Genomic DNA, 53,847 nt, shown 5'->3' with positions numbered 1-53,847 from the left:
TCGACGAGAGGCGCGATCTTTTCGCCGATGCCGCGCGCGATCAGCGGCCGGCCGGCCAGACACATCGGCAGATCGGCGCCGAGCTCGGCGCCGAGACGCGCCAGCCCGGCTTCGTCGACATCGATCTCCCACAGCGCCGCCAGCCCGCGCAGCACCGCCGCCGCGTCGCTGGACCCGCCGCCGATACCGGCGGCCACCGGCAGGTTCTTCGTCAGCCGGATCGCGCTATGCCGGTCGCGAACTTGCGTGAAGGCGCGGCGCAGCCGATCGCGGGCGCGTATGATCAAATTGTCGTCGTCGGGCAGGGCGGCGGCGAACGGTCCGGCAATGGCGAACGTGTCGACGGCGGCCGGCGCGAGCTCCACGACGTCGCCGAGTTGCGAAAACACCGCCAGCGTTTCGATCAGGTGATAGCCGTCGGCGCGCCGGCCGGTCACGTGCAGGGCGAGGTTGATCTTGGCCGGCGCGTGGACCGTGAGTGAGGGACTGCGCATGAAAACCCGCGTCCGCTCAGTCGCGTGCCGGTCTGTATTCGCCCGTTTCCGGGTCCTTGACCAGCGTGCCCGACGCGCGCGTTTCCGCCTCGCGCTCGGCCCGGCGCACCCGGGCCGAAACCCGTTCGGCCTCGCGCAGGAAGGCACGGTAGCCGATATAGGCCACGGCGCCGGCAAGTGCGAAAAAGATCAGCTGTGGCATGTCCGGTCAGCCTCCCTCGAAGCCCGCCTGATTTATTCCGAAGCCCGCCTGATTTATTCCACCGGCAAGCATAGCGCCGCTATTGGGCGCTTCAAAGGCCGAAACGGTTCCACAGCGCGCGCGCCTCCAGCGCATCCACCATCCCGTTCGCCAGCGCCCCGGCGATTTTCTCGCCGTCGCCGCGCTCCAGATCGACCCCGAACAGGTTCAGGCGCCGTCCGAACAGCCCGCGCGGCGCGCTCACCAGCCGCAGGCGCGTCTTGTCGCCATAGCGTGCCTTGAGAAACGAGCGCATGTCGCCGAGCTGGTCGACGAGCCCCAGTTCGAGCCCCTGCCTGCCGCTCCAGAACATGCCGGTAAACAAATCGTCATTGTCGGCGAGCTTGCTGCCGCGCCGCGCCTTGACCAGATCGATGAAGGTCTCGTGGATGTCGAGCTGCAGCGCCTTCAGCCGCGCCACGTCTTCCTTCTTTTCCGGCGAGAACGGATCGAGCAGCGCCTTGTTCTTGCCGGCGGTGTAGAGCCTGCGTTCCACGCCGATCTTCTTGATCATCTCCTGGAAGCCGAAACTGGCCGACACCACGCCGATCGATCCAACGATCGAGGACGGGTCGGCGATGATCTCGTCGCCGGCGACCGCGATCATGTAGCCCCCGGAGGCGGCCAGATCCTCCACGAACACGTAGACCTTCTTGTTTTTTTCCTCGGCCAGGTCGCGAATCCGGCGGAAGATCAGCCGCGACTGCACCGGCGAGCCGCCGGGCGAATTGATCGTGATCGCGACCGCCGGCGCCTTCTTGAAGGCGAAGGCCTTTTCCAGCATGCCGGCCGTGCTGGCCAGCGACATCGTCTGGCGCAGCGCGTTGCCGGCCGGCATGATCGCGCCGCTCAGCCGCACCACCGGGATGACAACGCCGTCGGCGCGCATCGAGGTCGGCAGGAAGGGTTGCAAAAACTGTTTCAACAAAGCTCTCCAGAATTTCAATCGCATGTAGGGAGCCGAAACGATTGCGCAATGGTCCGCGCAACCGGCACCCCTTCAATCGCCGAACAGCGCGCCTTGGCCATTGTTGATGGCGTCGGCTTGTGGGCTGAAGCCGCCGCTGTCGGTTTCGTGCAGGAAGAGCGGCGGGGCGATCGCCGGCATCTTGCGCGCGCCGCGCACCGCGCGCACCACCACCCGGATCGCCATGGCGTCCGCCCGCGGATGGATCGGCCGGATCTCGGCGGCGCCGAAACGGCCCTCGAGCGCGGCCAGGATCGCGCCGATGGACTCCGGCCGCGCGATCATCGCCAGCCCGCCGCGCGGGCGCACGATGGCCGTCGCCGTGCGCAGCCAGCGCTCGATCGTGTCGTCCTGCATGACGTGCGCCGCGCGCTTCAGCGCGTGCGGGGTGGCCCGGTCGCGGCCGCGATTGAAGGGCGGGTTCATGATCGCGAAATCGAAGCTGTTGTCGCCGAGCCCGGCCGCCTGGCGCGCGCGCCCGGCCAGCGTGACGTCGGCCACCAGCACCTCGGCCCGTGCCGAAAGGGCCGCGTTCTGTGCCAGCGCCAGGCTTTTTTCGGCAAACGCCGCCATGTCCGGCTCGCGTTCGACCAGCACGGCCCGCGCCTGTCCGCAGCGCGACAGCACGGCCAGGGCGGCGGCGCCGGCGCCGGCGCCGAGATCGGCGAGCCGGCCGGCAAAGTCGCACGGCACGGCCGCCGCAAGCATCATCGCGTCCATGCCGGCCCGGTGGCCGCTGCCGGCCGGCTGGACGACAAAGAACCGGCCGCGATGGAAGGCGTCCGTCGTGCAGGAGGCGGGGTGCATGGCGCTAGCCGTTGCGGATCTCGTCGGCGATGCCGGCATCGGCAAGCAGCCGCCTGGCGCGCTCCACCATATCGGAACTGACCAGAACCCGGCGCGGCAACACGCCGAGCGAGCCTTCGACCACGCTCATATTCTGATCGGCGACGAAAAACTCGATCCCCGCGTCGCGAAGCAGGGCTTCGATGAAGGAGATCACGACGGGGTCGTTGGTACGCACGAGTTCGATCATGGGGTGCCTGCAAATTGACCGGCGTTTTGTAGCCGCAAAAGCGCGCCCTGACCATCCGGCGCGGCCGGCCGCGCCAATTCGCCCCTTGCAGGCCGAACATGCCGCGCCCTAGATTGGGTGGTGGGCCAAGAGTGCCCGAAATGGATTCCGGGGAGTTTTCGTGGGCGTCGTCGTATCATTGGATGAGGGCAAGCGGGGCCAGGCCTCGATCAAACCTCTGATCGAACTCACCGCGCACGACATGTCGCGCGTCAACCAGCTCATCCTGTCGAAGGCCGGCTCGGATGTGGAAATGATCCCCGAGGTCGCCAATCACCTGATCTCGTCGGGCGGCAAGCGGCTGCGGCCGATGCTCACTTTGGCGGCGGCGCGCATGTTCGACTATGCCGGCGACGGCCATGTCAGGCTGGCCACCAGCGTCGAGTTCATGCACACCGCGACCCTGCTGCACGACGACGTCGTCGACGAGAGCGGCCTCAGGCGCGGCAAGAAGACCGCGCGCACCATCTGGGGCAATCAGGCGAGCGTTCTGGTCGGCGATTTCCTGCTCGGCCAGGCCTTTCGCATGATGGTCGAGGTCGGCTCGATCGACGCGCTCGATATCTTGTCGACCGCGGCCTCGGTCATCGCCGAAGGCGAGGTGATGCAGCTGGTCGCCGCCAAGAACCTCGAGACCACCGAGGACGAATATCTGGCCGTGATTCGCGCCAAGACGGCGGCGCTTTTTTCCGCCGCCGCCGAAGTCGGCCCGGTGATCGCCTCGGCGACGCGTTCCGAACGCGCTGCGCTGCGCTCCTACGGCACCAATCTCGGCCTGGCGTTCCAGTTGATCGACGATGCGCTCGACTATGGCGGCAATGCCAGCGACCTGGGCAAAAATGTCGGCGACGATTTCCGCGAGGGCAAGGTGACGCTGCCGGTCATCCTGTGCTACCGCCGCGGCACGGCCGAGGAGCGCCGGTTCTGGAAAAAGAGCATCGAGGACGGCGTCAGCGACGACGCGGCGCTCGAGGAGGCGCGCGCGCTGATGTCGCGCTATGGCGCGATCGGTGATACGATAGCGCGGGCGCGGCATTTCGGCGGGATTGCCCGCGACGCGCTTGCGCCGCTGAAGGAGACGCCGCAAAAGAGCGCGCTTCTCGAAGTGATCGATTTCTGTATCGACCGGGTAAGCTGATCGGCGTGAACGTGCCGTGGCGTTGCCGTCCTGCGGGGCAGGGCAGTCGTTGCCGGCGGCGGGAGCCTGTTGAACGACCGCTCTCAAAAATGCCATGGTCGGGGTGAAGATGCGGTCGGAATCCGCCGGCGAGCGGGGCAGCGAGCGGGAAGGAGAGCCATGCAGTCGAGCGGCTTGAGACGATGGGGCGTTGCGGCGCTGGCGCTGCTGTGCGCCTCGGCGCCGGCACCGCTTCTGGCGGCGAACGACGAGCCCGTGCGCATCGGATCGCTGTCGGGCGCCTTTCTTGCCGCCCGCATCGCGGAGATCGACAACGATCTCGACTCCACGATCAAATATTATCGGCGCGCCCTGTCCTTCGACCGCGACAACCAGACGCTTCAGCAAAGCCTTCTTCTGGCACTGATCTCGCGCGGGGATTTCGAGGCGGCGCTGCCATTGGCCGAGAAGCTGAAATCCGTGCCGCAGGTCGAGCGGTTTTCGCGCGTGGCGCTGGCGATCGACGCCTTTGGCAAGCAGGACTATGCCGCGGCCGAGAACTATCTGAAACTGGCGCTGGAATCCGATCTCGACCGGCTGATCACCGGCGTCATGACCGGCTGGGCATTGCTCGGTGCGGGCGAGGCCGATGACGGGCTTGCGCATGTGCGCGGCCTCGACGGTCCGGAATGGTTCGTCGTCTTCAAATCCTATCACGAGGCGCTGATCGCCGAGGCCGCGGACAAGGTCGACGAGGCGCTCGAAGCCTATGGCCGCCTTGCCGAGAACACGACGGCGGGCGGGGCTGCCCCCGACACCTATCTGCGCGCGCTGGAATCCTATGCGCGACTGCTCGCGCGCCAGGGGCGCGCGCAGGACGCGCTGGCCGAACTCGATCGGGCCGAGGCTTTCGCCGCAAACCGTCCCGCGATCGTGGCCTTGCGGCTCGACGTCGAAACCGGCGCCGGCACGCCGCCGCGCGTTGCCGCGCCGGCAGATGGCGCGGCCGAAATCCTGCTCGATCTGGGCACCGCCCTCAACCGTGGCGGCGGCGAAGCCTTCGTGCGCATCTATCTGCAGCTCGCGCTGGCGCTGAAGCCGGATTTCGACGCTGCCCTGGTCCAGCTCGGACAGGTGGCCGAGCAGCAGGGCGATGCCGAGGAGGCGATCTCCTTTTATGAAAAAGTGCCCGTTGATTCGCCGTTAAGCCGTATTGCCGGCTTGCAGCTTGGCCTCAACCTTGCCGATCTCGACCGGCACGACGCGGCCAAGGCGCATCTGCGCCAGCTTCTGCGCGACGATCCCGACGACATGCGCGCCTATCTCGCGCTTGGGGGCGTTCTTGCCTCCAAGGAGGAATATGCCGAGGCGGCTGTGCTTTACGACGACGCGGTCGAGCGCATCGACGAGCCTGAGCGCGGCGACTGGAACATTTTTTACCAGCGCGGCATCGCCTATGAGCGGCTGAAGCAATGGCCGAAGGCGGAGCCGAATTTCCGCAAGGCGCTCGAGCTCTATCCCGATCAGCCCCAGGTGCTGAACTATCTCGGTTATTCCTGGGTCGACATGAACATGAACCTGGAGGAAGGGCTCGACCTGATCCGGCGCGCAGTCGCCAGCCGGCCCAATGACGGCTACATCGTCGATTCGCTCGGTTGGGCCTATTACCGCCTCGGCCGTTTCGAGGAAGCGGTCACCGAATTGGAGCGGGCCGTCTCGCTCAAGCCCGACGATCCGATCCTCAACGACCATCTGGGCGATGCCTATTGGCGCGCCGGTCGCCGCCTGGAAGCGACCTTCCAGTGGGCGCATGCGCGCGACATGAAACCCGACCCCGACGTTCTGGTCGAGGTCGAGCGCAAGCTGGTCGAGGGCCTGCCGCCGCTCGAAGAGCAAAAAGCCGAAATCCCGCCGATCGTCCTGCCCGAGCCGGCGCCCGAAAAGGCCGGCGGCAAGACGCCCGCGCCCGACGGCCAGGGTGCCGCGAAGCCCGGCGATGCCGAGGCGCGGCCGGCCAGCCATGTCGTCGGGCCGGGGCAGTCCTTGTGGTCGATCGCGGCTGAAAAGCTCGGCGACGGCGGACGTTATATCGAGATCCTCGACCTCAATCCGCAGCTTCGCGGCAATCCCTCCAACATCGTTCCCGGCCAGGAACTGATCTTGCCGGGTAGCTGAGCGCGATCAGCCGCCGGGCGGGCGGTTCCCCGCCGGGAATGCGTTTCGTAGATTTACGTGCAAAGAATATCAGCCGCCGAAACCGCGCGGCAGTGCGCAGGCGTTTTGCGGGTCGCGGCGCGGCGGCACGCATTGCAGCCGCAGGCGCGACAGCGATTTTTCCGTCGGGTTGAGTTTCTGGCACAGGCAATCGGTGCGCGGCATGCGGATCGTGTCGCAGAACGGCGTCACGCACCGCCAGCCGGTCACCGGGTCGTTGACATTGCCGACGAAACCAGACTGGGCCGAGGCCGGAACGGTGTTGATGATCAGCGCGGCAAAGGCCGCGACGGTAGCGCGCATGGCGCTGCGCGACAGCGGATGGATGGCAGGCATGGTCGTCTCCCTGGCGGTCGGGCGCCGCGAACGCGGCACGGCTCCGCAACAATCTACGCCTGCCGGGCCCGCCGGGATCTGCACAAAACGATCACAACCTCGCGAGCGCGACACCCGGCTCGTCGCCGTGGCCGCCGCGCCGGTTCGGCCTCAATTGCCGAAGGGCGGGCTCACCGGACAGGCTTTCCAGCGTCCGCCTTCCGAGGTCGAACAGGTCAGCCGAAGCTTCTGCAGCGAGCGCTCGGCCGGGTTTTCCTTCTGGCACAGACATGTCGTTTGCGGCAGCCGCACCACGCTGCAATCGGGCGTCACGCACAGATAGCCGGTCACGTCGTCGCGCGTGTTGCTGTTGCGGTCGGGCCAGGCGCCATTGGCGCCGGCGGTCGCGCCGGTGGCCAAAAGGGCGGCAAGCGCCAGGCTGGCGATGGTTGGCAGGCGCGTGGGCCGTCGGTCGGATCGAAACATGGGCCGGTTCCTCGTTCTGTCCCTACAGATATCGCATTTGGCGGCGAATCCAAGCCGCCGCATCTTGGTCCCGGCGGTTTGCCGGTGCCGCGGCCCATCGCTTTTCCATCGCCGCCGGCTGCTTGACCTTGCCTGGACGCGTCAATAGGAGGTGAGGCGCCTTTCCTGCCGACAGAGGTTCTCCGTGACCGCCAGCCAGCCGCATATGCATCCCACGCGCTCCTTCCAGGGGCTGATCCTCGCTCTGCACGGATTCTGGGCGGACAAGGGGTGTGTGGTCCTGCAGCCCTACGACATGGAAGTCGGCGCGGGAACCTTCCATCCCGCCACGACCCTGCGTTCGCTCGGCCCGAAGCCGTGGAACGCGGCCTATGTCCAGCCCTCGCGGCGGCCCAAGGACGGCCGGTACGGCGAAAACCCGAACCGGCTGCAGCATTATTACCAGTATCAGGTCATCCTGAAGCCGAACCCGTCCAACCTGCAGGAGCTTTACCTCGCCTCGCTGGAGGCGATCGGCATCGATCCCTTGCTGCACGACATCCGCTTCGTCGAGGACGATTGGGAAAGCCCGACGCTCGGTGCCTGGGGTTTGGGCTGGGAGTGCTGGTGCGATGGCATGGAGGTCTCCCAGTTCACCTATTTCCAGCAGGTCTGCGGCATCGAATGCGCGCCGGTGTCGGGCGAGCTGACCTACGGGCTGGAGCGGCTGGCGATGTATGTGCAGGGCGTCGACAATGTTTACGACCTGAATTTCAACGGCCGCGAGGGGGCCGAAAAGGTCACCTACGGCGATGTCTTCCTGCAGGCCGAGCAGGAATATTCGCGTTACAATTTCGAATATGCCGACACCGCCATGCTGTTTCGCCATTTCGACGACGCGGAGAAGGAGTGCGGAGCGCTTTTGGCCGCCGGCGCGCCGCGGGGCGAGGGCGCTCTGCATCGATGCGTGCTGCCGGCCTACGATCAGTGCATCAAGGCCTCGCACGTCTTCAATCTCCTCGACGCGCGCGGCGTGATATCCGTCACCGAGCGTCAGAGCTATATCTTGCGGGTGCGCGATCTGGCCAAGGCCTGCGGCGAGGCTTTTCTGCGCACCGAGGCCGGCGGCGCGGCGGCCTGACCAGCGCTTCGCTCCACGCCTGACGTCCACGGGCGCCGCCCCTCATTTTCGCCTGCTTCCCCGTCGAGCATGCGCGCTGATCCGCAAACGGCCATGGGGTGATTATGCGACGTTTTTTGCTTGCTGGTTTGGTTCTGGTGGTTGCCGGGAGCGCCTATGCGGCCACGCCGGAGGCCACGCCCGTGACCAGCGATCACTGCAAGGCGCTGCTTGCGAACATATCGAAAAAGCCGCAATTCAAGGCCTTCGCGGTGTCGGAAAACGGACGCGAGTGCCATGCGGTCTGGGGCAGCGCCAGCCAGATTCAGGCCAATCGCGAGGCGCGCGAAGGGTGCGAGGTCGACGGCCGGCGCTGTCTTTTGATCGCCGTTCGCTGAACGCGCCCCCGGCGCGGCAGCCGGCACCGACCCCGGCATCAGCCCTGATCGGCGACGGTCAGGATGTCGGCCTGCGCGCCGGCCGGCATCTCGACGCTTGCCGCGATCGTCTGGATGGCGCGGCGCACCCCCGCCATCTTGAAGTCCGTGCCGGTCTGCATGTTGGCCGCGAAACAGGCGCTCAGCGCGAGGACCTGGAGGATCGAGGAAGCGGCTTTCATCGGTTTGTCCCTTCGCGCTCGCGGTGTGTCTTGCCTTTCGTCGCCGCGGCGCTGCCAAAGGTTCATCTGTGAGGAGAATTTTTTCACGACCGGACTGAACCGTGCGTGGCCGGCGCGTTCAGGCGCGGTTCATGGCCACGGCCGCAGGTGACAGGGCCGGGTGGAGTTGCTATGCGGCACGCCTTAGGACCTCACCCGCGAGCCGCACCCATGCCTGACCTGCTTCTTGAACTTCGTTGCGAGGAAATCCCGGCGCGCATGCAGCGCAAGGCGGCCGGCGACCTGAAGAAGCTGGTCACCGACGGTCTGGTCGAGGCCGGCCTGACCTACGAGGCGGCGCGCGAATACTGGACGCCGCGCCGTCTGGCGCTCGACGTGCGCGGTGTCACGGCGCGCTCGAAGGATGTGCGCGAGGAGCGCAAGGGCCCGCGCACCGATGCGCCAGAAAAGGCGATCGAAGGGTTCTTGCGCGCCGCCGGTCTGGCTTCGGTCGATGAGGCCGAAACCAGGACCGATCCCAAAAAGGGCACCTTTTACGTCGCGGTGATGGAAAAGCCCGGCCGCGCCGCCGACGCGATCGTGGCCGAGCTGATGCCCGGCGTGATCCGTAATTTTCCCTGGCCGAAATCGATGCGCTGGGGCCCGGCCTCGGCTAGGCCCGGCGCGCTGCGCTGGGTGCGGCCGCTACAGTCGATCCTGTGCACCTTCGGCCCGGAGACGGAGGAACCGGTAGTGGTCGACTTCGAGGTCGACGGGCTCCGCGCCTCCAACGTCACTTATGGCCACCGCTTCCACGCGCCGGACCCCATCACCGTGCGCCGCTTCGACGACTATGTCGCGGCTCTGGAGGCGGCCAGGGTCGTGCTCGATGCCGAGCGCCGCCGGAAGATCATCGAGGCCGACGCCGCCAATCTCGCCTTCGCCGCCGGGCTCGATCTCGTCGCCGACGACGGGCTGCTCGACGAGGTGTCGGGCCTGGTCGAATGGCCGGTGGTGCTGATGGGCGCGTTCGAGCAGGATTTTCTCGACATCCCGCCGGAAATCGTGCGGCTGACGATCCGCGCCAACCAGAAATGTTTCGTCACCCGCCCGCAGGGCGAGGCCGAAAACCTCTCCAACCGCTTCGTGCTGGTCGCCAATATCGAGGCCAGGGACGGCGGCGCGGAAATCGCGCACGGCAATGCCAAGGTGGTGCGCGCGCGCCTGTCCGACGCGGTGCATTTTTGGAAGACCGACCAGGCCGACCTGCCCGATCTCGCCGGGCTGGAAACCTCGGCGCAAAAATTCGGCCTCGACCTTAAAAAACCGCTCGACCAGCGCATGGCCCGCCTCGACCATCTGGGCGTCACCTTTCACGCCAAGCTCGGCACCCAAGGGCAGCGGGTGGAGCGGATCGCACGGCTGGCGGAGGAACTGGCGCCGGCGGTCGGCGCCGATGCCGGGCTTGCCCGCCGCGCCGCCGTGCTCGCCAAGGCCGACCTGCAGACCGAGGTGGTCGGCGAATTTCCCGAACTGCAGGGCGCCATGGGCCGCAAATATGCCGAGCTCCAGGGCGAGGAGCCGGCGGTCGCCGCCGCCATCGAGGCGCATTACCGCCCGCTCGGCCCCTCCGACGTGGTGCCGGCCGAGCCGGTCTCGATCGCGGTCGCGCTCGCCGACAAGCTCGACATGCTCACCGGCTTCTGGGCGATCGACGAAAAGCCGACCGGCTCCAAGGATCCCTACGCGCTGCGCCGCGCCGCGCTCGGCGTGATCCGCATCGTGGTGGAAAACGGGGTGCGGTTGAGCCTCATCGAGCTTTTCAGGAGCGCGAACCGGATCCGCCGGGACGAAACGCGTTCGCCGTCCGGCGATGACCGAAGCGTCGATGCCGACCTTCTCGCCTTTTTCCACGACCGGCTGAAAGTCTATCTGCGCGACCAGGGCGCGCGGCACGATCTGATCGACGCGGTCATCACGCCAGAAGCGGACGACCTGCTTTTGATCGTCCGCCGGGTCGAGGCGCTGGGCGCGCTGCTTGACAGCGAGGACGGGCAGAACCTGCTCGCCGGTACCAAGCGCGCCGCCAATATTCTCGCCGCCGAGGAAAAGAAGGGCACGCCGGTTGCCGGCAGCGTCGATCCCGCGCTGTTTGCCGAAAGCGAGGAACGGACATTGTTCGACGCGGTGGTGGCGGCCGAAGCCGAGGCTGCGGCCGCGCTCGCCGAGCAGGATTATCAGGCCGCCATGCGGGCGCTTGCCGGCCTGCGCGGCCCGGTCGACGCGTTTTTCGAAAAAGTGCTGGTCAATGCCGACGACGAGGCCGTGCGCGCCAACCGGCTCGCCCTTCTGGCCCGTATTCCTGCCGCGACCGGCCAGGTCGCCGATTTCTCGCGCATCGCCGGTTAGAACGCGTCTTTCCGGCCGTCCGGCGCCCTATTCCAGCGCGCGCGACGGCGGCGGTGGCGGCGGCGGCGCGGGCGGCAGGGCCGGCGGCTCGGGCGTTTTCCTGCGACCGGGAGCGGGCGGCGCCGGCCTGTCGCTGGAAACCGTGCGGCGTTCGGTTGCGACGGGGATGTCGGGACTGGGCGGCGGTTCGGCGACGATCTCCACGGGAACCGGCGCGCTCGTGGCGGCGGCCGGAAACGCCTTGCCGACGAGCCCGCCTCGGATCACCATCGGCCTGGCCGGCTGGCGCCCGGCAAGCGATGTCGCCCGTTTTGTGCGTGCCGCGCGCGGTGCCGGTTCGCCGAGCAGGATCATCGAGCGGCTGAGGCGCGGCACCAGCGGGGCGACGCGGTCGGACCCGGCCTCGCTCCCGTCATCGGGCGGATGGCCGAACAGGGCCCTGGCGGCCTCGGCCGGGGAGCCGGGGCGGGTTTCCGACAAGGCGGCCGTCTTGATGGTCGCGTCCGGCGCGGCAAGCACCACTGGCGGGTCTCCAACGGCCGGCTCGCCCATGACGATGATCGAGGCAGACGGCCCCGCAGGCAGGGCGTCGAGCGTCACGAAGGACGAGGCAAATGCCTCCCCCGCCGTCGCAAGAACCAATGCGATCGTTGCCGTTGCCAGAACCTTCATCACTCTCCCGCCAGCTACGCGGCGTGAACCCTATGACGCTGCTTAAACCCTACCGCGTGCGCCCTACGATCCCGTTGGCGGAAACCGTACCATTCGACCGATTAACGAAATGATGACGCAGGGTTACTTGCCGCGCGCGCGCGTGCGGGATAGGCAATGCCGCGTGCACAGTCTGGACGCGTGATGGCCGATATCGTCAGTGAGGAAACCGCGCTCGAGCGCGCAATCGCCCTGGTCCATGCCGGCCAGCCGGTGGCGCTGCCGACCGAGACCGTCTACGGCCTCGCCGCCGACGCCACCAACGGCGCGGCGGTGGCGCGCATCTTCGAGGCCAAGGGCCGGCCGCGTTTCAATCCGCTGATCGTGCATGTCGCCGACAGGGCGATGGCGGAGCGGATCGGTCGCTTCGACGCCCTGTCGCGCAAACTGGCCGATGCCTTCTGGCCGGGACCGCTCACCCTCGTCGTGCCGCTTGCGCCCGACGCACAAATCCATCCGCTGGTGACGGCCGGGCTTGCGAGCGTCGGATTGCGTATGCCGCGCGGTTTTGCGGCAAAATTGATAGCGACCGCCGGCCGGCCGCTGGCGGCGCCCAGCGCCAATTCATCCGGCCGAATCAGCGCCACCACCGCCGCCGCCGTCGCGGCCGATCTGGGGGACAGGATCGCGCTGGTCGTCGATGGCGGGCCGACCCCCGTCGGGTTGGAATCGACCATCGTCAAGGTTGAGCCCGACGGCGTGCGCCTGTTGCGCCCGGGCGGCATCGCCGCGGAGGAGATCGAAGCGGTTCTGGGCGTTCCGCTGCTGCGCGGTGACGCCGGCGGCATCGAGGCGCCGGGCATGATGCGGTCGCATTACGCGCCGCGAGCCGGCCTGCGGCTCGATGCAGACAGGGTCGCGCCCGGCGAGGTCTTGCTTGCCTTCGGGCCAGAACGCATCGCGGGCGCCGACAAGGCCGTCCTCGTCTTGAACCTCTCGCCGTCCGGCGATCTGCGCGAGGCGGCGGCCAATCTGTTTTCCCATTTGCAGGCGCTCGACCGATCGGGCGCAGCGGTGATCGCGGCCGAGCCCGTTCCCGCGACCGGTCTCGGCGAGGCGATCAATGACAGGCTGCGGCGCGCGGCCGCCCCCCGGTGACAAGGCGGCCTGCGCCCGATAGCGTCCCGGGACGACACCGCCGCGGCCGCGCCGGCCGGCCCGATCCCGCCGCCCGACCGGACAGGACCGACAGATGAGCGACGACGACGCCCCGCTTCCCCCGCATCTGATCGCGCGCTTTGCCGCGATCGTCGGCGAGCGCCACGCGCTGCGCGCCGCGCAGGACATTTCCCCCTATCTCACCGAGCCGCGCGGCCTGTTTCCCGGCCGCAGCCGGCTCGTGCTGCGCCCCGGCTCGGTCGACGAGGTCTCGCAGGTGCTCGCGCTCGCCAGCGAGACCGGCACGCCGATCGTGCCGCAGGGCGGCAATACCGGGCTGGTCGGCGGCCAAATGCCGGACCAGAGCGGGCGCCAGGTGGTGTTGTCGCTGTCCCGTCTCAATCGGATTCGCGAGATCGACGTTGCCTCCAACACCATGATTGCCGAGGCGGGCGTGGTGCTTGAGGCCGCGCAGCAGGCCGCGGACGCGGCCGACCGGCTGTTCCCGCTGTCGCTTGCCTCCCAGGGCTCGTGCCAGATCGGCGGCAATCTGTCGTCCAACGCGGGCGGCACCGGGGTGCTTGCCTACGGCAATGCGCGCGAATTGTGCCTGGGTGTGGAGGTCGTGCTGCCCACGGGCGAGGTGTTCGACGATCTGCGCAAGCTCAGGAAGGACAATACCGGGTACGATCTGAAAAACCTGTTCGTCGGCGCCGAGGGCACGCTCGGTGTCATCACCGCCGCCGTCTTGAAGCTTTTTCCCAGGCCGAAGGGGCGCGAGGTGGCATGGGTCGGTCTTTCTTCGCCGCGTCAGGCGCTGGCCTTGTTTTCCGATGCGCTCGAACGGGCCGGCACCGGGCTGACCGGCTTCGAGCTTTGCGCGCGGCTCGCCGTCGATTTCGCCGTGCGCCACGTGCCCGGCACCGTCCGCCCGCTGCGGGACGCGCATGACTGGTACGTGCTTGTCGAGATATCGTCGGGGCGCTCGCCTGACGATGCGCGCGCGTTGATCGAGGACATTTTATCTGCCGGTCTCGACAAGGGCCTGGCCGCCGATGCCGTCATTGCCGAAAGCCTGGCCCAGGCCGATGCCTTCTGGCGCCTGCGCGAGGCGATGTCGGAAGCCCAGCGCGCGGAGGGGGTGTCGATCAAGCACGACGTTTCCGTGCCGGTGGCGGCGATCCCCGACTTCATCGAGGAGGCCGGTCGTGCCGTGCATGCGCTCGAGCCCGGGGCCCGGCTGGTGACCTTCGGCCACATGGGCGACGGCAATCTGCACTACAATGTCTCGCAACCAGAGGGTGCATCGGGCGCGGCCTTCAAGGCGCGCTACCGCGAGGTCAACGACCGCGTGCATGAGATCGTGCGCGCCTTCAACGGCTCGATTTCCGCCGAGCACGGCATCGGCCAGATGAAGCGCGACGAGCTGGTGGCCACGGCGCCGCCGGTGGCGACCGATTTGATGCGCCGCGTCCGCGCCGCCTTCGATCCGGCCGGCATCATGAATCCCGGCAAGATGGTTTGAAAATTCGTAGAAAACTGTCAGTTTTCAGTCGAAAATATGTGCGATCATATATTTTAAGCCTCGTTTTCGTAGATATTTCTTCGATTTCTTCCAATTTTATGTGATTTTTTATTGTTTTTTATTGTAATATTTTAGTGATCGTAGCCGCCGTCGGGGCGATGAAGCTCGTTCAACGCGATTGAAAACCGGCGACAAGGACTCTTTTGGATGTCATCCACCTGGTGGACATCCTGAATAATGGTGATCACGAGGAGGATCGTTCGTGCTAGAGCCCGCCCCGGGTTTGTAAGTGTACCGGCGGTGGTGGGGCATTCCGGCGGTGCGCGACGGGGCGTTCGGTCGGCCGAAAAGGGGTAAGGACGATGCAGTCAGGGTTGAAGTTTTTACCGTTGCGATCGCGCTTTGCTGTGGAGATGTTGGAAAACAACTCTAGATAAGCCAAGTGATGTGGCTGCATGCGGCTTTTTCGGGACGGCTTAAGGCGCTCTGTCGGCGGGCGGGGTCGGTCGCGAAAGTGTGTCGCGAAACCGGCATAAGTCGCGCCCAGTTCGACAGATATCTGGACGGCAAGGCGCTGCCGGGCACGGAAAACACGCGCAAGCTGTGCGCATATTTCGACATTTCCGAAAAGCAGCTTTTCACCCCGCCGAATCCGGAGGCCGAGGCCGGGGGTGTTCCGGCCGCCGGCATGCCGGCGGCCATGCTCGATCTGCTCTCGGACCGGCCCCTGCCGCCTTTGCCCGAGGGGATCTATTTCACCTATTTCAACGTGCCCTCGCGTCCCAATCTCGTCATGCGCTCGGCCACCTTCATCTTCAAGCGCGATCGGGTCATGGCGTTCCGCCGGGTGACCGGACGGCGCGGCGGACCGGGCGGGGCCTGGTCGCGCTCGCAGGGCAACCATTACGGTCTGGTGACCTCCAGCCTGAACTGGATCTACTTCACCGCCTTCAACCGGCGTCATGTCGGCGAGCCGAGCCTGATCGCCGCCGGATGGGCGGGTTATGCGGAGCCGACATTGGTCGGAACCACAATCGTGTTGACCGAATCCGGGCCGGAAACCGGCACTGCTATCATCCGACCTGCATCGGTCAGCTACCGAGCCCGTGAAGCCATTGCCGCCGTCGGCGTCTACAAGATCACCGATCCGTCCCTGGATCCCGTGGTGGTCGATCTGCTCGGTGGTTTGCGGGCGGCCTGATCCGTCTTCCTCATGTGAGAATCAGCCGGTGCCGCGACGCGGTGCCGGGCGCTGTTGCAGGCTTTCGAGCCTGCTTTTTTATTGCTGTATTTATGATGAACTTTCTTCTTTATAAGAGTAAATATCATCATAATTAGAGCAACATAAATTAATTAGAGGTAATTTATTTATTTATACGTAGTTAAGAAGTCAAAATATACCATTCGTTAGGAGTTCCCTCGCTAGCGTTCTGTCGTTACCGCAAAATCGCGGAGCAAATGAGAGGGAAATGATCATGAAGACTTCGAAGAAGAATCTTGTCGTTTCGGCTGTGTCGACCAAGGTTTTCGTCGGCCCGGGCTGGCACTTCTCCCGCTGAGCAATATCAACGGCGTCGTCGATCCGTTCCGGATCGACGACGCCGGCTATGAAGACGGGACGGAGACAATGCTGGTTCGGCCATCGCGCACCCTAGTTTTTACCCACGACGATCACACCCTGATCGGCTGCAATTTCCTGTCGCGCCAGACTTTTGCCTGCAGCCCCGATCTGGTCGCCGTGCTCAACACCTGGTCGCAATGGCAGCCGCCGGGCGCGTTGGCCGGCCTGGTGGAAGGGCTGAGCCAGGAAGAGGCGGAGGACCTTTCGCGCCAGCTCGTCGACCTGTCGGCGCTGGTTGTGGAAGGCTCGGAACTGGCCGACCGCGAAGCAAGCTTCGAGCGCGACTGGTCATGGGGCATTCCGACCGCCCTGATGCATTTTTGCGTGCAAAACCCCGACTATCTGACCGCCGAAGAGGCCGCGCAGCGGCAGGTCGACAAGGCCGCGGGCTCGACATCGCCGGTGCTGTGGCTGCGCAATGCGCCAGACCAGGCGATCCGACTGCCGGACGCTCTGGAGGGCAACGATCTGTTTCAACTGATGGCCCGCCGCCGGACCGTCCGCAAGGCAGGCGCCGACACCATCACCTTGAAGCAACTCAGCGACTGCCTGTTCGCCGGGCTCGGCATCACCGGCAATACGCAGGGCGTGACGGGCTCGCTGCCTTTGTCCATGACGCCGTCCGGCGGCGCGCGCAATCCTTACGAGGCCTATGTCTTCGCCCGCTCCGTCGAGGGGCTGGCGCCAGGCATCTATCATTATTCGGCGCTCGACCACGACCTGGGCAGGATCGAGGCCGCCTGCCTACCCAAATTGTCCGAACTGACGGGCACCCAGGAATGGGCGGACGAGATGGCCTGCCTGATCGTGTTGGCGGCGGACCTGCGCCGCACGATGTGGAAATACGAGGACCCGAACGCCTATCGGGTCGTGCTGATCGAAGCCGGGCATATCGGCCAGAACGTCATGCTCGCCGCGACGCATCACGGCCTCACGGCCTGTCCGACGGCGGCTTTGTCCCATGCCCGCATTTCGCAGTTGCTGAAATTCGATTCGGTCGCCGTCGCACCGATCTATGCGTTGACGCTGGCCAGGCCGGACCGCGCCGAATTCGAGCGCACCGCCAAGATGAGTGCACATTGAGTTCCCCGCGCTGCTGCTTCCGCGCGAGGATGTCGTTTGTAACCGTATCAACCCGGCGGTGACTCGGTGAAGCCGAGGCGCTGCCCGAACAAGATCAGTATTCGTGCGTAAGAGTATCCCATGAGTTTAGGACCATCCAAGACAACAGGACAGGATCATGGACACTCGCACCAAGGGATCGGTGACACGTCGGGAGCAGATTGCCTATTTGAACGGGCAACTGCGTGAAATGCGCGAAATCGCCGCCTCGGCGGGGCTGCAACTGACAGCCTATTTCGTCGAGATGGCCTATCTCGAGCTCAGCGACACCATTCGCGAAGAGCGGATTTTCGCCGAACCCGACAAGCAGAGCGCCGACCTTTCGCATCGACTTGCCGCGGAGTAGCCGCGCCGGACCGCCGACCCCGGCCGTAACGTCTGCCCGTCCACGTCCTGCCCCTTGCCGGCGGCAAGGCGGCGATCTCCGCATGCCGGATTTGCCGGCGTTTCGTGCCGCCACCGCCGAATGAACTTGCGTGCCCGCCGCGGGCGGGACCCCGTCTTGCGCCGTTCGCCGCGCAACACGCCGTACCGGCGCGATTTTTTACCTTTACCCACACAATCCCGGAAGTCTGCCAACTGAACGTGCGCGTTACAGCAGGCCGCTGCCTTCAACCTCACACGGCTGGAGCCGCTGCTTGTCGCCCTGCATGAGCGGCTTGCCGGCGTCGTCATCGAGCAACTTGACTGGCTGGCCTTCATCGACCGGTACGACCGGCCGCAGACGCTGTTTTACCTCGACCCGCCATACTGGGGCTCGGAAGGCGATTACGGCCGCGCGCTTTTCGGCCGCGAGCAGTTCGAGGCGATCGCCGCGCGCCTGGCTTGCCTGAATGGACGGTTCATCCTGTCGATCAACGACGTGCCGGAGACACGAGCGATTTTTGCCGGGTTCGTTCAGGAGGAGGTAGAGCTGCGCTATTCGATCGGCGGCGGCAAGGGCACGCCCGCGCGCGAGCTGATCATTTCGTAGCTCAGTTGATTTGCCGATTGCGGCTTCGTATCGTCCCGCATCTGCCGCTTGACAGCGAGACGTCAAGCATCTCGAAACATCATCGATGCGACGATAGCTCGCTGGGAGGGACCGATGGATGAGGTCGGGGTCATTTGTCCGAAATGTGGACGGAAGAACGATCTTGTTCTAGCCGGCACGGTGGCGGATTGGGAAACGGTCGCATGTTCAGGCTGTAAAGCACCACTTGGCTCGATCGAAGTGATCGTGAAAAACGCTAGTGACCAAAAAGCTAGGAATGCGGGCCCATTGAAAAAAGACAGAGGTTAACTTCGCGGATACCGATCGTGAGGCGACATAGCGCGATCCCGCCATAGACCGGCGGGCGGCTGGTCGTTATCCCAAAATCGCGGCGGACCTGATCCGCATCCAAGCCCCGTCGGCCATGTGCCGGCGGGTTTTTTTGCGCGGCAGTGTCCCATCTCCATCGACAGCACACCAAGGTGTCGGTCAGCCGGCTTTGAACGTGTTCACGTGCCAGCGACGGAAAAATAAGTTGGTGCCATTCGAAGTTGCGCGCCGTGCCATTCGAAATTGCGCGCTACAAGTTGCGCGCTACAACGCCTTTACCTCCCATCCATCTTGGTTGCGGTCCGGTTTATCGGTCGGATTCCGATAACCATTTGCCAGATCAGCAAAATTTAACCCAACTTCTTAAGCGCGCCGGTAAGGTCGCCGCGCTAGCTTGCAAGCACAAAGAGGCCGGACAACCGGCCCGCGAGAACCGGAAACCGGCTCTCAGGCGTTGCAGGAAGGCGTAAGTGATGAACACGGTGTCGAACCCAGTTTGGGCCGGGCGCTATATGCGGCTCGACCCGTTCCGGCTTCCCCAGATCGCGAGCTATGCGGCCCGCGACGATTATGGCGAGGTCACGGTCAAGATCGATAAGCGCGGCGCCGTGATGCACCGCACCTTGGCGCACAGCCGGCTTCCGGTCACGGTCGCGCTGCCGGCCAACGCCTTCAAGGGCGTGGCCGCCCGCGCCATTGAGGACGAGGACGGCAACGTCACCGTCACGCTGGAATTGCTGCATGGCGATCCGATGTTGTGCGTGCCGCTTCTGGTCGCTCACGACCTCGACGACATCGCCGCCGACTGGCGCAACTGGGCCGAGGCGTACCGGCTGCCGATGCTGCTGATCGAATCGGACGGTGTGGCGCGTTCGCTCGAGGAATCGCTGAGTTCGGCGCGGATGCCGGCGCCCAAGGAACGCCGCAAGCGTCGGGGATCCGCGGTGCGCCGGCCTCGCTTCCTCGCCCGCCGCAAGACCGGCGATCTCGGAGTGCGGCTGGTGGTCGGGGGCGACGAGATCGTCGCGCGCGAATAGGCCGGCTTCGAGTTCAAACCATCGGTTTGAGCGCCGCCCACAGCCCCGAGCCGACGAAGCCGGCGAAAATCAGCCAGCCGACCACGGCGTTGGAATGGAACAGGCGCAGGCACTGCGCGCCGTCGTCGATGTCGAGCACGCGGATCTGACGCGTCATGTGGATCGCCGCGGCGACCAGCCCGGCAAGCGCCGGCAGCGGCGCCTCGGCCGAGGCGCAGGCCGCCGCCATCAACAGCAGCGCGCCGCCGTAGAGGCCCGACAGCCAGGTTTTGGTGTTGTCGCCGAACAGGCGCGCGGTGGAACGCACGCCGACGATCGCGTCGTCCTCCTTGTCCTGGTGGGCATAGATCGTGTCGTAGCCGATCACCCACAGGATCGACCCCGCGTAAAGCAGCAGGGCCGGCGTGTCGAGGCTGGCGAACACCGCCGCCCAGCCCACCAGCGCGCCCCAGGAAAAGGCGAGGCCGAGGACGAGTTGCGGCCAGTCGGTGATGCGTTTCATGAACGGATAGGCGGCGACGATCGCCAGCGAGGCGATGCCGAGCAGGATCGCGAACGTGTTGAACTGCAAAAGCACGACCAGCCCGACGAGCGCCTGCGCGACCAGAAAGGCCCAGGCCTGGCGCCGCGATACCTTGCCCGATGGCAGCGGCCGTGAGCGCGTGCGCTCGACCATGGCGTCGATCTTCTGGTCGACCAGGTCGTTATAGGTACAGCCCGCGCCGCGCATGGCGACGGCTCCGATCAAAAAAAGCGCGAGATGCCAGGGATTGGGCAGCAGGCTCATGAGCGGGTCGCCGGGCCGCGCATAGGCTGCCGCGGCCAGGGCCGCCGACCACCAGCACGGCCACATCAGCAATTTCCAGCCGATCGGGCGGTCCCAGCGTGCGAGCTGGGCAAAAGGCCACACCGCGCGCGGCAGCACCCGATAGACCCAGTGGCCGGACGGCGCGTCGGCGACGCGGCCCTGCTGCGCGAGGGATTGTATCTTGTCCATGCCGGCTGAAGTGGCAGGGGCGGGCGGCAACGTCAAGCGTGCGAAGCGTCCGGCGCGCCGTTCCGGCCGGCCGTCGCCCTTGACCTTGTGCCCGGAGCCCAATAGCCGAACGCGGAGGCGAAGGAATCGGCGAGGCAGGTGATGAACGTATTTTTGATCGGCTCGGGCGGGCGCGAGCACGCATTGGCCTGGAAACTCGCCGCCTCGCCGCTGCTGAAAAAACTCTACGCCGCGCCCGGCAATCCCGGCATCGCCGCCCATGCCGAACTGGTGGCGCTCGATATAGACGATCACGATGCCGTCGCCGCCTTCTGCCGCAACAGGCGCATCGATCTCGTCGTCGTCGGCCCCGAGGCACCGCTTGTCGCCGGGCTTGCCGACACGCTGCGCGCGGCCGGTATCGCCGTTTTCGGCCCCTCGGCCGCGGCCGCGCAGCTCGAGGGCTCCAAGGGCTTCACCAAGGATCTGTGCGATCGTCACGCCATCCCCACCGCCGCCTATCGTCGGTTCAACAACGCGCCGAAGGCCAAGGCCTATCTGCGCGAAAAAGGCGCGCCGATCGTCATCAAGGCCGACGGGCTGGCCGCCGGCAAGGGGGTGACGGTCGCGATGACGCTGGCCGAGGCGCTCGAGGCGGTCGACGCCTGTTTCGAGGGCGCCTTCGGCGCGGCCGGCGCCGAATTGGTGATCGAGGATTTCCTGGAGGGCGAGGAGGCGAGCTTCTTCTGCCTGTGCGACGGCACCACCGCGCTGCCCTTCGGCACCGCCCAGGACCACAAGCGCGTCGGCGAGGGCGACACCGGTCCCAATACCGGCGGCATGGGCGCCTACTCGCCGGCCGCCGTGATGACGCCGGACCTGGTCGAGGCCACGATGCGCACGATCATCGAGCCGACGATGCGTGGGCTGGCCGAGGCGGGCACGCCGTTTTCCGGCGTGCTTTATGCCGGGCTGATGCTGACCCGCGACGGTCCCAAGCTGATCGAATACAATGTGCGTTTCGGCGATCCCGAATGCCAGGTGCTGCTGATGCGGCTCGAGGACGACCTGCTGGTGTTGCTGAAGGCGGCCGCCGACGGCCAGCTCGCCCCCATGTCGGCACGCTGGCGCGACGAGGCCGCGCTCACCGTGGTGATGGCCGCGCGCGGCTATCCCGGCACGCCCGAAAAGGGCTCGCAGATTGCCGGCCTGGAGGCGGCGGCGGGGGAGGGCGTCGAGATATTCCATGCCGGCACCGCGCAGGTCGACGGCGGGCTCGTCGCCGCCGGCGGGCGGGTGCTCAACGTCACCGCGCTCGGCGCATCCGTGGCCGAGGCGCGCGAACGCGCCTACGCCGCCGTCGACCGGATCGACTGGCCGGGCGGGTTTTGCCGTCGCGACATCGGCTGGCGGGCGATCGCGCGCGAAACGCACGACGGCTGAACCCGGCGCCCGACCCGCCGCCGGACCTCAGTGCGAGAAATCGTCGAACGGGTCCGGCGCCGGCTTGTCCGGCAGCGTGCCCTCGGCCGCGCGGCGGCGGTGATGCGCAAGCGAGCAGGCCGGCGAGCACAGGATGCCCCGGTCGCACCAATAGGCCGGCCCGTCTTCGATCATGCCGTGATGATGGTGAAAGCCCGCCGCCCCGAAGGACAGGCCGCATTCCACGCATCTGAATTTCCCCGGCCGCTCCAGCATGCCGCCCGGTTAGACCGCTCGCGACCGAATCGCAATGCATGTCGTGGGATCAATTGACGTTTACGTCAAAAAAATCTAGCCCTGGGATGCGCAGCAACAGAGGCGCGACGATCGCCGCGCTCACAATCCGGGAGAAAGACCATGTACCGAGCACCCGTCGACGATATCGCCTTCGCCCTCAACGAGGTGGCGGGTCTGCGCGCTGCCATCGACGAAGGGCTTTTTCCCGATCTGTCGCCCGATCTGGTCGACGCGATCCTCGGCGAGGCCGGGCGTTTTGCCGGCGAGGAGGTCGCCCCGCTTGCCAAGGTCGGAGACGAAACCGGCGCGGTGCTGAAGGATGCGGCGGTGACGATGCCCGAGGGCTGGAAGGATCTCTATCGCCGCTGGGTCGACGGCGGCTGGAATGGGCTGTCGCTGCCGCAGGACCATGGCGGCCAGGGTCTGCCCGGCATGCTCGGCGTGGCGGCGCTGGAAATGTGGAACTCCGCCTCGATGGCTTTCGGCATCGGCCCGATCCTGACCATGGGCGCCGTCGACGCGCTGGAAAAACACGCCAGCGACGCGTTGAAGGCGCTTTATCTGCCCAAGCTGATCTCCGGCGAATGGATGGGCACGATGAACCTGACCGAGCCGCAGGCCGGTTCCGACCTGAACGCGTTGCGCGCGCGCGCCGAACGGGCCGATGACGGCACCTATCGCATCTTCGGCCAAAAAATCTTCATCACCTATGGCGAGCACGATTTTACCGACAATATCGTGCATCTTGTTCTGGCGCGCCTGCCCGACGCGCCGGCCGGCACGCGCGGCATCTCGCTGTTTCTGGTGCCGAAATTCCTGCCCGACGACGACGGCGTGCCGGGGGCGCGCAACGACGTCTTTTGTGCCTCGATCGAACACAAGCTCGGCATTCACGCCTCGCCCACCTGCACGATGATCTATGGCGATGGTTTCGCCGAGGATCGCGAGCCCGGCGCCGTCGGCTGGCTGATCGGCGAGGAAAACCGCGGGCTGGCCTGCATGTTCACGATGATGAACAATGCGCGCTTGGCCGTCGGCATGCAGGGCGTGGCCGTTGCCGAGGCTGCCTATCAAAAGGCGCGCGCCTATGCCCAGGAGCGCCGTCAGGGCAAGGCCGCCGGCCATGACGGCGACGGCATGGCGCCGATCGTCATGCATCCCGACGTGCAGCGCAACCTGCTGACGATGGGGGCGCTTACCCAGGCCGCACGGGCGATCGCCTATTGCTGCGCCCACGCCACCGACATGGCCGAGGCCAAATCGGGCGATGCGGCGCGCCACTGGCAGGAGCGTGCCAATCTTTTGACCCCGGTCGCCAAGGCGTTTGCCACCGATGTCGGCGTCGACGTCGCCTCGCTCGGCGTCCAGGTGCATGGCGGCATGGGGTATGTCGAGGAGACCGGCGCCGCCGCGCTCTACCGCGACGCCCGCATCGCGCCGATCTACGAGGGCACCAACGGCATCCAGGCGATCGATCTGGTGATGCGCAAGCTGCCGCAGTCGGGCGGCGAGCACGTGCTCGGCTACATCGCCGAATTGCGCGAAGACGTCGAGGCCGTGCGTGCCTCCAACCTGCCCGCATTCGGCCGCAGTGCCGAAAAGATCGCCGCCGCGCTCGACGATCTCGAGGCGGCGACCCGCTTCATGCAGGCCGCGCTCGCCGACGGCCGGACCGACGAGGCCCTGGCCGGCGCGACGCCCTATCTGCGCTTGTTCGCGCTCGCGGCGGGCGCGGCCTGTCTCGGCCGCGGCGCGGTGGCGGCGCAGTCTGCCGAGCGGGTCGCGTTGTGCCGCTTCTTTTGCGAAAACCTTGCCGGCGAGACCGGCGCGCTGCGCGAGCGCGCCTGCGACGGTGCCGAAAGCCTGGCGCTCGCCGCCGCCGCGCTCAATTGAGGACGGGCCGATAAGCGAACATGTCGAAATCGAACGTCGCGGCGCCGTCCAGACGATCCGGATGAACCGCCCGGACAAGAAGAACGCCATCACGCGGGCGATGTATGCCGTCATGGCCAAGGCGCTGACCGAGGGCGATGCCGATCCGGCCGTCCGCGTCCATCTCATCCTCGGCGTGCCGGGCGCGTTTTCCTCCGGCAACGACCTGCAGGACTTCATGGCCGTCGCCATGGGCGGCGACGGCGGCATGGAGGTCTACGACTTTCTCGTCGCGCTCGCCCAGTCGCAGAAGCCGCTGGTCTCGGCCGTCGACGGCGTTGCCGTGGGCATCGGCACGACGATCAATCTGCATTGCGACCTGACCTTCGCCACGCCGCGCACCGAGTTCCGCACGCCGTTCGTCGATCTGGGACTGGTGCCCGAAGCCGGCTCCAGCCTGCTCGCGCCGGCCGTGCTCGGCCGCCAGCAGGCCTTTGCCCTGCTCGGGCTCGGCGAAGGCTTTTCGGCCGAGCGCGCCAGGGCGGCCGGGCTGATCTATGCCGTGGTCGGCGAGGACGAGCTGGAGGCGGTCGCCTTTACCGCCGCCGAGGAGATCGCGGCCAAACCGCCCGAGGCGCTGAAAATCGCCCGCGACCTGATGCGCGGCCCGCGCGAGGAGGTTGTCGCCCGTATCAAGCAGGAGGGGACCCATTTCCGCGCCCGGCTCAAATCCGACGAGGCGCGCGCGGCGTTCGTCGCCTTCATGAACCGCAAGAAGGCTGGCTGAGGCCGGAGGACGGCGGCGGCCGTCCTCTCCCGTCAGGGATAGAGCCGGGTCTTATTCCAGCCGCCCTTGCCGTCGGCGGTGAACACCACCCGGTCGTGGAGCCGGAACGGCCGGTCGTGCCAGAACTCGATCGTCTGCGGTTTCAGGCGAAAACCGGACCAGTGCGGCGGCCTCGGTATCGTGCCCACCGCGTGGCGGGCGGTATATTCGGCGACCGACTTTTCCAGCGCGAAGCGGCTTTCCAGCGGGCGCGACTGTTTCGACGCCCAGGCGCCGATGCGGCTGCCGCGCGGGCGGCTGGCGAAATAGGCGTCGGCCTCCGCGTCGGACACGATCTCCACCGGCCCGCGCAGGCGCACCTGGCGGCGCAGCGACTTCCAGTGAAAGCACATCGCGGCCTTCATCGAGCCGAGCAGTTCCACGCCCTTGGCGCTTTCGAAATTGGTGTAGAAAACGAAGCCGTCCCGGTCGAACCCCTTCAACAGCACCATGCGCACGTCGGGCAGGCCGTCCTGGTCCACGGTGGCGAGCGCGACGGCGGTCGGATCGTTGGGCTCGCTTTCTTGTGCATCCGCCAGCCAGTCGCCGAACAGGCGGACCGGCTCGTCGCGGGTGGTGAAGTCATCCTTCGTTAACGGTGTTTCGCTCATAGTCGACCATTCGCGGGAGATGATGTTGCGGCCTCGTGAGGAGATGGCGGATTGTCGCGCCGGGTGCAAGCGTCCAGGGGAATTTTGCGGCCAGGAATCGGTTGCGCCACAGGCGTGAAACTGGTGCTTTTGCCGCTGCTTGCCGTATTGGGCGGGTGCGTCTCCAGCGGCTTCGGGCTCGGCGATGACGGGCTCGACAGGTCGCTCGTCACCGGCGCGGTTCAGCCTGCGCCCGCCGCGGTCGTCGACACCGAAACCCGCTCCGACGAGGCCACGATCCGCAACGCCGTCACCTCGGCCAATCTCGAAACGCTGGGCGGGGGAACATTGTCCTGGGCCAATGCCGAAACCGGCTCGCGCGGCGAGGTTGCCACCATCGTCGAGTTGGAGCGCGACGGCGTGCGCTGCCGCCGGTTCCGGGTTTCCCGGGAGAGTTTCCAAGGCGTCGCTCTGTTCGACGGCGAGACCTGCCTGACGCCGGGCGCGGGCTGGTGGACGCGCAGTTTCGAACCGGTGTGAGCGCGCCGCATGCGCCGCGACAGCGCGTTTTGCATGCGAAAAACGGTGTCCGGACTGGAATTTCTTCCTAGAAATTCGCATATAGGTTCTCGAGCAACTGACTTCCTCGACAGGCAATGACGATGCGCGATCCGTACGAAGTATTGGGCGTGGCCAAGACCGCGAGCGCCAAGGACATCAAGTCGGCGTTTCGCAAGCTCGCCAAGAAATATCACCCGGACCAGAATCCGGACGACCCGAAGGCCAAGGACCGTTTCGCCGCGGTCAATCAGGCCTATGAGGTCGTCGGCGACGCCGAAAAGCGCGGCGCCTTCGACCGCGGCGAGATCGACGCCGAGGGCAAGCCGCGCTTTCACGGCTTCGAGGGTGGCGCGCACGGCGACCCGTTCGCCGGGTTCCGTCGCGCCGGCGGCGCCGGCCCGGGCGGCGCGCGCTTCGAGTTCCGTACCGGCGGCCCTGGCGGTCCCGGGGGTGCCGGCGGCTTCGGCGATGCCGAGGACATTATTAGCGAATTGTTCGGCCAGGCCTTCCGGCGCGGTGCCGGTGGTGCCGCCGGCGCGGGCGCCGGTCAGGCGCGGCCGGCCGATCTGCGCGCCACGCTCGACGTCACGCTGGAGGAGGCGGCCGGCGGCGCCCATGTCAGCGCCCAGATGCCCGGCGGCCGCAAGCTCGCCATCAAGCTGCCGCGCTTTGTCGAGGACGGTCAGACGATTCGGCTGAAAGGGCAGGGCGAACATGGCGGCGACGCGCTTGTCACGCTGCGCTTCAAGCCGCATCCGCGCTATCGCCTCGAGGGCCGCAATCTGCATGTCGATCTTTATGTCGACCTCGCCGACGCCGTGCTTGGCGCCAAGGTTCCCGTCGAGACCGTCAAGGGCAGGATCGCGGTGACGGTTCCGCCCTGGTCGGGTTCCGACAAGGTGTTGCGCCTGAAGGGGCGCGGCTTGCCGCAAAAATCCGGCGGCGAGGGCGATCTCCTCGTCCATGTGCGCATCCTCCTGCCGGAGGACAAGCGCGCCGCGCTGGAAGCGCTTTTGCGCGCATGAGGCGGCACCCATCCAAGTCTTGCCGGTCGTTGCGGCTTGTCGACCGATACGGCCTGTGCGATAGGCTTGCGGGAGCTTGATCGGTGCACGAAAGGTAGGGCGATGGCGGGTGAAAACGGGCTGCTGGCGGGAAAACGCGGTCTCATCATGGGAGTCGCCAACAACCGCTCGATCGCCTGGGGCATCGCCAAGTCCTGCGCCGGCCAAGGCGCGGAACTGGCGCTCACCTATCAGGGCGAGGCGCTGAAGAAGCGGGTCGATCCTCTGGCGAGCGAACTCGGCGCCCACGTTGCCGGCCATTGCGACGTGACCGAGGACGACACCATCGCCGCGGTGTTCGAGGGTCTCAGGCAGAAATGGGGCCGGCTCGACTTCCTGGTGCATGCGATCGCCTTTTCCGACAAGGACGAGCTCGACGGCCGCTATATCGACACCTCGCGCGAGAATTTCCGCCGCACTCTCGACATCTCCGCCTATTCGCTGACCACGATCGCCAAGCATGCCGAGCCGCTGATGAGCGCCGGCGGATCGATCCTGACGCTGACCTATTACGGCGCCGAGAAGGTGATGCCGCATTATAATGTGATGGGCGTTGCCAAGGCGGCGCTGGAAGCCAGCGTGCGTTATCTGGCCGTCGACATGGGCGCCAACGGTATCCGCGTCAACGCGCTGTCGGCCGGCCCGATCAAGACGCTGGCCGCGTCCGGCATCGGCGATTTCCGCTACATCCTCAAATGGAACGAGTACAACGCCCCCTTGAAGCGCACCGTCACCATCGAGGAAGTCGGCGACGCGGGCCTGTATTTTCTGTCCGATCTGTCGCGCGGCGTGACCGGCGAGGTCCACCATGTCGATTCGGGTTATCATGTCGTGGGCATGAAGGCGGTCGACGCGCCGGACATCTCCACCGTCTGAGCGGTTCGCCGCCCTGCCGAAAATGATCGCGAAAGCGTGCCTGCAATGTCTCCGCTCGTCTATTTCGTGCGCCATGGCCAGACCGACTGGAACGCCGAGCTGCGCTTCCAGGGCCAGGTCGAGATCGACATCAACGATACCGGGCGCGCGCAGGCGCGCCGCAACGGCAAGGTGCTCGCGCGCCTGATCGACGATCCGTCCGGCTTCGACTTCGTCGCCAGCCCACTCAGGCGCACGCGCGAGACGATGGAGATCGTGCGCGCCGAAATGGGGTTGCCGGCGGCGGACTACCGGACCGATTCGCGCCTGGTCGAGGTCCATTTCGGCGACTGGCAGGGGTTTACGATCGAGGAAATCGAAACGGCCAGGCCCGGCGTGGGCGCGCAGCGCGATCGCGCCAAATGGGATTTCCTGCCGCCGGGGCCGGACGCGGAAAGCTATGCCGATCTCGCCGACCGGGTACGCGGCTGGATGGCCGAGGTCGAAGGCCCGACCGTATGCGTGACACATGGCGGCGTGATACGCGCCGTCTTCCTGATCGCCGGCGGTCTCGACCGCCACGCCGCGGCCGTCATGGCCGTGCCGCAGGATCGCATCCTGCGCTTGGCGGACGGCAAGCTCGATTGGCTTTAGGGCGCCGCTATTCGTAGATTTCCATGTCGGTGATCAGGTTGGTGCCGTTGACCACGTCATAGGCGATGACGATGTCGATGCCTTCCCTGATCGCCGACATGTCGATTTCGCCGGGAAGCTTGTAGGTCTTGCCGTCGTCGAGCACGATGGTGAGGGTGTCGGGATCCACCGACTGGATCGTGCCTTCGGCACTGGCGGCCAGACTTGGACTCGCCGAGAAAAGCGACAGGGCGACCAGCGCCGATGCGAGGATGCGCATGCTCATGACCTCTTGCCAGACTCCCGCTTGCGGCGCGGGTCTTGTGATTGGATGGGCGAGACAAGAGCAGAAACACCGCGATTGTGTCAAAACTAAATCGTCGTCCCGGACCGTTTGACCGATCCAGGAAAGGCAAATAGAAGGCAGCGACGGTCGCACAGGCGGCCGATGGGCCTCGTGAATGTCGCACAACACTTTTGGACATCTTTTCCGCGTCACCACCTGGGGTGAAAGCCACGGACCCGCGCTCGGCTGCGTGATCGACGGCTGCCCGCCCGGAATCGCGTTCACGCCGGCCGACATCCAGCGCGAACTCGACCGTCGTCGGCCGGGCAAATCGCGTTTCGTCACCCAGCGGCGCGAGCCCGACCAGGTCAAGGTGCTGTCCGGTTTCGTGCCGTCCGACGATGGCGAGACGCTGACGACCACCGGCACGCCGATCTCGCTGATGATCGAAAACGTCGATCAGCGCTCGAAGGATTATGGCGAGATCGCGCGCCAGTTCCGCCCCGGCCATGCCGATTACGGCTATTTCGTCAAATACGGGCTGCGCGACCATCGCGGCGGCGGGCGTTCGTCCGCGCGCGAGACCGCCGCGCGCGTGGCCGCCGGCGCGATCGCCCGCAAGGTGGTTCCGGGCCTTGTCGTGCGCGGCGCGCTGGTGGCGATGGGCGAAAAGCGCATCGAGCCGGCGAACTGGGACTGGGACTTCGTCGATCATCGGGACAATCCCTTCTTCACGCCCGACCCGGCCTCCGTGGCGGTGTTCAGCGACTATCTCGACGCCGTGCGCAAGGCTGGCTCCTCTGTCGGAGCCGTGGTCGAAATCGTCGCCGAGGGCGTGCCGGCCGGCCTCGGCGCGCCGGTCTATGCCAAGCTCGATCAGGACATCGCCTCGGCGATGATGTCGATCAACGCGGTCAAGGGCGTGGAGATCGGCAACGGTTTCGTGGCCGCCGGCCTGACCGGCGAGGAAAACGCCGACGAGATGCGCATGGGCAATGACGGCCGGCCGCGCTTCTTGAGCAACAACGCCGGCGGCGTGCTGGGCGGCATTTCCACCGGTGAGCCGGTTGTGGCGCGCTTCGCCGTCAAGCCGACATCGTCCATCCTGACGCCGCGCCGTTCGGTGGACCTTGAAGGCCGCGACGTCGACGTGGTCACCAAGGGGCGTCACGATCCCTGCGTCGGCATTCGCGCCGTGCCGATCGGCGAGGCGATGCTGGCCTGCGTGATCGCCGATCATTATCTTCGCCACCGCGGCCAGATCGGCGGCTGAGCACATCGAAAGCCGGAGCCCCATGCCCTACGACCAGAAAAAGACCGTCGAGGCCCTGCGCGCCTTCGAACGCGGCGAGATCGTCGTCGTCATGGACGATGACGGGCGCGAGAACGAAGGCGACCTGATCGTCGCCGCCACCCATTGCACGCCCGAAAAGATGGCCTTCATCGTGCGCCACACCTCAGGCATCGTCTGCGCGCCGATGACCCGCGACGAGGCGCGCCGGTTGAACCTGGCGCCGATGGTCGCCGACAACGACGCTCCGCACAGCACCGCCTTCACCGTCTCCGTCGACTACAAGCACGGCACCACCACCGGCATTTCCGCCGACGACCGCACGGTCACGGTGCGCAATCTGGCCAACCCCAATTCCGGCGCCGCCGATTTTGTCCGGCCCGGCCACATCTTTCCGCTGGTCGCGCGCGAGGGCGGGGTTTTGATGCGCTCGGGCCACACCGAGGCCGCGGTCGATCTGTGCAAACTCGCCGGCCTGCCGCAGGTCGGCGTCATCTGCGAACTGGTCAACGACGACGGGTCGGTGATGCGCGGTCCGCAAGTCTCGGCGTTTGCCGACCGGCACGGGCTCAGGCAGGTTTCGGTCGCCGACCTGATCGCCTATCGCCAGAGGCAGGAAACGCTGGTTCAGCGCATCGACTGTTTCGAGGTCGAGACGCCGGCCGGGCGGGCGATGGCCCATGTCTATGCGCTGCCCTGGGAGCCGATGCATCATCTGGCGATCGTCTTCGGCGATATCCGCGACGGGGACGAAGTGCCCGTGCGGCTCCATTCCGAAGACGTGGTTGCCGACGTGTTCGGAACCGGCGACAGCCTGGTGCGCGCCATGGCGATGATGAGCGAGAAGCAGCGCGGCGTCGTCGTCTATCTGCGCGAAGGGTCGGTGGGCGTCGCCCATCAGGCCCGTATGCGTCCGGGCGAGGCCGGCGAGGACCATGCCGAGGCGCGCCTGCGCGAGAGCGAGTGGCGCGAAATCGGCCTCGGCGCGCAGATCCTGCGCGATCTCGGCATTTCCTCCATCGATCTGCTCGCCTCGCGCGAGCGCCACTATGTCGGGCTCGAAGGGTTCGGCATTCGCATCGCGCGCACCAGCATATTGGAACGCTGAGCCCCGGTCGGCGGCACGTCCTCCGTATCGCGATAGTTTGATTAGCCTGCGCGAATGTGTAGCGTCGCGCGGATCGAACGAATCGGGAGCGGAAAATGTGGGATTTTGACATCGGGCGCACACTCGCGATCCTCGCCAGAACCTGGCCTTTCATCGCGGTGCGCCTGCTGGTCTATTTCGGCATCACGGTCGCCTATGTGGCGGCCACCGGCACCGGCGCCGGGATCGGCTTCGGCGTCGGGCACATCTTCGGCGGCGCCGAGGGGCCGGCCGCGGTCGCGTTCTGGGGCGGCGCGGTGGGCTTCGCGCTGGTTTCGGTCGTGCTCTACTGGCTGCGCGAATATATTCTCTACGTCGTCAAGGCCGGTCATATCGCGGTGATGGTGCGGCTGATCGATGGCCAGCCGGTGCCGGACGGCAAGGGCCAGGTCGCCTATGCCCGCGAGATCGTCACCGAGCGTTTCGCCGAGGCGAACGCGCTTTTCGTGCTCGACCAGCTCGTCAAGGGTGCGATCCGCGTCGTCACCGGTCTGATCGGCGGCATCGCGGCGTTCCTGCCGATTCCCGGCCTGCAGGGGCTGGCCCGGTTCGTCAACACGGTGGTCCGCCTGTCGCTGACCTATGTCGACGAAATCATTCTCGGCTACAATATCCGGGTCGAAAGCCGCAATCCCTACGACAGCGCCCGCCACGGCGTCGTGCTCTACGCGCAGAACGCCACCACGATGATCAAGAACGCCGTCTGGCTGGCCGTGTTCATGTGGCTGCTGACCTTCGCCGTCTTCCTCGTCATGCTGGCGCCGGCCGCCGCCATTCTCTACGCCATGCCAGGCCAGCTTGCCGGCTGGTCGTTCGTGCTCGCCATCGTGTTCGCGCTTGCGCTCAAGGCCGCGCTGATCGAGCCTTTCGCGATCGCGGCGCTGATGGCGGTCTATTTCCGCACCATCGAGGGACAGGTTCCCAATCCCGAGTGGGACCAGCGCCTGGCCGGTGCGTCGCGTCATTTCCGCGAACTCGTCGACAAGGCCAGGGGCGCGTTCGGCGGCGCGCCGGCCGCCGACGGCGGGCAGGCCTGAAATGGCTGTGCCCGGCCGCTGGGAAAACCGTCTTTGGCGGTGGCCGATCGCGGCGTTGTGATTTAGGCTCAAATCATGACGCTGCGGTTTTACACTCACCCGATCTATCTCGAACATCTGACGCCGGAGGGCCATCCCGAGCGACCGGACCGGCTGCGTGCCATCGAAAAGGCGCTCGAGCACGAGGTCTTCGCCGGGCTTGAGCGCGTCGAGGCGCCCGAGGGCGATCCCGACACGATCCTCTATGCCCATCCGCAATCCCATCTGGACAGGATCCATGTCGCCATTCCCGAAGAGGGGATCGCGCGGGTGGACGCCGACACGGCGGTCAGCCCCAAGAGCTGGCAGGCCGCGCTGACCGCGCTCGGCGCGGCCAACGCCGCCGTCGACGACGTTTTCGAAGGTCGCGCCGACAACGTCTTCGTCGCCGCCCGTCCCCCCGGCCATCACGCCGAGAAGGACCGCGCGATGGGGTTTTGCCTGTTCAACAACGCCGCGATCGCCGCCCGCCATGCCCAGCGCAAGCACGGCGCCGAGCGTGTCGCGGTGATCGACTGGGATGTCCATCACGGCAACGGCACCCAGGACATTTTCTGGGACGACGCGTCGGTGCTTTATTGCTCGACCCACCAGATGCCGCTTTATCCCGGCACCGGCGCCAAGCACGAGACCGGTGCCGGCACCATCGTCAACGCGCCGCTTTCGCCGGGCGACGGCAGCGCCGCCTTCCGCGAGGCGTTCCGCACGCGGGTCCTCAAATCGCTCGACGATTTCGCGCCCGACCTGATCGTCATTTCGGCCGGTTTCGACGCCCATCACCGCGATCCGCTGGCCGAGATCAACCTGACCGAAGACGATTTCGACTGGGCGACCGGCGAACTCATGGAGCGGGCCGGCCGCTTCTGCGACGATCGGCTTGTCAGCCTTCTGGAAGGCGGTTACGACCTTCAGGGACTGGCCGTGTCGGTAGCGACCCATATCCGGCGCATGATGAAGGGATGACGATGGCGGACAAGCCGAACGAGGACATCAAGGCGATGAGCTTCGAGGACGCGCTGGCGGCCCTCGAACGGATTGTCGACGACCTCGAAAAGGGCGACGTTCCGCTGGAACAGTCGATCACGATCTACGAGCGCGGCGAGGCGCTGAAGCGCCATTGCGACCAGCTTCTCAAGGCCGCGGAAGCCAAGGTTGAAAAGATCCGCCTGTCGCGCGAGGGCAAGCCGGAAGGCACCGAGCCGCTGGACGGCGCTTGAGCGGCGATTGTGAACTCTTGACTTTCTGTCGAGACTGCACCACGTTTTCATCATATCCGCTACGCCCGTAGGCGGGCATTTATTCAGAACCCCCGCGCGGCGACGTTCGGGGGTTCGTTATTTATGCGTGTCTCGGTTTTGATTGATGGCGGCCACTTGCGTGTATTGGCCCGTCAAGCGGGCCACGCTTATAAGCCCGACTATATCGACAAGGTGGCCCAAGCGTGCGTTGCGCCGGATGAGCGGCTCGTGCGGATATTTTACTACGACTGCGCTCCCTATATCGGCAAGGCGAAGCTGCCTGTTTCGGGAAAAGACTTTGAATTCAACGGTTCCGACGCCTGGCTTCGTAAGCTGGCGGCGCGCGACCTGTTCGCGGTTCGGCGCGGTGTGCTGAAGTTTCGCGGCTTTAAACCGAAGAAAATTCCCATTTCGGCCGTAACATTGACGGACGCCGATTTTGTCCGGACTTCGAGCAGAAAGGTGTGGACATGCGAATAGGGCTGGATATCGCGAACCACGCTGCGACGCGATCCGTTGATCGGATCATACTCCTGTCCGGCGACACGGATTGCCTCCCGGCAATGAAACACGCGCGTATCAGCGGGTTGCAAATTGTCTTGGCGACGATGCCCAATCATAAGGTCGCGCCGGAACTGCTGTGGCATTCGGATTTTGAACGCCGCGTGGCGTGGCCGGCCTCATGAGCTTTTTCCCCGGAAAGGACCCCAAACCCGGCGACGCGTCCGCCTGCGACGCGGTCGAACTGATGGTCGTTCCCAACGCTCGCGACATCGGCGGCTTCGAGGTTCGCCGCGCCCTGCCGACCGCGCGCCGGCGGCTGGTCGGCCCGTTCATCTTCTTCGACCGCATGGGCCCGGCGATCCTGCGCGCCGGCCAGGCGCTCGACGTCAGGCCGCATCCCCATATCGGGCTGGCGACGGTGACCTATCTGTTCGACGGCTCCATTCGCCACCGCGATTCGCTCGGTACCGAGATGGTGATCGAACCCGGCGACGTGAACTTGATGACGGCCGGCCGCGGCATTGTCCATTCCGAGCGCACGCCGCAGGAAACCCGCGGCCGCGACAACGCCATATCCGGCCTGCAGACTTGGCTCGCCCTGCCGGAGGATCGCGAGGAGATCGCGCCGCTGTTCGAAAACACCCCCAAGGCCGATCTGCCGGTGATCGACGCCGACGGGCTCGCCGGCCGTATCATCATCGGCGGCTTCGACGGCCTGTCGTCGCCGGTGCGCACGGCCTCCGACACGCTCTACGCCGATCTGCGGCTTGCCGCCGGCGCGCGCGTGCGCATTCCCGCCGAGGCCGAGGAGCGTGCGATCTACGTGCTTGACGGCGAGGTGGTCATCGCCGGCGACGTCTTTGCCGCCGACCGGCTGCTTGTGCTGCGGCCTGGCGACGAGATCGTGGTGTCGTCGGAAACGGGCGCGCATTTCATGCTGTTCGGCGGCGCCTCGCTCGGCACGCCGCGCCATATCTGGTGGAACTTCGTCTCCTCCTCCAAGGAGCGCATCGAGCAGGCCAAGGAAGAATGGCGCAGCGGCCGTTTCGACATCGTGCCGGGCGACGAGGAGGAGTTCATTCCGTTGCCTGGCACATGAGCCCGCGTTGTTTCAGCACGTTTACTTTCGTGGCCCGAGCGCCTATGTCCGGTAAAGCCTTTAAAAGAAAACAAAGCCATGGCCGCGAACCCGCCTCCGCAAACGCCCCTTCTGGATCAGGCCTACACGCCCGCCGATCTCAAAAAACTGCCTGAAAGCAAGCTGCCGCAGCTCGCCGAGGAACTGCGCGCCGAACTGGTCGATGCGGTCTCGCAGACCGGCGGCCATCTCGGCGCGGGGCTGGGCGTGGTCGAGTTGACGGTCGCCATTCACTACGTGTTCGACACGCCCAGGGATCGGGTGATCTGGGATGTCGGCCATCAGGCCTATCCGCACAAGATCCTGACCGGCCGTCGCGACCGTATTCGCACGCTGCGCCAGGAAGGCGGACTGTCCGGTTTCACCAAGCGCGCGGAAAGCGAATACGACCCGTTCGGCGCCGCGCATTCCTCGACCTCGATCTCGGCCGGGCTCGGCATGGCGGCCGCGCGCGACCTGTCGGGCGGCGACAACAACGTCATCGCGGTGATCGGCGACGGCGCCATGTCGGCCGGCATGGCCTACGAGGCGCTCAACAATGCCGGCGCGCTCGACGCCCGGCTGATCGTCATCCTCAACGACAACGACATGTCGATCGCCCCGCCCTCGGGCGCGATGAGCGCCTATCTGGCCCGTCTGGCCTCCGGCCGCACCTATCAGGGCATTCGCGATATCGGCAAGAAGCTCACCTCCTATCTGGGCAAGACCGCCGACAAGGCGATCACCCGCGCGGTCGAGCATGCGCGCGGCTACGTCACCGGCGGCACGCTGTTCGAGGAACTGGGCTTTTTTCACATCGGGCCGATCGACGGGCACAATCTCGAACATCTGATCCCGGTTCTGAAGAATGTGCGCGACCACGGCGACGGCCCGGTGCTGATCCATGTCGTCACCCAAAAGGGCAAGGGCTACGCGCCGGCCGAGGCGGCGAGCGACAAATATCACGGCGTCAACAAGTTCGATGTCATCACCGGCGCCCAGGCCAAGCCGGCGGCCAATGCGCCGTCCTACACCAAGGTGTTCGCTCAGAGCCTGATCCAGGAAGCGCGCGAGGACGAGCGGGTCGTCGGCATCACCGCGGCGATGCCGAGCGGCACCGGGCTCGACCTGTTCGGCGAGGCGTTTCCCGAGCGCATGTTCGACGTCGGCATCGCCGAACAGCACGCCGTCACCTTCGCCGGCGGGCTTGCCAGCGAGGGTTACAAGCCGTTCGCCGCGATTTATTCGACCTTTCTGCAGCGCGCCTACGATCAGGTCGTGCACGACATCGCCATCCAGGGCCTGCCGGTGCGCTTTCCGATCGACCGGGCGGGTTATGTCGGCGCCGACGGCGCGACCCATTGCGGCGCGTTCGACGTCGCCTATCTCGCCACCTTGCCCGGCTTCGTGGTGATGGCGGCGGCCGACGAGGCCGAGTTGCGCCATATGGTGCGCACCGCCGTCGACTACGACCAGGGGCCGCTCGCCTTCCGCTATCCGCGCGGCAACGGCGTTGGCGTCGACATGCCCGAGCGCGGTTCGGTTCTGGCCATCGGCAGGGGACGGGTGCTGCGCGAAGGCACCAAGGTGGCGCTGTTGTCGCTTGGGACCCGCTTGCAGGATTGCCTTGCCGCCGCCGAGGAACTCGATGCCGCCGGCCTGTCGACGACGGTCGCCGATGCCCGTTTCGCCAAGCCGCTCGACCGCGAGTTGATCACCCGCCTTGCCCGCGAGCACGAGGTTCTGGTCACGGTCGAGGAAGGTGCGATCGGCGGTTTCGGCAGTCATGTGCTGCACTTCCTCGCCCATGAAGGCTTGCTGGAAAACGGTCTCAAGGTGCGCCCGCTGGTTCTGCCCGACGAATTCACCGACCAGGCCAAGCCCGAGCGCATGTACGAATGGGCCGGCCTCGACCGGGCCGGGATCGTGGCGACGGTGTTTGCCGCGCTCGGCGCGCAGGCTCGCGCCGCCCGCGCCTGAAGCCGATCGTAACGCCCTGTTTACGCTGGTTTTTCGTAACCTGCTTACCCTGTCCCTTGGCCGAATTTTAGGCTCCGTCTGCTAATCACGCTCCCGGGACAGGGAGCTTGATAATGATGAGATTGACGATCGTGCTGGCGGGGCTGGCGCTGACGGCGCCGGCCATGGCGGATCAGAAAGTCGACCGCAGCATCGACGCGGCGGCGGCGCGGATCGTGGCCGAACGGATCGGCGAGATACGCGGCAGCTTCGCGCCCGGCCACACGCCGGACTTTGTCGGCGAGCTCAAAACGGTCGCCTCGGCGGCGCCGTCCGGCAGTTTCTGGCACGACGGGCTGGCGCGGGCGCGCGACGTGGCGCCGCTTGCCGGCGATACCAACTGACGCATGGCCGCCGGCGCGGGCCGGCTTGCGTGGCCGGCCCGCTTTCGTCAAACAGGCTCATGACGGAAAACCAGGCCGGTTCGCCCAAATTTCGCCTCGACGATCTTCTCGTGACACGGGGCTTTTTCGCGTCCCGTTCGCGGGCACGCGATGCCGTCTTGCGCGGAACCGTGCTGGTCGACGGCCGGCCGCAGACCAAACCGGGCAGCCGGATCGCCGGCGATGCCTACCTCGTGGTCGACGATCCGGCGCGGGCCTATGTGTCGCGCGCCGCACTCAAACTCGTTGCCGCCTTCGACCGGTTCGGGCTCGATCCCGCCGGCGCAGTCGCGCTTGATATCGGCGCGTCGACCGGCGGTTTCACCCAGGTGCTGCTCGAGCGCGGGGCGCGCCATGTCTTCGCCGTCGATGTCGGTCATGGCCAACTGGATGCCGGCCTTGCCGAGGATCCGCGCGTCACCAATCTCGAAGGCCTCAACGCGCGCGATCTCACCCCGTCGCATGTAGCGGACCTCCCTGTGGGTCTTGTCGTATCCGACGTCTCTTTCATTTCGCTGAAACTGGCGCTGCCGGCCGCACTCGACCTGGCCGACGCCGGCGCCGGCGCCGTGCTGCTGGTCAAGCCGCAATTCGAGGCCGGTCGGGCGGCGATCGGCAAGGGCGGCATCCTGCGCGATCCGGCCTTGGGCGAACGTATCGCTGAGGACATGGCGGCATGGCTCGAAAGCCGGCCCGGCTGGCGCGGGCTTGGAACAATGCCCTCGCCGCTTGCAGGCGGGGATGGCAACCGGGAATATCTGCTTGCGGGGATCAAGGACCGATGACGACCAGGTTGCGTATCGACAGGCTCGGGGCCCAGGGCGACGGCGTTGCGGACACCGAGGCCGGACCGGTCTATGTGCCGTTTGCGCTGCCGGGCGAATTGGCGACGGTGGCCGTCGAGGCGGATCGCGGCACGTTGATCGCGGTCGTGGAGCCCTCGGCCGCGCGCGTGGAACCGGCATGCCGGCATTTCGGCGAGTGCGGCGGCTGCGCGCTACAGCATCTCGATTCCTCGGCCTATCTCGCCTGGAAGCGCGACAAGCTGGTCGCAGCACTCGCCAGCAGGGGGCTCGAGGTCGAGGTCGGCGAGACGGTTGCCTGCGAACCGGGCGCGCGCCGGCGGGCGGTCTTTTCGGCGCGCAAGACGGCGCAGGCGCTGCTCTTCGGCTACAATCGCGCCGCCACCCACCGGCTCGTCTCGATCGAGGAATGCCCGATCCTCGTGCCGCGCATTCCCGCGTCCTTCGCTGCGCTGCGTGAGCTGGCGGCCCTCGTCTGCGCCACCGACAAGACCTTTCGCATCGCTGTGAGCGACACCGAAAGCGGGCTCGACATCGCGGTTTCGGGTGCCGGCAAGACCGGCGAAAAGGCGCGCCGGGCCGCCGCCGACTTCGCCATCCGCCAGGGGTTTTCCCGGCTCGCGCTCGACGGCGAGGTGCTGATCGCGCCGCGCCCGCCGCAGATCAGCATCGGTGGCGCCGTGGTCGGCCCGCCCGTGGGTGGGTTCTTGCAGGCCGTTGCCGCAATCGAAACCGCGATCGCGGCGAGCGTCGTTTCCCATCTGGGCCACAACAAAATACGGCGCGCGGCCGATCTTTTTTGCGGTGTCGGCACTTTCGCGCTCAGGCTCGCCGAACGGGCCGAAATCCTGGCCGTGGAGAACGACGCGGCCGCGCTCGCCGCCCTCGACCGTGGCTTTCGCCACGCCGACGGCCTCAAGCGCATTACGACGGAAAAGCGCGACCTGTTTCGCCGGCCGCTGACGACCAAGGAGCTGAACCGGTTCGACGCTCTTGTGTTCGATCCACCGCGGGCGGGTGCGGAGGCGCAGGCGCGCCAGATCGCGATCAGCGACGTGCCGCGTGTTGCCGCGGTGTCTTGCAATCCGGCGACGCTGGCACGCGATCTGCGCATTCTGGTTGATGGCGGCTACCGTCTCGTCGAGGTGACGCCTTTCGACCAGTTTTTGTGGTCAGCCCATGTCGAGGCGGTGGCGCTCTTGGAAAAACCGGCGAAGAAGCGGCGCTGACGCGTGACGGCGACGGCCTTTCAGCGGCCGGCGAGCAGCCCGCGCACATAGTCGGGCACGATTTCGGTCGCCCTTCCGTGCCGGCTTTCGGCGAACTGCGTGGCACCCTGCGACGGTTCGAGATTGAGTTCCACCGTATGCGCGCCGGCCTCGCGGGCGATGTCGACAAAACCGGCCGCCGGATAGACATTGCCGCTGGTGCCGATCGACAAAAACAGGTCGCAGCGCGCAAGCGCGGTCTCGATCCGGTCCATCCAGTAGGGCATCTCGCCGAACCACACCACGTCCGGCCGCAGAGAGCCGGCCGTGGCGCAGGACGGGCAGGGCGTCGTCCGCGACAGGTCCCCGCCCCATCGGTGGCGCTGGCCGCAATTGGCGCACAGCGCGCTGCCCAGTTCGCCATGCATGTGGACCAGGGCGCGCGATCCGGCCCGTTCGTGCAGGTCGTCGATATTCTGGGTCACAAGCAGGAAGTCGTCGCAAAATCCCCGTTCCAGTTCGGCCAGTGCGAAATGGGCCGCATTCGGCTCGACCGCGGAAAGACCGCGCCGGCGCTGATTGTAAAAATCCTGGACCAGTTCGGGATCGCGCGCGAACCCCTGCGGCGTGGCGACGTCGCGGTAGTCGACCCTCGACCAGATCCCGCCCTCGTCGCGGAACGTGTCGATGCCCGATTCGGCCGAAATCCCGGCCCCGGTGAGGATGACGATGGCTGGAGGCGGCGCGATTTTGTCTATCATTTTGGGCTTTCATCGAGAGAAAAACCGGCTTGTGTCTCAAGGATGAGGCACAGCAGCATTTGTCGATCAACATTATCCATTCCGGATAGACAAGAAACCGCGCCGTCTGAACGTGAGAGAAAAGCGGACTTTAGCGCGCAGAACCGGCATCGGGCCGGCGGCCGACGCTCTATTCGTTCGAACCTCTACTCGAATTGGTACGGGAGTGAAGGCACGCGCCGGTCCCGCGTCCGGCCGATCACGTCTGCGTGCCGCCGACCGTCATCTGGTTCATTCTCAAATGCGGCTGGCCGACGCCGACCGGCACGCCCTGGCCGGCCTTGCCGCACATGCCGATGCCGGTATCGAGTTTCATGTCGTTGCCGATCATCGTCACCCGGTGCATGGCGTCGGGGCCGTTGCCGATCAGCATCGCCCCCTTGATCGGGTGGGTCACCTTGCCGTTTTCGATCCGGTAGGCTTCCGTACAGGCGAACACGAATTTGCCGGAGGTAATGTCGACCTGGCCGCCGCCGAAGGACACGGCGTAGACACCGTCCTTGACCGAGGCGATGATCTCGGCCGGCTCCGCATCGCCGCCGAGCATGAACGTGTTGGTCATGCGCGGCATCGGCTCGTGCGCGTAGGATTCGCGCCGGCCGTTGCCGGTTGCCGCAACCCCCATCAGCCGGGCGTTCTGCCGATCCTGCATATAGCCGACCAGCTTGCCGTCCTCGATCAGCACGTTGCGGCCGCTCGGCGTGCCCTCGTCGTCGATGGTCAGCGAGCCGCGCCGTTCCGCGATCGTGCCGTCGTCGATCACGGTCACGCCCCGGGCGGCCACCTGTTGGCCCATCAGGCCGGCGAAAGCGGAGGTCTTCTTGCGGTTGAAGTCGCCTTCCAGCCCGTGGCCGACCGCCTCGTGCAGCATGACGCCCGGCCAGCCCGCGCCCAGCACGATGTCGAACGTGCCGGCCGGTGCCGGCTTGGCCTCGAGATTGACCAGCGCCTGGCGCAACGCCTCGTCGGCGGCGTGTTTCCACGATGTCTCGGCCACGAACGCGCCGAACCCCTTGCGCCCGCCCATGCCGTGCGAGCCGCTTTCCTGGCGGTCGCCGTCGCCCACCACCACGGCCACGTTCAGCCGCACCAGCGGCCGGACATCGCGCACCAAATGCCCGTCGGCGCGCAGGATTTCCACGGTCTGCCACGAGGCGGCGAGCGAGGCTGTGACCTGGCGCACACGCGGGTCCTTGGCACGCAGCCACGCGTCGATCTCCTGCAGCAGCCTTGCCTTTTCGGCGAAGCCGGGCGCCGCGATCGGGTTCTCGTCGCCGTAAAGCCGCCTGTTGGTGCCCGCCGGCGGTGTGGCGAGCCGGCCCGAATAGCCGGCCTTGACCGCCGAGACCGCGTCGGCGGCGCGCGCCAGCGCGTGTTCGGAAAATTCGCTCGAATGGGCGTAGCCGGTCGCCTCGCCGGCCACCGCGCGCAGGCCGAAGCCCTGGTCCTGGTTGAAATTGGCCGTCTTCAGCCGGCCATTGTCGAAGACCAGCGCCTCGTTTTCTGAATATTCCACGAACAGCTCGCCGTCATCGGCGCCCTGGATAGCGTTCGCGACCAGCCGCTTCACGGCCGTTTCGGGGATGTCGAATTTTTCCAGCAATGGGGCGGACACGCGCAGGCTCCCTCGGGTGGGTTTGTTTCGGCTTCCTCGCCTATATAGAGAATGCGGGCAAGGCTTTCACCCACGAGCGTGCGAGGAGGGCGAGAATGCGCAAGGGCGCGAGCGTAAGAAACCTGCTGTTTTGGGTCGCGGCCGGCGCCCTGGCGGGGCTGGCGGCCGGATCGCCGTTCGGAAGCGACTACATGCTGGCCGGCGCGGGACTCGGCATGGCCGGCGGCCTTGGCATTCATTTCGGCCTGCGCCGCTGAAGCGCGTATCGCCGCGCGCGTCCGCTTCCATTACGGGCAGACCGCGGAGACCGCGCTCGCGACGGTTCAGGGCAGTGCGTCGAACCCTTCCGAGAAGCCGGACAGATCGACCGGAATGCCGATGCCTTCTTCCGGCGTCTGGAAGACGATGAAGGTGGCCGCGGTGCCGGATTTGAACGTGTCGAGCAACTGGTCCTCCAGGATCACCTCGGCATAGCAGCCGTCCTGGAAACAGCGCACGAAATAGGCGCGGCCGATATCCTTGCCGTCGACATTGAGACCGAGCCCGTTGGGCAGCAGCACGCCGAGCGGGGCCAGCACGCGCAGGATCTCGGCCTTGTTGTCGGCCGTCTTCAGCACCACCACCGAAAGTCCGACTTCGGGCCGGTCCTCGGCCACGACGTTCTGCATCAGCACGCATTGCTCGCCGGTCGCCCCGGCCGGCACGTCGCAGATGATCGACCACGCGCCATGGGTCGAGCGCACCGAGCCGCCCTGCTGGGCGTAGGCCTCCGGCAGGAACATCATGCTGGCGGCCATCACGGCGGCGGCGGCGAAAAGACGTGCGGGTAAGGTCAGCATGAGGGCTCCATGGCGAATCAGCTGAATCTATCGTGCGCCCGGCGCCATTCAAAGCGGGGCTTTGCGGCCGTCAAGCGATGATTCGCCGGACCACTTGCCTTCGAAATCCGCCGGAAATGCGACCTGAGCCGGCGCGATCGCCCGCGTCGCGCCGTCCGTGCGGCAGCGTAACGCCGAAGCGACCGCGGTCGCGGTCCCTGTCCGCCAGCCTGCGCGGCGCCAATTTGCCGCTCGCGCAAAAATGCCGCATGGATGGCGGGGCGGGCTTCCTTGCAGATGTCGGGAGAGTATGGTTTTAACGGCCGACATCATGGCTGGGTCCCTGACCCGGCAGACCTGCGCGCACCGGAACACAGGCTGCGCATTCCGATCGAGGAGAAGATGAGCGTGATAAGAAAGCCCCTGGCGATCCTGTCCGGCTTGGCGGCCTGTATGGCAGCCGCCCCCGCTCTTGCCGCGCAGCCGACCCCCTGGCAGACGCGTTTTCAGCCGGCGGCCACCTCCATCATGGAGCAGACCACCTGGTTCGAGATCTATACGCTGTGGTTCATTTTGCCGATCACCGTTCTGGTCATGCTGCTGCTTGGCTGGGTGATCGTAAAATACCGGGCGAGCGCCAATCCGAATCCGTCGCGTACCAGCCACAACACGCTGATCGAGGTCATCTGGACGGTCGGTCCGGTCGTGGTGCTGCTGTTCTTGGCGGTGCCGTCCTTCCAGCTCCTGTCGGCGCAGTATTCTCCGCCTGAGGACCCCGCCATCACCATCAAGGCGACCGGCGTTCAGTGGTATTGGGATTATGAGTATCAGACCGAGGAGGAGCCGCTTTCCTTTTCCTCGCTGATGCTGGCCGAGGACGGTCGCGCCGCGCTCGGCAAGGAGGATCGTGAGACCTATCCGCGCCTGTTGGCCGTCGACAACGAGGTGGTTGTGCCCGTCGACACCACGGTCCGCATTCTGGTGACGGCCAGCGACGTCATTCACGCCTTCGCCGTGCCGGCCTTCGGCGTCAAGACCGATGCGGTTCCCGGCCGGATCAACGAAATCTGGTTCAAGGCCAAGAAGGAAGGCATCTATTACGGTCAGTGCTCCGAGCTTTGCGGCAAGGATCACGCCTTCATGCCGATTGCCGTCCGGGTGGTCTCGGCCGATCAGTACGACACCTGGCTCGCCGCCGCGCGCTCGGATCTCGCCGGCGCCAACAAGGCGCTGATGGCGGCGACGGATGCGCAGACCAAGGTTGCGGCCGCCGGCGAATAACGCCGCGAACGGTCAGAATAAGGGAAACGGAGCGTAACATGGCAGGCGCTGCAGCTCACGATGCGGACCACGACCACAAGCCCTATGGCTGGACGCGGTGGGTCTATTCTACCAATCACAAGGACATCGGCACGCTCTATCTGATCTTCGCGATCTGTGCCGGCATCATCGGCGGCTTCCTGTCGGTGATGATGCGCTGGGAGCTTGCCGAGCCGGGCATCCAGATCTTCCACGGGCTCGCCGCCATGGTCTACGGCGTGGAGGGCGATGCCGCCCTCGATGCCGGCAAGCACATGTACAACGTGTTCACGACCGGCCACGGCCTGATCATGATCTTCTTCATGGTCATGCCGGCGCTGATCGGCGGTTTCGCCAACTGGATGGTGCCGATCATGATCGGCGCGCCGGACATGGCCTTCCCGCGCATGAACAACATCTCGTTCTGGCTGCTGCCGCCCGCTTTCATTCTGTTGCTGATGTCGATGTTCGTGCCCGGACCTGCCGGCGCTCTCGGCGCCGGTGGCGGCTGGACGGTCTATCCGCCTCTGTCGACGTCGGGTCAGCCCGGCCCGGCGATGGATCTCGTCATCCTGTCGCTGCACATCGCCGGCGCGTCGTCGATTCTCGGTGCGATCAACTTCATCACCACCATCTTCAACATGCGCGCGCCGGGCATGACACTGCACAAGATGCCGCTGTTTGCCTGGTCGGTGCTGATCACGGCGTTCCTGCTGCTGCTGTCGCTTCCGGTGCTTGCCGGCGGCATCACCATGCTTCTGACCGACCGTAATTTCGGCACCGCCTTCTTCGCGCCGGAAGGCGGCGGCGACCCGATCCTGTTCCAGCATCTGTTCTGGTTCTTCGGTCACCCCGAGGTCTACATCCTGATTCTGCCGGGCTTCGGCATCGTCAGCCACATCGTGTCGACCTTCTCGCGCAAGCCGATCTTCGGTTATCTCGGCATGGCCTACGCCATGGTCGCCATCGGCGTGGTCGGCTTCATCGTGTGGGCGCACCACATGTACACCACCGGCCTGTCGCTCGACACGCAGCGTTACTTCGTGTTCGCCACCATGGTGATCGCGGTGCCGACGGGCGTGAAGATCTTCTCGTGGATCGCCACGATGTGGGGCGGCTCGATCTCCATGCGCACCCCGATGCTGTGGTCGATCGGCTTCATCTTCCTATTCACCGTCGGCGGCGTCACGGGCGTTCAGCTCGCCAATGCCGGCCTCGACCGCTCCTTCCACGACACCTATTACGTCGTGGCCCACTTCCACTACGTGCTGTCGCTGGGTGCCGTGTTCGCGATCTTCGCGGCCTGGTATTACTGGTTCCCCAAGATGACGGGTTACATGTACTCGCCGCTGATCGCGCGTACCCATTTCTGGGTCACCTTCATCGGCGTGAACCTGATCTTCTTCCCGCAGCACTTCCTCGGCCTGGCCGGCATGCCGCGTCGGTATATCGACTATCCCGACGCCTTCGCGGGCTGGAACCTGGTCTCCTCCTACGGTTCCTATATCGCCGCGATCGGCGTGGTGATCTTCCTCTACGGCGTGTTCGAAGCCTTCCGCAAGAAGCGCGTCGCCGGCGCCAATCCGTGGGGCGAGGGCGCCACCACCCTGGAATGGCAGCTGCCGTCGCCGCCGCCCTTCCACCAGTGGGAAGAGCTGCCGAGGATCAAGTAGGCACAGGCAGAAAACGAAGCCGTCGGTTCGCCGGCGGCTTCGCTCAAAGGGACAAAGCGGTACAGCGTTTTCATGGCTATCGTCGACAACCATATCTCCGCCTCGGAAGCGGGCGTGCGCCTCTCGGAGGCGACGCCGGGCGATTATTTCGCGCTTTTGAAGCCGCGGGTGATGTCGCTGGTCATCTTCACGGCGATGGTCGGTCTGGTCGCCGCGCCGGGAACGCTGAACCCGTTCATCGCCCTGGTCGCGATCCTGGCGATCGCGGTCGGCGCCGGCGCGTCCGGCGCGCTCAATATGTGGTACGACGCCGACATCGACTTGGTGATGTCGCGCACCGCCGACCGGCCGGTGCCCTCGGGGCGCATTGCTGCCGGCGAGGCGCTGGTTTTCGGCCTCGTCCTGTCGGCGTTCTCGGTCATGACCCTGGGCGTGATCGTCAATTGGGTCGCCGCCGGCCTGCTCGCCTTCACCATCTTCTTCTACGCCGTCGTCTACACGATGTGGCTGAAGCGCTGGACGCCGCAAAACATCGTCATCGGCGGCGCGGCCGGTGCGTTCCCGCCGATGATCGGCTGGGCCGCGGCGACGGGCTCCGTCAGCCTGGAAAGCGTCATTCTGTTCCTGATCATCTTTTTGTGGACGCCGCCGCATTTCTGGGCGCTCGCCCTGTTCAAGTCCGGCGACTACGAGCGGGCCGGCGTTCCCATGCTGCCCAATGTCGCCGGCGCGGCCGCCACCCGCCGCCAGATCCTGGCCTATTCGCTGCTGATCGCGCCGGTCGGCGCCGCGCCGTGGGCCTTGGGTTTCGCCAGCGCGGCCTATGGCGTGCTGGCCGTCGCGCTCGGCGCCGGTTTTGCCTGGCATGCCTGGCGCGTGTTCGCGATGGCCGACGACGACCGTGCCATGAAGCCGGCCAAGGCGCTGTTTGCCTATTCGATCGTCTATCTGTTCGCGATCTTCGCCGCGTTCCTGATCGATACCGTCGCCGGTCGCATCGCCGGATTCGGAGGCTGACATGAGCGACAAAAAGGGTCTCGTCCTCAGTCCGGCCCAGGCCAAGGCACGTCGTGCGCGTTCCATCGCCATCGGCCTGGCGTTGGCGGCGCTGGTCGCCATCTTCTACTTCGCCACGATCGCCAAGTTCGGCCCGGCCATCTTCGAGCGTGCGCTATGACGACCGTGAGCGAGAAAAAGCCGATCGGCGACAAAACCGAACGCTCCAACCGCGTCATCGCCACGGCCTGTCTGGCGTTTTTCGTCGGCATGATCGGCATGGCCTACGCCGCCGTGCCGCTTTATCAGCTGTTTTGCCAGGTCACCGGCTATGGCGGCACGACCCAGCGCGTCGAGCAATATTCCGATACCATTCTGGATCGCGAGATCACGATCCGTTTCGACGCCAACGTCGCCAGCGATCTGCCCTGGGACTTCAAGCCGGTTCAGCGCGACGTGAAGATCCGGATCGGCGAGACGGCGCAGATTTCCTACACCGCCCGCAACATGTTCAAGGCGCCGGCGCGCGGGCGCGCGACCTTCAACGTCTCGCCGCCGACGGCGGGTGCCTATTTCAACAAGGTCGAGTGTTTCTGCTTCACCGACACCGAGCTGAAACCGGGCGAGACCATGGACATGCCGGTGGTTTTCTTTATCGATCCGGAAATCGTCAACGTTCCGGAACTGAAGAACACCGAGACCATCACGCTGTCCTACACTTTCTTCTCCATTGACGGGGACGAACCCGTCGCTGCTTCGCCCGTGGGCGAAGCGACAGACGCAACGACGAACGAGACGACCAAGCTCGGGGGCTGACATGGCTGACGCACACGCCAAACCGCAACACGATTACCACATTATCGACCCGAGCCCCTGGCCGTTCATCGGCTCTGTGGGCGCGCTGATCATGGCGATTGGCGGCGTCGCCTGGATGCAGAGCATGCGCAGCGGCACGCTGCCCTTTTTCGGCATGGACCTTGCCGGCGCCAAGTACTGGATCTTCGCGATCGGTCTCGCGCTCGTCCTCTACACGATGATCGCCTGGTGGTCGGACACGATCAAGGAAGCGCATGAGGGGCACCATACCCGCGTGGTGTCGTTGCATCTGCGCTACGGCATGATCATGTTCATCGCCTCGGAGGTGATGTTCTTCGTCGCCTGGTTCTGGGCGTTCTTCGACGCCAGCCTGTTTCCCAACGAGGCCGCCCAGGTCGCGCGCGCCGAATATACCGGCGGCGTGTGGCCGCCCGAAGGCATCGAGGTGCTCGATCCCTTCCACCTGCCGCTCTACAACACCATCATCCTGCTTCTGTCGGGCACGACGGTCACCTGGGCGCACCATGCGCTGCTGCACGACGACCGCAAGGGCCTGGTCTGGGGCCTGGCCCTGACGGTCGCGCTCGGCGTGCTGTTTTCCTTCGTCCAGGTCTACGAATATATGCACGCGCCGTTCGCCTTCAGCGATTCCATCTATGGCGCCACCTTCTACATGGCGACCGGTTTCCACGGTTTCCACGTCTTCGTCGGCACGATCTTCCTGCTGGTGTGCCTGTTGCGCGCCATGCGCGGCGACTTCACCTCCAAGCAGCATTTCGGCTTCGAGGCGGCCGCCTGGTACTGGCATTTCGTCGACGTGGTGTGGCTGTTCCTGTTCGCCTGCATCTATGTGTGGGCATCGTCCGGCGCGACGATCGCCGCGCACTGACGCGCGCCGGCCAGAATGTGAAGCGGCCGCCTTCGGGCGGCCGTTCCTTTTTGTCGCTTCCTTTTGCGCGCGCCGGACGGGGAACGCTCCGCCACATCCCGGCGCCGCTCCGCGAGGCTGCGACAATGGCGAGCGTCGACCCCGGCGGCCCGATCGTGATAGATGGCGGCCGGACGGTTCGGAATGCCGGACCCGGTCCCGGCGGAGCTGGACCGGACTTTCGGCGCCGGAGCCGATGCGCAGATGGATGAAATCCGGACCATGCCAGACAACGCCACCTCGAGCGAGACCAGGCTATGAGCCAGGACAAGGCGCATTATCCGCCCGTCGAGCCGATCGGGGCCGGCCTCAAGGGGCGCTGCCCGCGCTGCGGCGAGGGACGGCTCTTTTCCGGATATCTCAACGTGAACGAGAACTGTGGCAATTGCGGTCTGGGGTTCGATTTCGCCGATGCCGGCGACGGCCCGGCGGTGTTCGTCATCCTGATCGTCGGCTTTTTGGTGGTTGGCCTCGCCCTGTGGGCGGAAGTGTCGTTCGGGCCCCCGCTATGGCTGCATTTTTTGCTGTGGATCCCGCTTGCCGTCGTCGGCTCGCTGGTGCCGCTGCGCCTGTTCAAGGGCGTTCTGATCAATCTGCAATATGCCAACAAGGCCCGGGAAGGGCGGCTCGACCATGGCGAGGACTGACACGCCGGTTTCCGCGCGGGCGGCGCCTTCGGCGTGGAAGGTCGTGCTGGCGGCACTCGTCCTGTTCGCCATCTTGTGCGCGCTCGGCGTCTGGCAGGTTCAGCGCCTGGCCTGGAAGGAAGGCCTGCTCGCCACCATCGAAGCGCGCATCCACCGGCCGCCCGCAGCCTTCGGCGAGGTTTTGGCCGCGCATGAGGCGGGCCAGGATATCGAATATCTGCCGGTCAGCGTCAGCGGTCGCTTCCTGCATTCCGGCGAGCGCCATTTCTTCGCCACCTGGAAAGGCGCGTCGGGTTATTTCGTCTATACGCCGCTGCTGCGCGCCGACGGTTCGGCCGTCTTCGTCAATCGCGGCTTCGTCCCCTTCGACCGCAAGCCGGCCGCCACGCGCGGCGAGGGGCAGGTGACGGGCGCGCTCACCGTCACCGGACTGGCGCGCGACCGGCTGGCGCAAAAACCGTCCTCGATCCTGCCCGACAACGAACCCGCCAAAAACATCTTCTACTGGAAGGATATCGAGGCGATGGCGGCCACCGCCGGCCTGCCGGAGGGAACCGAGATCGTGCCGTTTTTCGTCGACGCCGACGACAATCCCAATCCGGGCGGGCTGCCGGTGGGCGGCGTGACGCTGATCAGCATGCCCAACAACCACCTGCAATACGCCGTGACCTGGTTCGGCCTGGCGGCGGCGCTCGCCGGTGTCGTCGGCGTCTGGCTGGTGCGCATAAGGCGCGAGGATCGAGCCCGCCGCCCTTGACAGGCACCGGTGCGGCGCATCATGTCCGCGGCAGGAAGGTGATCGACCCATGCCCGAATCCAACAAGCATCCGCTGACCATCCGGCTGTGCCAGCCGCGCGGTTTTTGCGCCGGCGTCGACCGCGCCATCCAGATCGTCGTTCTGGCGCTGAAGAAATACGGCGCCCCTGTCTATGTGCGCCACGAGATCGTCCACAATCGCTACGTGGTCGAGGGCCTGCAGAATCTGGGCGCGGTGTTCGTCGAGGAGATCGACGAGATACCGGACGAGCATCGCGATTGTCCGGTGGTGTTTTCCGCCCATGGCGTGCCGAAATCGGTGCCGCGCGATGCCGCCGAGCGGGCGCTGTTTTATCTCGACGCCACCTGTCCGCTGGTGTCCAAGGTCCACAAACAGGCGATCCGTCACCATCGGCTCGGCCGCCATGTCGTGCTGGTCGGCCATGCCGGCCATCCCGAGGTCATCGGTACGATGGGCCAGTTGCCCGACGGTGCCGTCAGCCTGATCGAGACCGAGGAGGATGTGGCGCGCTTCGCGCCGGCCGATCCGGCCGCGCTCGGATTCGTCACCCAGACGACGCTGTCGGTCGACGACACGGCCGGCATTGTCGGCGCGTTGCAGCGGCGCTTTCCCGCCATCCAGGCCCCGGCCGCCGAATCGATCTGCTACGCCACCACCAACCGCCAGGAGGCGGTCAAGGAGACCGCGCCCGGTGCCGACCTGTTCCTGATCGTCGGCGCGCCGAATTCGTCCAATTCACGCCGGCTCGTCGAGGTTGCCGAGCGCTCGGGCGCCAAGCGCGCGCTTCTTGTGCAGCGCGCCGCCGACATCGCCTGGGACGAGATCGGCCCGATCCGCACGCTCGGCCTGTCGGCCGGCGCCTCGGCGCCCGAAATCATCGTCAACGAGATCGTGGAAGCCTTTCGCGACCGCTTCGACGTGACCGTGGAGCTTGCCGTCACCGCCACCGAGACGGAGGATTTCCCCGTCATGCGCGCCTTGCGCGATGTTGAACTGACCCGGGCCGACATGGCCTTCGTCAACGGCTGAGCCCTGCCAGATGGCCGTCTACACCGACATCAACGAGGTCGAGCTCGCCGCCTTTTTGCAGGAATACCGGCTTGGCGAGATGATGTCCTACAAGGGCATCGCCGAAGGCTCCGAGAACTCCAATTTCTACCTGCATACCACGGTCGGAACCTATATTCTGACCCTTTATGAGCGTCGGGTCGAGGTTACCGACCTGCCGTTCTTCCTCGGCCTTATGCAGCATCTGGCCCAAAAGGGCATTTCCTGCCCGCTGCCGGTCGAGCGCCGGGACGGCGGGTTGATCGGCGAGTTGGCCGGCCGTCCGGCCGCCATCATCACCTTCCTGGAAGGCATCTGGGTTCGTCGGCCGACGCCCGCCCATTGCCGCGCCGTCGGCGCCGCGCTCGCCGCCCTGCATCTCGCCGGCGCCGATTTCAAGCTCGGCCGCAAGAACGCGCTGTCGGTCGACGGTTGGAAACGGCTCTGGCTGCAGGCCAGGCCGCGCGCCGGCTCCTTCCAGGCCGGCCTGGTGGAGGAGATCGACGCCGAGTTCGCCGCCTTCGAGCGCGACTGGCCGTCGGACCTGCCGTCGGGCATCATCCATGCCGACCTTTTCCCCGACAACGTGTTTTTCCTCGGCGACCGGCTGTCCGGCCTGATCGATTTCTATTTCGCCTGCAACGACATGTTTGCCTACGACGTGGCGACCTGCCTCAATGCGTGGTGTTTCGAAACCGACAACGCCTTCAATCTGACCAAGGGCCGGGCCTTCCTCGCCGGCTACCAGAGCGTCCGCCGGCTCGAGCCGGCCGAACGCGAGGCGCTGCCGTTGCTGGCGCGCGGCTCGGCGCTGCGTTTCATGCTGACCCGACTTTACGACTGGCTGACGATTCCCGACGGCGCGCTGGTGCAGAAGCGCGACCCGAGCGAATTCATCCGCCGGCTGCGCTTCCATCGCCACATCCGCGCGACCTCCGAATACGGGCTCGAATCGTCATGAAAAAGGTAGAGATCTTCACCGACGGCGCCTGTTCGGGCAATCCCGGGCCGGGCGGCTGGGGCGCGATCCTGCGCTTCAACGGCACCGAAAAGGAGCTGTCGGGCGGCGAGGCCCACACCACCAACAACCGGATGGAGCTGATGGCGGCGATCGAGGCGCTGAACGCGCTCAAGCAGCCCTGCCAGGTCGTGCTCACCACCGACAGCGTCTATGTGCGCGACGGTATTTCCGGCTGGATCGACGGCTGGAAGCGCAATGGCTGGAAGACGGCGGCCAAGAAGCCGGTCAAGAATGTTGAGCTGTGGCAGGCGCTGGACGAGGCGCGCCGCCGCCACACGGTCGAATGGCGCTGGGTGAAGGGCCATGCCGGCCACGCCGAGAACGAGCGCGCCGACGAACTCGCCCGCGCCGCGCTCGTCAAGGTCAGGCCGGCACGGCGTGCCGCGCCGGCGCGCGGGTAAACGATGACCGCGGCCGGCCGGCCGTTTCAAAGCTGTTCGAGAATTCTCGCCGCGCCCGATTCCACGGCCTCGGCCGGGCTGGTCTCGATGTTGAGCGTGCGCAGCGTGCGGTCGTCCACGATCATCGAATAGCGCTTGGAACGGACGCCGAGCCCGGCGATCGACAGGTCGATGTCGAGCCCGAGCGCGCGCGTGAAATCGCCATTGCCGTCGGCCAAATAGACCAGCTTGCCTTCGCCGCCGGAAAACCGCGCCCAGGCCGTCATCACATGCTGGTCGTTGACGGAGACGACGGCGATCGTGTCGACGCCGCGCGCCAGGATGGCGTCGTAATTTTCCAGATAGCCGGGCAGGTGGTTGTTGGAGCAGGTCGGCGTGAACGCGCCGGGCACGCCGAACAGCACCACCGTCTTGCCCTCGAAAAGCTCCGCCACGCTGGTGTCTTTGGCGCCATCGGCGCCGATCGCCTTGAGCGTGGCGTCAGGCAGCTTGTCGCCGACCGATATTGTCATGAAAATCCCTCCGGAAAGTGTCTGTGAAGTGACGTCTGCCGAGATCACATAATGCGCGTGGCGGTCATGTCCAGCGCCGAATTGATCAGGGCAGGTTGATTTCGCCCGCGACCGCGCCGATCCGCGTCACCAGCGTATAGGCGGCGGTCAGCGGTGCCGCGCCGGTCTGCGGACCCTGGAGGACCGGCACGCGGAACACTGTACGGCCAGGTGCGGGCGCGCCCGTCTCGGCCCTGTCGATCCGGGGCGCGCCGAACAGGTAACCCTGTGCGCCGGCGACGAACAAAGCGGCCTCGCCGCTGTCGAGCGGGGTGGTCGCTTCCACGATCAGCACCGCGTCGTCCAGGCGGGCGGCCGTGACGCCGAAACCGTCGCCGGCGGGGGCGGGCAGGGCCGCGAACGCCGCCTCGACGGCGGCCTTGTCGGCGGGCGCGTCGGGCGCGCTGCCCGGTTCGACGCTTAGCCTGGCCTGAACGGGAATGCAGACATCCCGGCACACGCCGAGAAAGATGTCGGCCTCGATCAGCGCATAGCGGTCGGGCGCCCCGACCGTGAAAACCACAGGAAACCGGACCGGGACGTCGTAGCCGGCCCAGGCGCCGTAGCTGTCCTCGTGCCATTGCGGCGCCGGATAGCCGAGCCGCGCGCTCTCCACGTTGAGGCTGCCGTCAAGGGTGATCTGCGGCGGCACGCCCGAGGCGCCGGGGTCGCGCCAATAGGTTTTCCAGCCCGGTTCGAGATCGACTTCAAGCGCCCCGCGCAACACGCCGTCGTCGTCGGCGAGCCCGGTCGTCAGCAGGCGGATCGTGGCGCCGTCGGTTCGAAACGTCTCGCTCGACGCGGCCCGCGCGCGATCGGCGACCGGGACGGCCAGGACGAGCAACAGCGCGGCGGA

The 53,847-nt window shown here is 66.2% G+C and carries 60 protein-coding genes (2 of these 60 running past the window's edge); 41 read left to right on the top strand and 19 right to left on the bottom strand.

Annotated elements, in window-relative coordinates; genetic code table 11:
• From C7T96_RS11080 to C7T96_RS11060, 5 genes are all read right to left on the bottom strand, one after another.
• Positions 1-494, bottom strand: the 5' portion of a protein-coding gene (locus tag C7T96_RS11080) for a 4-(cytidine 5'-diphospho)-2-C-methyl-D-erythritol kinase (protein WP_106571284.1). It extends 382 nt beyond the left edge of the window; 494 of the gene's 876 nt are visible here — the first part of the coding sequence; its start codon is at positions 492-494; the stop codon falls past the left edge of the window.
• A gap of 16 nt (positions 495-510) precedes the next feature.
• The gene (locus tag C7T96_RS11075; protein WP_106571283.1) at positions 511-696 is read right to left on the bottom strand and encodes a hypothetical protein; all 186 of its coding nucleotides are present in this window, start codon (positions 694-696) and stop codon (positions 511-513) included.
• Between the two features lie 91 nt (positions 697-787).
• Positions 788-1,660, bottom strand: a complete 873-nt coding sequence (locus C7T96_RS11070) for a S49 family peptidase (protein ID WP_199190454.1) — start codon at positions 1,658-1,660, stop codon at positions 788-790.
• Positions 1,661-1,735: 75 nt separating this feature from the next.
• Positions 1,736-2,509, bottom strand: a complete 774-nt coding sequence (locus C7T96_RS11065; RefSeq protein ID WP_106571281.1) for a methyltransferase — start codon at positions 2,507-2,509, stop codon at positions 1,736-1,738.
• A 4-nt stretch (positions 2,510-2,513) separates the two neighbouring features.
• Positions 2,514-2,738 (bottom strand): DUF2007 domain-containing protein, encoded by a 225-nt coding sequence (locus tag C7T96_RS11060; RefSeq protein ID WP_106571280.1) that lies wholly within the window; start codon positions 2,736-2,738, stop codon positions 2,514-2,516.
• A gap of 160 nt (positions 2,739-2,898) precedes the next feature.
• On the opposite strand from C7T96_RS11060, the gene C7T96_RS11055 reads away from it, so the two are divergent.
• Together C7T96_RS11055 and C7T96_RS11050 are read left to right on the top strand one after the other, a co-directional pair.
• Positions 2,899-3,915, top strand: coding sequence for a polyprenyl synthetase family protein (locus tag C7T96_RS11055; protein ID WP_106571279.1), 1,017 nt, complete (start codon positions 2,899-2,901; stop codon positions 3,913-3,915).
• Positions 3,916-4,074: 159 nt separating this feature from the next.
• Positions 4,075-6,069 (top strand): tetratricopeptide repeat protein, encoded by a 1,995-nt coding sequence (locus C7T96_RS11050; protein ID WP_106571278.1) that lies wholly within the window; start codon positions 4,075-4,077, stop codon positions 6,067-6,069.
• 69 nt (positions 6,070-6,138) lie between these two features.
• Here C7T96_RS11050 and C7T96_RS11045 read toward each other — a convergent pair whose 3' ends face one another.
• Together C7T96_RS11045 and C7T96_RS11040 are read right to left on the bottom strand one after the other, a co-directional pair.
• On the bottom strand, positions 6,139-6,444 hold the full coding sequence (locus C7T96_RS11045; protein WP_106571277.1) for a hypothetical protein: 306 nt from the start codon (positions 6,442-6,444) through the stop codon (positions 6,139-6,141).
• A gap of 150 nt (positions 6,445-6,594) precedes the next feature.
• Positions 6,595-6,909: a hypothetical protein gene (locus C7T96_RS11040; protein ID WP_106571276.1), complete on the bottom strand. Its 315-nt coding sequence runs from the start codon at positions 6,907-6,909 to the stop codon at positions 6,595-6,597.
• 205 nt (positions 6,910-7,114) lie between these two features.
• Between C7T96_RS11040 and C7T96_RS11035 the strand changes: the two genes are divergently transcribed.
• On the top strand, positions 7,115-8,029 hold the full coding sequence (locus C7T96_RS11035; RefSeq protein ID WP_106571275.1) for a glycine--tRNA ligase subunit alpha: 915 nt from the start codon (positions 7,115-7,117) through the stop codon (positions 8,027-8,029).
• Between the two features lie 104 nt (positions 8,030-8,133).
• Entirely contained in the window at positions 8,134-8,406 is a 273-nt protein-coding gene (locus tag C7T96_RS11030; protein WP_106571274.1) for a hypothetical protein, read from the top strand.
• 38 nt (positions 8,407-8,444) lie between these two features.
• Here C7T96_RS11030 and C7T96_RS11025 read toward each other — a convergent pair whose 3' ends face one another.
• Positions 8,445-8,627 (bottom strand): hypothetical protein, encoded by a 183-nt coding sequence (locus C7T96_RS11025; protein ID WP_106571273.1) that lies wholly within the window; start codon positions 8,625-8,627, stop codon positions 8,445-8,447.
• 210 nt (positions 8,628-8,837) lie between these two features.
• Here C7T96_RS11025 and glyS point away from each other — a divergent pair, with 210 nt between their 5' ends.
• The gene (glyS, locus tag C7T96_RS11020) at positions 8,838-11,015 is read left to right on the top strand and encodes a glycine--tRNA ligase subunit beta (protein WP_106571272.1); all 2,178 of its coding nucleotides are present in this window, start codon (positions 8,838-8,840) and stop codon (positions 11,013-11,015) included.
• 27 nt (positions 11,016-11,042) lie between these two features.
• On the opposite strand, the gene C7T96_RS11015 is transcribed toward glyS, so the two are convergent.
• Positions 11,043-11,687, bottom strand: coding sequence for a hypothetical protein (locus C7T96_RS11015; protein ID WP_106571271.1), 645 nt, complete (start codon positions 11,685-11,687; stop codon positions 11,043-11,045).
• 183 nt (positions 11,688-11,870) lie between these two features.
• On the opposite strand from C7T96_RS11015, the gene C7T96_RS11010 reads away from it, so the two are divergent.
• The 5 genes from C7T96_RS11010 (at position 11,871) to C7T96_RS10990 (ending at position 17,438) form a co-directional block, all read left to right on the top strand.
• Entirely contained in the window at positions 11,871-12,824 is a 954-nt protein-coding gene (locus tag C7T96_RS11010) for an L-threonylcarbamoyladenylate synthase (RefSeq protein WP_106571270.1), read from the top strand.
• A gap of 94 nt (positions 12,825-12,918) precedes the next feature.
• Positions 12,919-14,349 (top strand): FAD-binding oxidoreductase, encoded by a 1,431-nt coding sequence (locus C7T96_RS11005; RefSeq protein ID WP_106571269.1) that lies wholly within the window; start codon positions 12,919-12,921, stop codon positions 14,347-14,349.
• 514 nt (positions 14,350-14,863) lie between these two features.
• Positions 14,864-15,550 (top strand): helix-turn-helix transcriptional regulator, encoded by a 687-nt coding sequence (locus C7T96_RS11000; protein WP_146149172.1) that lies wholly within the window; start codon positions 14,864-14,866, stop codon positions 15,548-15,550.
• Between the two features lie 426 nt (positions 15,551-15,976).
• On the top strand, positions 15,977-17,053 hold the full coding sequence (locus C7T96_RS10995; RefSeq protein WP_106571267.1) for a SagB/ThcOx family dehydrogenase: 1,077 nt from the start codon (positions 15,977-15,979) through the stop codon (positions 17,051-17,053).
• Positions 17,054-17,210: 157 nt separating this feature from the next.
• A complete protein-coding gene (locus C7T96_RS10990; protein ID WP_106571266.1) occupies positions 17,211-17,438 on the top strand; it encodes a hypothetical protein in 228 nt (75 codons plus the stop codon).
• Between the two features lie 246 nt (positions 17,439-17,684).
• Here C7T96_RS10990 and C7T96_RS24540 read toward each other — a convergent pair whose 3' ends face one another.
• Complete coding sequence (locus C7T96_RS24540; protein WP_158264343.1) at positions 17,685-18,131, bottom strand: hypothetical protein; 447 nt, start codon at positions 18,129-18,131, stop codon at positions 17,685-17,687.
• A gap of 737 nt (positions 18,132-18,868) precedes the next feature.
• Here C7T96_RS24540 and C7T96_RS10980 point away from each other — a divergent pair.
• Positions 18,869-19,432: a DUF6101 family protein gene (locus C7T96_RS10980; protein ID WP_106571265.1), complete on the top strand. Its 564-nt coding sequence runs from the start codon at positions 18,869-18,871 to the stop codon at positions 19,430-19,432.
• A gap of 13 nt (positions 19,433-19,445) precedes the next feature.
• Here the strand turns inward: C7T96_RS10980 and ubiA are convergent, their stop codons facing one another.
• Positions 19,446-20,429, bottom strand: coding sequence for a 4-hydroxybenzoate octaprenyltransferase (gene ubiA / locus C7T96_RS10975; protein ID WP_106571264.1), 984 nt, complete (start codon positions 20,427-20,429; stop codon positions 19,446-19,448).
• 141 nt (positions 20,430-20,570) lie between these two features.
• Here ubiA and purD point away from each other — a divergent pair, with 141 nt between their 5' ends.
• Positions 20,571-21,851, top strand: coding sequence for a phosphoribosylamine--glycine ligase (purD, locus tag C7T96_RS10970; protein ID WP_106571263.1), 1,281 nt, complete (start codon positions 20,571-20,573; stop codon positions 21,849-21,851).
• A gap of 27 nt (positions 21,852-21,878) precedes the next feature.
• Here purD and C7T96_RS10965 read toward each other — a convergent pair whose 3' ends face one another.
• Complete coding sequence (locus C7T96_RS10965; protein WP_106571262.1) at positions 21,879-22,106, bottom strand: hypothetical protein; 228 nt, start codon at positions 22,104-22,106, stop codon at positions 21,879-21,881.
• Between the two features lie 141 nt (positions 22,107-22,247).
• Here C7T96_RS10965 and C7T96_RS10960 point away from each other — a divergent pair, with 141 nt between their 5' ends.
• The gene (locus C7T96_RS10960; protein ID WP_106571261.1) at positions 22,248-24,020 is read left to right on the top strand and encodes an acyl-CoA dehydrogenase; all 1,773 of its coding nucleotides are present in this window, start codon (positions 22,248-22,250) and stop codon (positions 24,018-24,020) included.
• Positions 24,021-24,030: 10 nt separating this feature from the next.
• The gene (locus C7T96_RS10955) at positions 24,031-24,786 is read left to right on the top strand and encodes a crotonase/enoyl-CoA hydratase family protein (RefSeq protein WP_106571427.1); all 756 of its coding nucleotides are present in this window, start codon (positions 24,031-24,033) and stop codon (positions 24,784-24,786) included.
• Positions 24,787-24,818: 32 nt separating this feature from the next.
• Here the strand turns inward: C7T96_RS10955 and pdxH are convergent, their stop codons facing one another.
• The gene (pdxH, locus tag C7T96_RS10950) at positions 24,819-25,436 is read right to left on the bottom strand and encodes a pyridoxamine 5'-phosphate oxidase (RefSeq protein WP_106571260.1); all 618 of its coding nucleotides are present in this window, start codon (positions 25,434-25,436) and stop codon (positions 24,819-24,821) included.
• A gap of 114 nt (positions 25,437-25,550) precedes the next feature.
• Here pdxH and C7T96_RS10945 point away from each other — a divergent pair, with 114 nt between their 5' ends.
• The 4 genes from C7T96_RS10945 (at position 25,551) to C7T96_RS10930 (ending at position 28,549) form a co-directional block, all read left to right on the top strand.
• On the top strand, positions 25,551-25,955 hold the full coding sequence (locus C7T96_RS10945; RefSeq protein WP_106571259.1) for an RT0821/Lpp0805 family surface protein: 405 nt from the start codon (positions 25,551-25,553) through the stop codon (positions 25,953-25,955).
• A gap of 122 nt (positions 25,956-26,077) precedes the next feature.
• Complete coding sequence (locus C7T96_RS10940; protein ID WP_106571426.1) at positions 26,078-27,001, top strand: DnaJ C-terminal domain-containing protein; 924 nt, start codon at positions 26,078-26,080, stop codon at positions 26,999-27,001.
• Positions 27,002-27,103: 102 nt separating this feature from the next.
• Positions 27,104-27,916 (top strand): enoyl-ACP reductase FabI, encoded by an 813-nt coding sequence (fabI, locus tag C7T96_RS10935; RefSeq protein ID WP_106571258.1) that lies wholly within the window; start codon positions 27,104-27,106, stop codon positions 27,914-27,916.
• A 45-nt stretch (positions 27,917-27,961) separates the two neighbouring features.
• Positions 27,962-28,549, top strand: a complete 588-nt coding sequence (locus C7T96_RS10930) for a histidine phosphatase family protein (protein WP_106571257.1) — start codon at positions 27,962-27,964, stop codon at positions 28,547-28,549.
• Between the two features lie 7 nt (positions 28,550-28,556).
• Here the strand turns inward: C7T96_RS10930 and C7T96_RS10925 are convergent, their stop codons facing one another.
• Positions 28,557-28,814, bottom strand: coding sequence for a DUF1344 domain-containing protein (locus tag C7T96_RS10925; RefSeq protein WP_338036286.1), 258 nt, complete (start codon positions 28,812-28,814; stop codon positions 28,557-28,559).
• A gap of 175 nt (positions 28,815-28,989) precedes the next feature.
• On the opposite strand from C7T96_RS10925, the gene aroC reads away from it, so the two are divergent.
• The 11 genes from aroC (at position 28,990) to C7T96_RS10870 (ending at position 39,621) form a co-directional block, all read left to right on the top strand.
• Positions 28,990-30,087: a chorismate synthase gene (aroC, locus tag C7T96_RS10920; RefSeq protein ID WP_106571256.1), complete on the top strand. Its 1,098-nt coding sequence runs from the start codon at positions 28,990-28,992 to the stop codon at positions 30,085-30,087.
• A 22-nt stretch (positions 30,088-30,109) separates the two neighbouring features.
• Positions 30,110-31,213: a 3,4-dihydroxy-2-butanone-4-phosphate synthase gene (ribB, locus tag C7T96_RS10915; protein WP_106571255.1), complete on the top strand. Its 1,104-nt coding sequence runs from the start codon at positions 30,110-30,112 to the stop codon at positions 31,211-31,213.
• Positions 31,214-31,308: 95 nt separating this feature from the next.
• Positions 31,309-32,289, top strand: coding sequence for a hypothetical protein (locus tag C7T96_RS10910; RefSeq protein ID WP_106571254.1), 981 nt, complete (start codon positions 31,309-31,311; stop codon positions 32,287-32,289).
• 75 nt (positions 32,290-32,364) lie between these two features.
• Positions 32,365-33,291 carry a histone deacetylase family protein gene (locus C7T96_RS10905; RefSeq protein WP_106571253.1) on the top strand — a complete coding sequence of 309 codons (927 nt, stop codon included), beginning with the start codon at positions 32,365-32,367 and terminating at the stop codon, positions 33,289-33,291.
• Between the two features lie 2 nt (positions 33,292-33,293).
• A complete protein-coding gene (locus tag C7T96_RS10900) occupies positions 33,294-33,545 on the top strand; it encodes an exodeoxyribonuclease VII small subunit (RefSeq protein ID WP_106571252.1) in 252 nt (83 codons plus the stop codon).
• A 123-nt stretch (positions 33,546-33,668) separates the two neighbouring features.
• Positions 33,669-34,046, top strand: a complete 378-nt coding sequence (locus tag C7T96_RS24195) for a hypothetical protein (protein ID WP_199190453.1) — start codon at positions 33,669-33,671, stop codon at positions 34,044-34,046.
• Between the two features lie 202 nt (positions 34,047-34,248).
• Positions 34,249-35,169, top strand: coding sequence for a pirin family protein (locus C7T96_RS10890; protein WP_106571424.1), 921 nt, complete (start codon positions 34,249-34,251; stop codon positions 35,167-35,169).
• A gap of 78 nt (positions 35,170-35,247) precedes the next feature.
• Complete coding sequence (dxs, locus tag C7T96_RS10885) at positions 35,248-37,167, top strand: 1-deoxy-D-xylulose-5-phosphate synthase (protein ID WP_106571251.1); 1,920 nt, start codon at positions 35,248-35,250, stop codon at positions 37,165-37,167.
• A gap of 113 nt (positions 37,168-37,280) precedes the next feature.
• The gene (locus C7T96_RS10880; protein ID WP_106571250.1) at positions 37,281-37,550 is read left to right on the top strand and encodes a hypothetical protein; all 270 of its coding nucleotides are present in this window, start codon (positions 37,281-37,283) and stop codon (positions 37,548-37,550) included.
• A gap of 59 nt (positions 37,551-37,609) precedes the next feature.
• A complete protein-coding gene (locus C7T96_RS10875) occupies positions 37,610-38,374 on the top strand; it encodes a TlyA family RNA methyltransferase (protein ID WP_106571249.1) in 765 nt (254 codons plus the stop codon).
• Positions 38,371-39,621 carry a class I SAM-dependent RNA methyltransferase gene (locus C7T96_RS10870; RefSeq protein WP_106571248.1) on the top strand — a complete coding sequence of 417 codons (1,251 nt, stop codon included), beginning with the start codon at positions 38,371-38,373 and terminating at the stop codon, positions 39,619-39,621. The genes C7T96_RS10875 and C7T96_RS10870 overlap by 4 nt, the downstream gene beginning before the upstream one ends.
• A 20-nt stretch (positions 39,622-39,641) precedes the next feature.
• Here the strand turns inward: C7T96_RS10870 and cobB are convergent, their stop codons facing one another.
• Positions 39,642-40,361, bottom strand: a complete 720-nt coding sequence (gene cobB, locus C7T96_RS10865; protein ID WP_106571247.1) for a Sir2 family NAD+-dependent deacetylase — start codon at positions 40,359-40,361, stop codon at positions 39,642-39,644.
• A gap of 238 nt (positions 40,362-40,599) precedes the next feature.
• Positions 40,600-42,015, bottom strand: coding sequence for a metalloprotease TldD (tldD, locus tag C7T96_RS10860; RefSeq protein WP_245414121.1), 1,416 nt, complete (start codon positions 42,013-42,015; stop codon positions 40,600-40,602).
• A 95-nt stretch (positions 42,016-42,110) separates the two neighbouring features.
• Here tldD and C7T96_RS24030 point away from each other — a divergent pair, with 95 nt between their 5' ends.
• The gene (locus C7T96_RS24030) at positions 42,111-42,272 is read left to right on the top strand and encodes a hypothetical protein (RefSeq protein WP_158264342.1); all 162 of its coding nucleotides are present in this window, start codon (positions 42,111-42,113) and stop codon (positions 42,270-42,272) included.
• Between the two features lie 66 nt (positions 42,273-42,338).
• Here the strand turns inward: C7T96_RS24030 and C7T96_RS10855 are convergent, their stop codons facing one another.
• On the bottom strand, positions 42,339-42,812 hold the full coding sequence (locus C7T96_RS10855; protein ID WP_245414133.1) for an invasion associated locus B family protein: 474 nt from the start codon (positions 42,810-42,812) through the stop codon (positions 42,339-42,341).
• A 423-nt stretch (positions 42,813-43,235) separates the two neighbouring features.
• Between C7T96_RS10855 and coxB the strand changes: the two genes are divergently transcribed.
• The 11 genes from coxB (at position 43,236) to rnhA (ending at position 52,440) form a co-directional block, all read left to right on the top strand.
• Positions 43,236-44,114: a cytochrome c oxidase subunit II gene (coxB, locus tag C7T96_RS10850; protein ID WP_106571244.1), complete on the top strand. Its 879-nt coding sequence runs from the start codon at positions 43,236-43,238 to the stop codon at positions 44,112-44,114.
• A 38-nt stretch (positions 44,115-44,152) separates the two neighbouring features.
• On the top strand, positions 44,153-45,805 hold the full coding sequence (gene ctaD, locus C7T96_RS10845; RefSeq protein ID WP_106571243.1) for a cytochrome c oxidase subunit I: 1,653 nt from the start codon (positions 44,153-44,155) through the stop codon (positions 45,803-45,805).
• Positions 45,806-45,877: 72 nt separating this feature from the next.
• Positions 45,878-46,822, top strand: coding sequence for a heme o synthase (locus C7T96_RS10840; RefSeq protein ID WP_106571242.1), 945 nt, complete (start codon positions 45,878-45,880; stop codon positions 46,820-46,822).
• Position 46,823: 1 nt separating this feature from the next.
• Complete coding sequence (locus C7T96_RS24185; RefSeq protein ID WP_164749733.1) at positions 46,824-46,982, top strand: hypothetical protein; 159 nt, start codon at positions 46,824-46,826, stop codon at positions 46,980-46,982.
• On the top strand, positions 46,979-47,617 hold the full coding sequence (locus C7T96_RS10835; protein ID WP_106571241.1) for a cytochrome c oxidase assembly protein: 639 nt from the start codon (positions 46,979-46,981) through the stop codon (positions 47,615-47,617). Before C7T96_RS24185 ends, C7T96_RS10835 begins: the two co-directional genes overlap by 4 nt.
• Position 47,618: 1 nt before the next feature.
• On the top strand, positions 47,619-48,506 hold the full coding sequence (locus tag C7T96_RS10830; protein WP_106571240.1) for a cytochrome c oxidase subunit 3: 888 nt from the start codon (positions 47,619-47,621) through the stop codon (positions 48,504-48,506).
• A gap of 296 nt (positions 48,507-48,802) precedes the next feature.
• A complete protein-coding gene (locus C7T96_RS10825; protein ID WP_106571239.1) occupies positions 48,803-49,192 on the top strand; it encodes a DUF983 domain-containing protein in 390 nt (129 codons plus the stop codon).
• On the top strand, positions 49,179-49,949 hold the full coding sequence (locus C7T96_RS10820; RefSeq protein WP_106571238.1) for an SURF1 family protein: 771 nt from the start codon (positions 49,179-49,181) through the stop codon (positions 49,947-49,949). Before C7T96_RS10825 ends, C7T96_RS10820 begins: the two co-directional genes overlap by 14 nt.
• Before the next feature lie 49 nt (positions 49,950-49,998).
• Entirely contained in the window at positions 49,999-51,000 is a 1,002-nt protein-coding gene (gene ispH / locus C7T96_RS10815) for a 4-hydroxy-3-methylbut-2-enyl diphosphate reductase (RefSeq protein WP_106571237.1), read from the top strand.
• Between the two features lie 10 nt (positions 51,001-51,010).
• Positions 51,011-51,979 (top strand): homoserine kinase, encoded by a 969-nt coding sequence (locus C7T96_RS10810; RefSeq protein WP_106571236.1) that lies wholly within the window; start codon positions 51,011-51,013, stop codon positions 51,977-51,979.
• On the top strand, positions 51,976-52,440 hold the full coding sequence (rnhA, locus tag C7T96_RS10805) for a ribonuclease HI (protein ID WP_106571235.1): 465 nt from the start codon (positions 51,976-51,978) through the stop codon (positions 52,438-52,440). The genes C7T96_RS10810 and rnhA overlap by 4 nt, the downstream gene beginning before the upstream one ends.
• Positions 52,441-52,466: 26 nt before the next feature.
• Here rnhA and C7T96_RS10800 read toward each other — a convergent pair whose 3' ends face one another.
• Together C7T96_RS10800 and C7T96_RS10795 are read right to left on the bottom strand one after the other, a co-directional pair.
• On the bottom strand, positions 52,467-52,952 hold the full coding sequence (locus C7T96_RS10800; protein ID WP_106571234.1) for a peroxiredoxin: 486 nt from the start codon (positions 52,950-52,952) through the stop codon (positions 52,467-52,469).
• Between the two features lie 85 nt (positions 52,953-53,037).
• Positions 53,038-53,847 carry the 3' portion of a protein-disulfide reductase DsbD domain-containing protein gene (locus C7T96_RS10795; protein WP_245414120.1) on the bottom strand. The gene runs 15 nt beyond the window's last position, so only the last 810 of its 825 coding nucleotides appear in the window; the start codon falls outside the window, past its right edge; it ends in the stop codon at positions 53,038-53,040.

It is taken from the genome of Nitratireductor sp. StC3 (assembly GCF_003015025.1).
In the GTDB taxonomy this organism is placed as follows: Bacteria; Pseudomonadota; Alphaproteobacteria; order Rhizobiales; family Rhizobiaceae; genus Mangrovimarina; species Mangrovimarina alexandrii.
Note: the sequence above shows the minus strand (reverse complement) of the source record. Positions and strands in the feature narration are given on the sequence as shown.

What these genes read in the sequence shown, in the direction of transcription:
- C7T96_RS11075 (WP_106571283.1), bottom strand. Translation starts at nt 696, where the DNA reads ATGCCACAGCTGATCTTTTTCGCACTTGCCGGCGCCGTGGCCTATATC.
- C7T96_RS11065 (WP_106571281.1), bottom strand. Translation starts at nt 2,509, where the DNA reads ATGCACCCCGCCTCCTGCACGACGGACGCCTTCCATCGCGGCCGGTTC.
- C7T96_RS11060 (WP_106571280.1), bottom strand. Translation starts at nt 2,738, where the DNA reads ATGATCGAACTCGTGCGTACCAACGACCCCGTCGTGATCTCCTTCATC.
- C7T96_RS11050 (WP_106571278.1), top strand. Translation starts at nt 4,075, where the DNA reads ATGCAGTCGAGCGGCTTGAGACGATGGGGCGTTGCGGCGCTGGCGCTG.
- C7T96_RS11045 (WP_106571277.1), bottom strand. Translation starts at nt 6,444, where the DNA reads ATGCCTGCCATCCATCCGCTGTCGCGCAGCGCCATGCGCGCTACCGTC.
- C7T96_RS11040 (WP_106571276.1), bottom strand. Translation starts at nt 6,909, where the DNA reads ATGTTTCGATCCGACCGACGGCCCACGCGCCTGCCAACCATCGCCAGC.
- C7T96_RS11035 (WP_106571275.1), top strand. Translation starts at nt 7,115, where the DNA reads ATGCATCCCACGCGCTCCTTCCAGGGGCTGATCCTCGCTCTGCACGGA.
- C7T96_RS11030 (WP_106571274.1), top strand. Translation starts at nt 8,134, where the DNA reads ATGCGACGTTTTTTGCTTGCTGGTTTGGTTCTGGTGGTTGCCGGGAGC.
- C7T96_RS11025 (WP_106571273.1), bottom strand. Translation starts at nt 8,627, where the DNA reads ATGAAAGCCGCTTCCTCGATCCTCCAGGTCCTCGCGCTGAGCGCCTGT.
- glyS (WP_106571272.1), top strand. Translation starts at nt 8,838, where the DNA reads ATGCCTGACCTGCTTCTTGAACTTCGTTGCGAGGAAATCCCGGCGCGC.
- C7T96_RS11015 (WP_106571271.1), bottom strand. Translation starts at nt 11,687, where the DNA reads ATGAAGGTTCTGGCAACGGCAACGATCGCATTGGTTCTTGCGACGGCG.
- C7T96_RS11010 (WP_106571270.1), top strand. Translation starts at nt 11,871, where the DNA reads ATGGCCGATATCGTCAGTGAGGAAACCGCGCTCGAGCGCGCAATCGCC.
- C7T96_RS11005 (WP_106571269.1), top strand. Translation starts at nt 12,919, where the DNA reads ATGAGCGACGACGACGCCCCGCTTCCCCCGCATCTGATCGCGCGCTTT.
- C7T96_RS10995 (WP_106571267.1), top strand. Translation starts at nt 15,977, where the DNA reads ATGCTGGTTCGGCCATCGCGCACCCTAGTTTTTACCCACGACGATCAC.
- C7T96_RS10990 (WP_106571266.1), top strand. Translation starts at nt 17,211, where the DNA reads ATGGACACTCGCACCAAGGGATCGGTGACACGTCGGGAGCAGATTGCC.
- C7T96_RS10980 (WP_106571265.1), top strand. Translation starts at nt 18,869, where the DNA reads ATGAACACGGTGTCGAACCCAGTTTGGGCCGGGCGCTATATGCGGCTC.
- ubiA (WP_106571264.1), bottom strand. Translation starts at nt 20,429, where the DNA reads ATGGACAAGATACAATCCCTCGCGCAGCAGGGCCGCGTCGCCGACGCG.
- purD (WP_106571263.1), top strand. Translation starts at nt 20,571, where the DNA reads ATGAACGTATTTTTGATCGGCTCGGGCGGGCGCGAGCACGCATTGGCC.
- C7T96_RS10965 (WP_106571262.1), bottom strand. Translation starts at nt 22,106, where the DNA reads ATGCTGGAGCGGCCGGGGAAATTCAGATGCGTGGAATGCGGCCTGTCC.
- C7T96_RS10960 (WP_106571261.1), top strand. Translation starts at nt 22,248, where the DNA reads ATGTACCGAGCACCCGTCGACGATATCGCCTTCGCCCTCAACGAGGTG.
- pdxH (WP_106571260.1), bottom strand. Translation starts at nt 25,436, where the DNA reads ATGAGCGAAACACCGTTAACGAAGGATGACTTCACCACCCGCGACGAG.
- C7T96_RS10940 (WP_106571426.1), top strand. Translation starts at nt 26,078, where the DNA reads ATGCGCGATCCGTACGAAGTATTGGGCGTGGCCAAGACCGCGAGCGCC.
- fabI (WP_106571258.1), top strand. Translation starts at nt 27,104, where the DNA reads ATGGCGGGTGAAAACGGGCTGCTGGCGGGAAAACGCGGTCTCATCATG.
- C7T96_RS10930 (WP_106571257.1), top strand. Translation starts at nt 27,962, where the DNA reads ATGTCTCCGCTCGTCTATTTCGTGCGCCATGGCCAGACCGACTGGAAC.
- C7T96_RS10925 (WP_338036286.1), bottom strand. Translation starts at nt 28,814, where the DNA reads ATGAGCATGCGCATCCTCGCATCGGCGCTGGTCGCCCTGTCGCTTTTC.
- aroC (WP_106571256.1), top strand. Translation starts at nt 28,990, where the DNA reads ATGTCGCACAACACTTTTGGACATCTTTTCCGCGTCACCACCTGGGGT.
- ribB (WP_106571255.1), top strand. Translation starts at nt 30,110, where the DNA reads ATGCCCTACGACCAGAAAAAGACCGTCGAGGCCCTGCGCGCCTTCGAA.
- C7T96_RS10910 (WP_106571254.1), top strand. Translation starts at nt 31,309, where the DNA reads ATGTGGGATTTTGACATCGGGCGCACACTCGCGATCCTCGCCAGAACC.
- C7T96_RS10905 (WP_106571253.1), top strand. Translation starts at nt 32,365, where the DNA reads ATGACGCTGCGGTTTTACACTCACCCGATCTATCTCGAACATCTGACG.
- C7T96_RS10900 (WP_106571252.1), top strand. Translation starts at nt 33,294, where the DNA reads ATGGCGGACAAGCCGAACGAGGACATCAAGGCGATGAGCTTCGAGGAC.
- C7T96_RS24195 (WP_199190453.1), top strand. Translation starts at nt 33,669, where the DNA reads ATGCGTGTCTCGGTTTTGATTGATGGCGGCCACTTGCGTGTATTGGCC.
- C7T96_RS10890 (WP_106571424.1), top strand. Translation starts at nt 34,249, where the DNA reads ATGAGCTTTTTCCCCGGAAAGGACCCCAAACCCGGCGACGCGTCCGCC.
- dxs (WP_106571251.1), top strand. Translation starts at nt 35,248, where the DNA reads ATGGCCGCGAACCCGCCTCCGCAAACGCCCCTTCTGGATCAGGCCTAC.
- C7T96_RS10880 (WP_106571250.1), top strand. Translation starts at nt 37,281, where the DNA reads ATGATGAGATTGACGATCGTGCTGGCGGGGCTGGCGCTGACGGCGCCG.
- C7T96_RS10875 (WP_106571249.1), top strand. Translation starts at nt 37,610, where the DNA reads ATGACGGAAAACCAGGCCGGTTCGCCCAAATTTCGCCTCGACGATCTT.
- C7T96_RS10870 (WP_106571248.1), top strand. Translation starts at nt 38,371, where the DNA reads ATGACGACCAGGTTGCGTATCGACAGGCTCGGGGCCCAGGGCGACGGC.
- cobB (WP_106571247.1), bottom strand. Translation starts at nt 40,361, where the DNA reads ATGATAGACAAAATCGCGCCGCCTCCAGCCATCGTCATCCTCACCGGG.
- C7T96_RS24030 (WP_158264342.1), top strand. Translation starts at nt 42,111, where the DNA reads ATGCGCAAGGGCGCGAGCGTAAGAAACCTGCTGTTTTGGGTCGCGGCC.
- C7T96_RS10855 (WP_245414133.1), bottom strand. Translation starts at nt 42,812, where the DNA reads ATGGCCGCCAGCATGATGTTCCTGCCGGAGGCCTACGCCCAGCAGGGC.
- coxB (WP_106571244.1), top strand. Translation starts at nt 43,236, where the DNA reads ATGAGCGTGATAAGAAAGCCCCTGGCGATCCTGTCCGGCTTGGCGGCC.
- ctaD (WP_106571243.1), top strand. Translation starts at nt 44,153, where the DNA reads ATGGCAGGCGCTGCAGCTCACGATGCGGACCACGACCACAAGCCCTAT.
- C7T96_RS10840 (WP_106571242.1), top strand. Translation starts at nt 45,878, where the DNA reads ATGGCTATCGTCGACAACCATATCTCCGCCTCGGAAGCGGGCGTGCGC.
- C7T96_RS24185 (WP_164749733.1), top strand. Translation starts at nt 46,824, where the DNA reads ATGAGCGACAAAAAGGGTCTCGTCCTCAGTCCGGCCCAGGCCAAGGCA.
- C7T96_RS10835 (WP_106571241.1), top strand. Translation starts at nt 46,979, where the DNA reads ATGACGACCGTGAGCGAGAAAAAGCCGATCGGCGACAAAACCGAACGC.
- C7T96_RS10830 (WP_106571240.1), top strand. Translation starts at nt 47,619, where the DNA reads ATGGCTGACGCACACGCCAAACCGCAACACGATTACCACATTATCGAC.
- C7T96_RS10825 (WP_106571239.1), top strand. Translation starts at nt 48,803, where the DNA reads ATGAGCCAGGACAAGGCGCATTATCCGCCCGTCGAGCCGATCGGGGCC.
- C7T96_RS10820 (WP_106571238.1), top strand. Translation starts at nt 49,179, where the DNA reads ATGGCGAGGACTGACACGCCGGTTTCCGCGCGGGCGGCGCCTTCGGCG.
- ispH (WP_106571237.1), top strand. Translation starts at nt 49,999, where the DNA reads ATGCCCGAATCCAACAAGCATCCGCTGACCATCCGGCTGTGCCAGCCG.
- C7T96_RS10810 (WP_106571236.1), top strand. Translation starts at nt 51,011, where the DNA reads ATGGCCGTCTACACCGACATCAACGAGGTCGAGCTCGCCGCCTTTTTG.
- rnhA (WP_106571235.1), top strand. Translation starts at nt 51,976, where the DNA reads ATGAAAAAGGTAGAGATCTTCACCGACGGCGCCTGTTCGGGCAATCCC.
- C7T96_RS10800 (WP_106571234.1), bottom strand. Translation starts at nt 52,952, where the DNA reads ATGACAATATCGGTCGGCGACAAGCTGCCTGACGCCACGCTCAAGGCG.